Origin of the sequence: Roseovarius litoreus, assembly GCF_900142765.1 — a bacterium.
In the GTDB taxonomy this organism is placed as follows: Bacteria; Pseudomonadota; Alphaproteobacteria; order Rhodobacterales; family Rhodobacteraceae; genus Roseovarius; species Roseovarius litoreus.
Genome location: NZ_FRCB01000002.1, coordinates 396605 through 454021, shown reverse-complemented (window position 1 = coordinate 454021; position 57417 = coordinate 396605). Strand labels below are relative to the sequence as shown.

Below are 57417 nucleotides of genomic sequence, written 5' to 3'. Positions count from 1 at the left end.
TTTCTCAACCCGAAGGCCGAGTATACCCGCAACCTGTTGGCCGCCGTGCCCGGCACCGACTGGAACCGCGGGGCTGCATGAGCGGATTGCGGGCGCAGAGCGTGGTTTGGCGCCCTGCCCTCGCATATCGCGGATCGGACGGGTCAAGGTGGTATAGATGATCGGACCGGACAGGTTGATCCGGAAGAACACTGCAAGGCTTTAAAGCGTGTCGCGAAAAACCTGACCTACAGATTTTCGCGACATGCAGTGCCTTGTTCGATCGTTGCACGCGTTCCGCCTTTAGCTGATGCCTCAGGTCAAAGGCGGAACGCTTTAGCCTTCGCGCGCCAGAACACGATCCGCCAGAACGGCGGCGGAGGTTCTGTTATCGACCCCCATCTTCTGGAACACCTGTTCGAGATGCTTGTTGACCGTTCGCGCACTCAGATCGAGGATTGCGCTGATGTCGCGATTGGTCTTGCCAAGGGTCAACCAGAACAACACTTCGGCTTCACGCGCTGTCAGATCGAAGGCGGCGCGCAGCTTCTCTTCGTTGCTGGCGCCCTCGAGCAGGGTGATCTTGACCAGATAATCGCGGGCGATCGAAACGCCCACGAAATGAAAGGTCGTCGCCCCATGCGCGTATGGCGCGATGGCGGACAGGGGATTTTCGACGCAGCCCGCGATCCATCCCTTGAGCTCGGTCAGGGGGATATCGCCCGCGATAGATGAAAAATAGCCAAGCGCCTTTTGCGAGCCCCAGGCCAGCTCACCATGCTGATCGAAGGCAAGAATGGCCCGGCCACAGGAATCCAGCGCATCACGCGCGCTTTGAATGAGCTTGGAATTGACGATATGCGTGCTCAGCCGCGCGATCATCTCATCCAGCTCGACGGGTTTGGTGATGTAATCAACACCCCCTGCACGCAGCCCTTTCACGATATGTTCCTGATCGCTGAGCCCGGTCATGAAGATGATCGGAGCAAGGACCGGATTAGGGCCGAACTTGAGTGCGCGGCAGGTCTCGAACCCGTCCATCTCGGGCATCATCGCATCCATCAGGATCACATCGGGCTGCACCCTGTGCGTCAGATTGATCGCCGACCGCCCGTCGCGCGCCACAAGCACTGTCATGCCATGGCTTTCCAGTGCCGCAGAGACCATCCCGAGCGATTCCGGATTATCATCCACCACCAGCGCGATACTACGGGTCTCAAAGTCACTGGGGTTCATGTCACGCCTCTTCCAAATATGTCACGATCCCCTCCAGATCGAAGACGTCGATACGGTCCTGCAGCACTTGCAATAGCTCGGGCGGGGCTGATCGGGTCAGCTTCAATTCCGCCAGCTTGCTGCGCAAGGCACTGGCATGACCGATCAGAGCATGGGAGATCAGCGTCTCCCGATCCGACAGGGACAGGGGTTTGAAGGTTTGTTCGGTGTCGGAATCCTGATCTTCCAGGATCAACTTGATTTTCAGCAACTCGGCGATCTGAAGCAGCAGATCGTCGAGATTGTACGGCTTGGCGATGAAGGCGTCGTGCAATCCCGTATCGAAACTGCCGCGCCCCTCGTCATTGGCGTGGCCCGACACCATCACGATCGGAATGTTGCGGTGCGGGCCGTCGCGTAACTCCCGTGCCAGAGACCAGCCATCCTGATCGGGCATGTCGATGTCCAGCAAGAACACATCGGGCGCCGTCTCTTTCAAAAGAGCCTGCGCGATCTTGGGACCGGAGGCCGCGATCACGAAAAACCCTAGCCGGCTCAGATAGCTTTCGGCGAGCGCCAGATGATCGAGATCGTCATCCACCACGAGAACGGTCTTGCGCTGCCCCTCATATCCGATCACCGGAAGCGAGGGGGCATCGGCGGCCACGTCGTTGCCATCGAACACGCTTGGCAAGATCGACGGCAGCATCATGCGCACCCGAAAGGTGCTGCCCTGCCCCGGCGCGCTGGTGACGTCGATATCGCCGCCCAGAATTTCGACCAGCAGTTTCGTGATCGTCAGTCCCAGCCCCGATCCCGGGCCGCTGGTCTGGCCTGCGCGCTCGAAGGGGCGCCAGATGCGGGTCATGTTATCGGGAGATATGCCGATCCCGGTATCGGCGACCGTGATGATCGCCACTTCGTTGCGATAGGTCAGATCGAAGCTCACGACACCGCTATCGGTATAGCGGATCGCGTTGGACAAAAGATTGATGATGATCTGGCGCAACCGCTTTTCATCGGTTCCCACCAATGTGGGCAGAAAGCCATGGGTCGTCACCCTGAAGTCGATGCCTTTCTTGCGCGCCTCTTCCTGAAAAATCGACGCCACCTGCTTGACGAACATGCGCAGATTAACCCGGTCACGGGTAAGGTCGAGCCGCCCTGCCTCGATCCGGGAGATGTCCAGAAGCCCCTCGATCAGACCGGCGAGATGCTCGCTCGAACGTCGGATGCTGGTGATCGACGGACGCCAGGGCGCAAGGCCCGGATCTTTCTCCAGCAATTGCGCAAAGCCGTAGATCGCGTTGAGCGGCGTGCGCAATTCATGGCTGAGGCCGGTCATGTAGCGTGTCTTGGCAAGATTGGCGGCCTCGGCTTTTTCCTTGGCCTCTTGCAGGGCGCGGTCGGTGCGATCATGGGCGCGGATTTCCTTGAGCAGTCGATCCGTCTGGCGTTTGGCTTCGGCGCGGGCGTTTTGCTGGCTTTCTCCGATCAGAATGAACATCCAGACGAAAATCCCGATCCCGATCAGGACCGTCCCGAAGATGATCGTCAGGATCGCATCGAAGTTCTGCGCGCCCGAAACCGAGCGGATGGCCACCAGCAAAGCACCGAACGCGCCAGACAGAACCAACGTCCAGATCAGGAACCGCGACATGCGCGACATGAGCGCCTTGGCCACCTGCGGGGAAAATCTGCGGTCGAGCACGTCGCGCACGGAATTGTCCAGCCGGGCATGGGGCTTGCAATGGTCATGGCAGGCCGTATCCAGCGTACAGCACAGCGAACAGATCGCCCCTTGATGAAAGGGACAGTCGCTCATGTCTTCGGCATCGAACCGGTATTCGCAGACCCGGCACTGCTGCAGGCCCTTGGGACGCGGTTCGTCGTCAACGCGGGCAAGGTAATATTTCCCGCCCGTAGCAAAGGTGATCACCGGCGCGAGCACGAAAGCGGTGCCAAGCGCGATGAAGGACGAAAACGCCTGAGCCCCGGCGCCCAACACACCCGAGAACGCCACCAGCGACAGGATACAGGCGCAGATCATCGACCCGATGCCGACCGGGTTCACATCGTAAAGATGCGATCTGCGAAACTCGATTCCCTTGGGGCTGAGCCCAAGGGGTTTGTTGACCACCAGATCGGCCACCAGCGCCCCGATCCACGCCACGGCGACATGGGAATAGAGCGACAGGATATGTTCCAGACCGCGAAACACCCCCAACTCCATGAGCATCAGCGCAATGGCGACGTTGAACACCAGCCAGACCACGCGCCCCGGATGGCTTTGGGTCAGTCGCGAGAAAAAGTTCGACCATGCGATCGACCCGGCATAGGCGTTAGTCACGTTGATCTTGAGCTGCGACAGGATCACGAACACGCCGGTCAGCGCGAGGATGACACCGGGCGAATCGAGGACTTGATCGAAAGCGACGTAATACATGCGCGTCGGATCCGTCGCTTCATCAACAGGGACGGAATCGCGCAAGGCAAGCGTCACCAGATATGAGCCTGCCACCATCTTGACGACGCCGAGAACCGACCAGCCCGGCCCTGCCGCGATCAGGGCCAGCCACCACTTGCGCCGTTCCTGCGGGCTGCGCGGTTCCGGCAGAAAGCGCAGGAAATCGACCTGCTCGCCGATTTGCGCGATCAGCGAGAAGATCACCCCCGACGCCGCCCCCAACATCAAAAGCCGTGAGCTGTCGGGCACGTCCGAGGCCCCCGCGAAGCTGGTCCAGCCGTCGATATCATAGCCGACCAGAGCCAGCAGAACGAAGGGCAGGATATGCAGCAGGACCCATAGGGGCTGGGTCCATGTCTGGAAGGTGGAGATCTTGGAAAACCCGTGGATGACCAGAGGAATCACGATCAGCGAACTGCCCACATACCCAAGGAAAAGCGGTATCCCGAGACAGAATTCCAGCGCCAGCGCCAGGATCGCCGCCTCGAGCGCGAAAAAGATGAAGGTGAACGAGGCGTAGATCAGCGATGTGATCGTCGATCCCAGATATCCAAAGCCAGCCCCCCGGGTCAGCAGGTCGATATCCAGACCATGCCGGGCCGCATAATAGGAGATCGGCAAGCTGGTCAGAAAAAGGATCGCCCCCACAAGCATGATCGCAGCGATGCCGATGTCGAACCCGTAAGTGACCGTGATGGTCGCGCCAATCGCCTCGAGTGCCAGAAACGAGATCGAGCCGATCGCCGTATTGGCGACCCTTGCATAGCTCCAGCGACGGGCCCGCCGCGCGGTAAAGCGCAGGGCGAAATCCTCCATCGTCTCATTGGCCACCCAACGATTATAGGTGCGCTTTTCGCGCGTGGCCTTCAGTGCCGTGACCATCCTCGGAGCCTTCCGCCGCCCTGGGTTATGTGCGGCGAGCCTACACTGATGCCCGATGGGTCAGTTGGTTGTTACCGCTTGTGTTCGCGACATTGAGGATACTGCTCGAAACGCGCACTGGAATACGTCATTCGACGTATACTGCACTGCAGCATTTCACGACATCCTTTTCACAAGCGGGCACCACGGCAATCGCCCAAAAATTTATCACCCGAAAAGGAGCCACCATGTCTGAAGAGAATTCCACCCCCAAATCCAATGGCGTGTCGCGCCGTGCGGTCCTGGCCGGCGGTACGGCGCTGACTGCCTCGCTGTTCATGCCCAAAGGCCTGAAAGCCTCTGATTTTCCCACATCCGCGGTGAACACCACCGGCCTTGCGGTGACCGACGACACCGTGACGATCGGCATTCTTCACTCTGTCACAGGCACGATGGCGATCTCGGAAACCGGATCGGTTCAGGCCGAGAAACTGGCGATCGAGCAGATCAACGCCCAGGGCGGCATCCTTGGCCGCAAGATCGAGTACATCCAGGAAGACGGCGCCTCCGATTGGCCGACTTTCGCGGAAAAGGCCCGCAAACTTCTGGTCAACGACAAGGTTGCCTCGGTCATGGGCTGCTGGACTTCGGCCAGCCGCAAAGCTGTACTGCCGGTGTTCGAACAGCATAACGGGTTCCTTTATTACCCGACCTTCTACGAGGGTCTCGAGCAAAGCCCCAACGTCATCTACACAGGCCAAGAAGCAACCCAGCAGATCATCGCCGGGCTCGACTGGGTCAACCAGACCAAGGGCGCGAAGTCGTTCTACCTGCTGGGGTCCGATTACATCTGGCCGCGCACATCGAACAAGATCGCCCGCAAGCATATCGAGAACTTCATGGACGGCTGTGAAGTCGTCGGCGAGGAATATTACCCGCTCGGCCATACGCAGTTCAACTCGGTCATCAACAAGATCCGCCTGCGCAAGCCGGACGTGATCTATGCGATCGTTGTGGGCGGCTCGAACGTGGCCTTCTACAAGCAGCTCAAGGCGGCCGGTATCGACCTGACCGAAGAAGCCCCCCTGCTGCTGACGATCTCGGTGACCGAGGACGAGATCCGCGGCATCGGCGGCGAAAATATCGAAGGCGCCTATGCCTGCATGAAATACTTCCAGTCGCTCGACAACCCCAACAACATCGAATTCGTCAAGGCATTCAAGGAGATGTGGGGCGACGACATGGTGATCGGCGATGTGACGCAGGCCGCCTATCTGGGTCCGTGGCTGTGGAAAGCCGCCGTCGAGGCCGCCGGCAGCTTCGATGTCGACAAGGTGCGGGCCGCAAGCCCGGGGATCGAACTGACCACGGCGCCCGAAGGCTATGTGAAGGTGCATGAAAACCACCACCTGTGGTCCAAGACCCGGGTTGGCCGCGCACAGGCGGACGGTCAGTACGAGGTGGTCTTCGAGACGGCCGAACTGGTTGAGCCGAACCCCTTCCCGGAAGGCTACCAGTAACGAGGGATTACTCCCCGCGCGGTCCGGGTTCCATTGTCCGGGCCGCGCATCTTTCCCCTTTCAACCGACCGTCGGAGGCACGCATGTTTGCCGATTATTCCATGTCCGAACTGGGCGCGATTTTTGCGATGCAGGGGTTCGCCGGGCTCATTCTCTTTTCCGTCTTCGTGCTCATGGCGCTCGGGCTTGCCATCATCTTCGGGCAGATGGGCGTCATCAACATGGCCCATGGCGAATTCATGATCCTCGGGGCCTATGTCACCTATATCATGTCCAATATCTTCGCCGATTACATGCCCGCCTTGTTCGGGATGTATTTCTTTGTCGCGATGATATTTGCATTCCTGGCGTCTGGTGCGCTTGGGCTTTTTGTCGAGTGGGCGCTGATACGCCATCTCTACAAACGGCCGCTCGACACGTTGCTGGCAACATGGGGACTGAGCCTCATTCTGCAGCAGATCTATCGCAGCGTCTTCGGCGCGCGCGAGGTGGGCGTGTCGATCCCTGACTGGATGATGGGCTCGCTTCCGCTGACCGACATGATCGAAGTGCCGATCAACGGTATTTTCGTGATGATCCTCGCCGTCACCATCAGCTTTGGCGTCTGGATCATGATGTATCGCTCCAAATGGGGCAAGCAGGTGCGCGCGATCAACCAGAACCGGGTCATGGCCGATGCCGTGGGCATCAACACCGCCTGGACCGACAGGCTGACCTTCGGGATCGGCTGCGGTGTGGCGGGAGTGGCCGGGTCAGCCTTCACGATGATCGGCTCGACCGGTCCGACCGCGGGCCAGCTTTACATCGTCGACACCTTCCTTGTGGTGGTCTTCGGCGGCGCCGGCAGCCTTCTGGGCACCATCGCCAGTGCGTTTTCCATCAGCCAGGCCCAGTCGATCATGGAGTTCTTCCTCTCCGGCTCGATGGCCAAGGTTCTCACCCTTCTGACGGTCGTCGGCATCCTGATGATCCGCCCGCAGGGTCTCTTTACCCTCAAGCTGCGCAAGTAAGGAGACACGGTCATGAAATCCACCTTCCTGTCGCGTTCGGAACTGATCGGTTTCGCCATTCTCGCGCTGATCATCTTCATTGCCCTGCCGATGGCGCTGGACAGCTTCCGCCTCAACCTCTTCGGCAAATATCTCACCTATGCCTTCGTCGCGGTCGGCCTTGTGCTGTGCTGGGGCGCAGGCGGCATCCTGAGCCTCGGACAGGGCGTTTTCTTCGGGCTTGGCGGATATTGCATGGCAATGTTCCTCAAGCTCGAGGCATCGACGCCAGAGAACACCTCGATCCAGTCCACCCCGGGCATCCCGGATTTCATGGACTGGAACCAGCTGACCGAGTTGCCGATCTGGTGGCAACCCTTCCATAGCCTCGCCTTTTCGCTTTTCGCGGTGGTCGCGGTGCCGGTCTTTTTTGCCTTCATCATCGGGGTCGCCATGTTCAAGCGGCGCGTTGGGGGCGTGTATTTCGCGATCATCACACAGGCTTTCGCGGCGATCCTGACCATCCTCATCATCGGGCAGCAGGGCTATACCGGGGGCGTCAACGGCATCACAGACCTGCGCACGCTGTTGGGCTGGGACATCCGCACCGACGAGGCCAAGGAGGTGCTCTATTTCGTCAATGGCGCGCTGCTCTTCGTGGTTCTGTTCATCGCGCAATTCGTGCGCAAGTCCAAGCTGGGCCGGCTGCTGATCGCAATGCGCGACCAGGAAGATCGCGTGCGGTTCTCGGGCTATGACGTGGCCGGCTTCAAGATCTTCATCTTCTGCCTTGGCGCGGCCTTCGCAGGGATTGGCGGCGCAATGTTCACGCTGCAGGTGGGCTTCATGTCGCCCACGCTGGTGGGGATCGTGCCCTCGATCGAAATGGTGATCTTCTGCGCGGTCGGGGGGCGTCTTTCGATCCTCGGAGCGGTCTACGGCGCGTTGCTGGTCAACTGGGCCAAAACCTCGTTCTCGGAAAGCTTTCCCGAGCTGTGGCTTCTGGGTCTTGGAGGACTGTTCATCGCCGTCGTCATGCTGTTTCCGAATGGGCTGGCCGGCATCTGGAGCCAGCATATCGAGCCACGCCTGAAGGCTCTGTTCGCACCGCGCGGCGCACCGAAATCCGCCAGCCAAAGCACCCCGGCCGAATAGGCCCATCGATCCAGAAGGAAACGACAGATGAATGTGCCCAACGAACGCTTCATCCTAAAGGTCGAGGGGCTGACCGTGTCCTTCGACGGGTTCAAGGCGGTGGATGATCTGAGCTTTTACGTCGAACCCAACGAATGCCGCGTCATCATCGGCCCGAACGGCGCGGGAAAGACCACGGTGCTCGATCTGATCTGCGGACGCACGCGCGCCACCAGCGGCAGCGTGACGTTCAAGGACAAGGAATTGCTGACCATGCGCGAGGACCAGATCGTTCATGCCGGCGTCGGGCGGAAATTCCAGACCCCTTCCGTCTACGAGGATCTGACCGTCTTCGAAAACCTCGAGCTGAGCTATCCAAAGGGTCACGGCGTCTTCGGGGCTCTGGCGTTCCGACGCGACGACAAGGTGCGCGACCGCATTCAGGAGATCGCCGAGACCATCTTTCTCGAAGATCTGCTGGAGGAAAAGGCCGCGTTCCTCAGTCATGGCCAGAAACAATGGCTGGAGATCGGGATGCTGCTGATCCAGGACCCGGAACTTCTGATGCTGGACGAGCCTGTTGCCGGCATGTCGGTCGCCGAACGCAAGAAAACGGCCGAGCTGCTGAAACGGATCATCGAAGACCGCTCCGTCATCGTGATCGAGCACGACATGGGATTTGTCGCCGATATCGCCACGCGCGTGACGGTTCTGCATCAGGGCAAGACCCTGTCGGAGGGGTCCATGGAACGCGTGCAGAGCGACCCCAAAGTCATTGAAGTCTATCTGGGCCACTGAAGGGATACCGTCATGCTGAACATTCAAGACTTGCGCGCCGCCTATGGGGCCAGCGAAGTATTGCACGGGATCGACTTCAAGGTCGAACCCGGCGAGATCGTCGCGATCATGGGCCGAAACGGCATGGGCAAGACCACGCTGATGAAGACCCTGATGGGGATCGTGCCTGAAAAAAGCGGCACCATCACCGTGAGCGACACGCCCGTGACCGGCCTCAAATCGCACCAGCGCGTGGCGCGTGGCATCGCCTATGTCCCGCAAGGGCGGATGATCTTTTCAGCGATGACCGTACAGGAAAACGTGGAGACCGGGTTGACCGTGACTGGTCAGAAAACCGTGCCCGAGGAAATCTACGAGCTTTTTCCTGTGCTTTTGGAAATGAAGAACCGGCGCGGCGGCAACCTGTCCGGTGGCCAGCAACAGCAATTGGCCATTGCCCGGGCGCTGGCCTCGAACCCCAAGGTCCTGCTGCTCGACGAGCCGACCGAGGGCATCCAGCCATCGATCATCCGCGAAATGGCCCGAACCCTGCGCCAGATCCGCGACAACAAGGGGCTGTCGATCGTCGTTTCCGAACAGGTGCTGAGTTTTGCGCTGGACGTGGCCGACCGTGTGGTGGTGATCGAAAACGGCAATTTCGTCCATGACAGCCCCCGCGCGGGCATCGACGAGGCCAAGGTCTCGAAATTCCTATCTGTCTAAAACCCAAGCAATACAGGGAGATACCCATGTCCAACACTCTGATCTCAGTCAATCTGTCGGAAGATCCGCACACCAATGAAAATGTGCATAACCGCTGGCATCCGGACATTCCGATAAATGTCTGGGTCGAACCCGGCGACGATTTCAAGATCGAGACCTATGACTGGACGGGCGGTCAGATCAAGAACAACGACGACGCCTCGGACGTGCGCGACGTGGAACTGGAACAGGTGCATTACCTCTCCGGCCCGATCGGCGTCAAAGGGGCCGAGCCGGGTGACCTGCTGGTGGTCGACATTCTTGATATCGGCGCCAAGGAAGAGATGCTCTGGGGGTTCAACGGCTTTTTCTCGAAAAAGAACGGTGGCGGTTTCCTGACCGAGCATTTCCCCGAAGCACAGAAATCCATCTGGGATTTCGACGGCATGTTCACCAAGTCACGCCACGTGCCGGGCGTCAAATATGCGGGCCTGATCCATCCGGGTCTGATCGGCTGTCTGCCCGACCGCAAGATGCTGGACATGTGGAACAGCCGTGAAACCAAGCTGTTCAACACCAATCCCGAGCGCGTCCCGCCGCTGGCCGCCCTGCCCAACACCCAGGCCGCCCATATGGGGGCCATGAAGGGCGAGGCGCGCGACAAGGCCGCTGCCGAAGCTGCCCGCACCGTGCCGCCGCGCGAACATGGCGGCAATTGCGACATCAAGGACCTCAGCCGGGGCTGCAAGATCTATTTCCCGGTCTATGTGGACGGCGCGGGCCTTTCGATGGGCGATCTGCATTTCAGCCAGGGCGACGGCGAGATCACCTTCTGCGGCGCCATCGAAATGGCGGGCTGGCTGCATTTGAAAGTCGAGCTGATCAAGGACGGCATGTCCAAATACGGGGTGAAGAACCCGATTTTCCGGCCGTCGCCGATCACGCCGAAATACGACGACTACCTGATCTTCGAAGGCATCAGCGTCGATGAAAGCGGTGAACAGCATTACCTCGACGTGCATGTCGCCTATCGGCAGGCCTGTCTCAATGCGATCGAATATCTCAAGAAATTCGGATATACCGGCGCACAGGCCTACGCGATCCTTGGCACCGCACCGGTACAGGGGCATATTTCGGGGGTGGTGGACATTCCCAATGCCTGCGCCACGCTCTGGCTGCCCAACGATATCTTCGAATGGGACATGATGCCGAACGCGAACGGGCCGACGAAATATCTCGACGGTAGCATCGATATTCCGCTCGCCCCGGATCTCTGAACGCATCCCGAAAACCAAAGCCGGCCCCTGACAGGGCCGGCCATATAGCCTGAGGAGAGATGACGTGCCCCTTTACGAATATATGTGCGATGCCTGCGGCCCGTTCGAGGAAATCGCCCCGATCAGCCGGTTTTCCGATCCCTGCGACTGCCCGGATTGCGGCGCGACATCGCCGCGCGTTCTTCTGTCCGTGCCAAGACTGGCCACCCTGTCCAGCGGCACCAGACGCGCGCATGAAACGAACGAGCGCTCGGCCGATAGCCCCAAGCGGTCCTCTCATGGTCCGGGCTGCGGGTGCTGCGGCGGATCCGCGAAAAAGAAGAATTCGAAAACGCTCTATCGGCCGGACGGATCGAAAAGCTTTCCGACTAAGCGCCCCTGGATGATTTCGCACTAGACCGGGTTGCGCCACGCTGTGTCGCAACAGCGTCGGCCAGACGGGGTCGGGAGCGTGCGGCGCCCGCCCCCGTCACTATCGCGACCCCGATGATCGCACACCACTACAGCGATTATAAAACGGGTATTTTTGATGCACGTCGCCTAATTACTGAGCATCACCCACTCAAAACGATACCCAATGACCAGCGCGCCTCTCGCCCGCCGCCGCCGCATGGTGAAGATGACGCACAACACCTTGCGCGGAGCATCGCCATAACCCTGCAGCCCTCAAATCTTCGCGGATCGTTGCAACCTCGTGCGCGCGGCGAAATCGTCCTGTCGTCAAAGCATGTAGGCGGGCGCAGCGCGATCGATGGCTTGCGCCAGTCCGGTGCGTTCAAGGCGGTGTTTCCCCGAACCCGCGATCAGCTTGAGTGCATCGTCGTGAACACGGCAGGCGGGCTTGCGGGAGGCGACCGGTTCCAGCTGACGGCTCATGCCGGAGAAGGAACCCGGCTCAGCTTGACGACACAGGCGGCGGAACGCGCCTATCGGGCTTTGCCGGGTGAAACGGCGCATGTGCGCACGCGGCTCAGCGTTGCCAAGAACGCCCTGCTGCATTGGCTTCCACAGGAGTTGATCCTTTTTGACGGCTGCGCAATCGACCGCCGGCTGAGCATCGATCTGGACGCGGAGGCGCGGCTGCTGATGGTCGAGCCGGTCATTTTCGGACGCGCCCTGATGGGCGAGGCGGTGAACCAAGGCAGCTTTCGCGACCGGATCGAGGTGACGCGGGATGGCAGCCCTCTCTATCTGGACGGCATTTGGCTGTCGGGCGATATCGCGGCACAGCTGTCGCGCCCGGCGGTAGCCGCCGGGGCCGCCGCCATGGCCAGCCTGCTTTATGTGGCGCCCGACGCCCCTGCCCGTCTGGCCCAGGTCCGCGCGTATCTGCCCGCGACAGGCGGGGCCGGACTTCTGAACGAAACCACCCTGACCGTGCGCCTGGTATGCCCGGACGGATTTGAGTTGCGCAAACATCTTTTGCCGATCCTAGATGCGCTGAGCGATGCATCCCTGCCCATTTCCTGGAGATTGTGATCCATGAACCTGACGCCCCGAGAGAAAGACAAGTTGCTGATTGCCATGGCCGCCGAAGTCGCCCGCAAGCGCCTTGCGCGCGGCGTTCTGCTCAACCACCCCGAGGCGATCGCGCTCATCACCGATGCTGTCGTCGAGGGCGCGCGCGACGGACGCAGCGTCGCCGACATGATGGAAGCCGGCGCTCAGGTCGTCACCCGCGAGCAATGCATGGAGGGCGTGCCCGAAATGATCCACGACGTGCAGGTGGAGGCCACCTTTCCCGATGGCACCAAGCTTGTGACCGTTCATAATCCGATCCGCTGATCCTGCCAAAGAAGGAGACATTTCCATGCTGCCCCTTGTTCTGCCCTTCGTTCTTCTGGCCGCCACGATGCCCGCCGTGGCGGATATCGCGCCCATCGTGCTCGATGATGCGATGCGGTCATGGCTGCCTGCCGCGCTGCTGCTGCTTCTGACATGGACTGCGGTGCTGGCTCTGACGCTGCTGCGCGATCTCAGGAAGGTGCCCGCATGATCCCCGGTGAGTTGTTCCCCGCCGAAGGCGATCTGACGCTGAACGCGGGCGCCGAGCAAACCGTGCTGATGGTCGCCAATACCGGCGACCGGCCGGTTCAGGTGGGCAGCCATTACCATTTCGCCGAAGCCAACCCCGCCCTCGATTTCGACCGGGACGCGGCACGCGGCCTGCGTCTGGACATCGCCGCAGGCACCGCCGTGCGTTTCGAGCCGGGCCAGCGCCGCGAAGTCACCCTGATTCCGATCTCGGGCGCGCGGCGCATTTTCGGCTTCAACCAACAGGTCATGGGAGATCTCTGATGCCAGCAAGGATCACGCGCGACGCCTATGCCGCAATGTTCGGACCAACCGTGGGCGACCGGCTCAGGCTGGCCGATACCGATCTGATCATCGAGGTCGAACGCGACCTGATAACGGAACGCGCGGGTGCGGCGGTTCATGGCGGCACCGGGCCGAACACGGCGCTTTATGGGGAAGAGGTCAAGTTCGGTGGCGGCAAGGTGATCCGCGACGGCATGGGCCAAAGCCAGATCACACGCGCGGCGGGCGCGGTGGATACGGTCATTACCAACGCGCTGATCGTCGATCACACGGGCATCTACAAGGCCGATGTGGGCCTTCGCGACGGGCGTATTCACGCCATCGGCAAGGCCGGAAACCCCGACACCCAGCCCGGTGTCGACATCATCGTGGGTCCGGGAACCGAGGCGATTGCCGGCGAGGGCCGTATCCTGACCGCAGGCGGCTTCGACAGCCATATCCACTTCATCTGCCCGCAGCAGATCGACGACGCGCTCCATTCCGGCCTGACCACCATGCTGGGCGGCGGAACCGGCCCCGCGCATGGAACATTGGCCACGACCTGCACGCCGGGTCCGTGGCATATCGGGCGCATGTTGCAGGCGGCAGATGCCTTCCCGATGAACCTGGCATTTGCTGGCAAAGGCAATGCGTCATTGCCTGCTGCCTTGGAAGAACAGATCCTGGCCGGGGCCTGCGCGCTCAAGCTGCATGAGGACTGGGGTACGACGCCGGGCGCCATCGACTGCTGTCTGGGGGTTGCGGATGCGCTGGACGTGCAGGTGATGATCCACACCGATACGCTGAATGAAAGCGGCTTTGTGGAAAACACCCTTGCTGCCATCAAGGGTCGCACGATCCACGCCTTTCATACCGAGGGCGCGGGCGGCGGGCATGCCCCGGATATCATCCGCATCTGTGGCGAGGATCATGTCCTGCCCTCCTCGACCAACCCGACGCGCCCCTTCACGGTCAACACGCTGGAAGAGCATCTCGACATGCTGATGGTCTGCCACCATCTCGACAAGTCGATCCCCGAGGATGTGGCCTTTGCCGAAAGCCGCATTCGCCGCGAGACCATCGCCGCCGAAGACATCCTGCACGACATGGGCGCGTTTTCGATCATTGCCTCGGACAGTCAGGCGATGGGCCGAGTGGGCGAGGTGATCATCCGCACATGGCAGACCGCAGACAAAATGAAGAAACAGCGCGGCAGGCTGAGCGACGAAACCGGCGAGAACGACAACCTGCGCGTCCGCCGCTATATTGCGAAATACACCATCAACCCCGCCATCGCCCACGGCATCGCCCATGAGATCGGCAGCATCGAGATCGGCAAGCGTGCCGATCTGGTCCTGTGGAGCCCGGCCTTTTTCGGCGTGAAGCCTGAAATGGTCCTACTGGGCGGCAGCATCGTCATGGCGCAAATGGGCGATCCCAATGCCTCGATCCCGACGCCGCAGCCCGTCTACAGCCGGCCGATGTTCGGCGCCTACGGCCGGTCGGTCGAACATTCCGCCGTCACCTTCGTGTCAGAAGCAGCACAGGCCGAAGGCATCGGCGCCTCTCTCGGGCTGGCCAAGCGCACACTTGCGGTGCGCAATACACGACATATCGGCAAGAAAGACCTGATCCTGAACAACGCCACGCCCCATATCGAGGTCAATCCCGAAACCTACGAAGTGCGCGCCGATGGCGAATTGCTGACCTGTCAGCCCGCCGAGGTTCTGCCGATGGCGCAACGCTATTTCATGTTCTGAGGGGCCCGGATGTCGACACTTCCCATTGCACAGCGTCTGCTCCGGAAAGGCCATTGGTCGGGACCGGCCGAGACCTGCACGCTGGATTACGACGGGCGCTTTCTGCGCCGCAAACGTCTGAGCACCGATGAGGGGCGCGATTTCATCGTCGATCTGGCGCAAAGCACTTCGTTGGATGACGGCGACGCGCTTGAGCTTGAGGATGGCAGCCGGGTGGTGGTCCGTGCCGCAGCCGAAGATGTGCTGATCGTCACCGGCCCGGCTCTGCCACGGCTCGCCTGGCATATCGGCAACCGGCACACGCCCTGCCAGATCGAGGCGAGCCGCCTGTTGATCCAGAACGATCCGGTGATCGCTCATATGCTGGAGCATCTGGGCGCCACGATGGAACCGGCCCTCGCGCCCTTTACGCCCGAAGGTGGCGCATATGGCCACGGGCGCACCCACGGGCATGACCACGGGGCCAGCGCACATGCCCATTGACCCCGGCCTCTTGACGCTGTCGCAATGGCTGTCGCCAAGCTATCCGCTTGGAGGGTTCGCGTATTCGCACGGGCTTGAAACCGCGATGGCGCAAGGGGCGGTGCATGACGCGGGCAGCCTGCAGCTCTGGATGGAGGATGTGCTTGATCACGGCTCGGGACGGGCTGACGCCGGGTTTCTCTGGCGGGCCTATCGCGCCGAAGAATGTGCGGATATCCTGAGGCTTGATGCCGAGGTCCGCGCCTTTGCCTGCTCGCAGGAACGACAGCGCGAAGCGCAGCGGCAAGGCTCGGCCTTTGTGCGCACGACCAATGCGGTCTGGGGCCTGACCCTGCCGGATGTGGTGCTGCCCGTGGCGGTGGGGCATGCGGCAGCACTCCAAGGGATCGACGGATATGACGCGGCGGGTCTTTATCTGCAGAGCTTTGCCTCGAACCTAATCCTTGCGGCAGTGCGGATATGTCCACTGGGTCAGACCGAAGGACAAGCCGTGCTCGCTGCCCTGTCCCCCCTTTGCCAGCGGATCGCGCAAGAGACAGCCGAGGCCGAGGCACGCGACCTATATAGCAATGCATTCCTGTCGGATATCGCATCCCTGCTCCACGAAACCCAGCAACCGAGGCTTTTTCAGTCATGACCACTCTCAATGGCCCTCTGCGCATCGGGATCGGCGGCCCTGTCGGCGCGGGCAAGACAACCCTCACCGCGCGCCTTGCCGAGACCCTGAAAACGCGCTTTTCCATCGCGGTCATCACCAACGATATCTACACACAGGAAGATGCCGAGGCGCTGATGCGGATGCAGATCCTGCCCGCCGATCGGGTGCTGGGGGTCGAAACCGGCGGTTGCCCGCATACCGCGATCCGCGAGGATGCCTCGATCAATCTGGCGGCCGTGGCCGAGATGCAGGCACGGCATGCCGATCTCGATATCATCCTGATCGAATCCGGCGGCGACAACCTGTCCGCCACCTTCAGCCCGGAACTGGCCGATTTGACGATCTATGTGATCGACGTGGCCGCGGGCGAAGACATTCCGCGCAAAGGTGGCCCGGCGCTGACACGATCCGACATTCTCATCATCAACAAAATCGATCTGGCCCCGCATGTCGGCGCATCGCTTGACGCGATGCAGCGCGACGCAATGGCAATGCGCGGAGGCAGACCGTTTTTCATGACATCTCTTCGCAAGGGAACAGGTGTCGATGACGTGGTGGATGAACTCCTCCATCAATCCGGGCTGGACACGGCATCGCTCGCACAGAGTGCCGCGGATTAGCGTCATGTGGCGTGGCGGCAGGGCACCTTGCCCTGTCGGCAGCGGCAGACACCACACGGACGACCGGCGCAACGATCGGGGTGACAGAGCCATGGCTTTGGTGATCCGGCCTTTGCCTAAGCCTTGCAAGGGTTTTGCGATTATATTGCCTGTTGCACCAAGCGCAGACACGATCAAACTGTCAGGTCAGGGCGTGCGCTGATATGAAACCCTCTGCATATTCAGAATGCATTTCGATGCCGTTCTCATGCATCCAGTCATTGAGCTTCCACGGCGACAGAGGGAAGCGCATTCTGCCATGGCAGCAGCGCGTGAACTCCATGACGAAGGATAACTCAACAAGCAGTGCTACTTTTTGCACAGGCTACGTCAAAACGGATTGCAGCCAAGCTGCGTCTTGGCACCTCGATACAGCTCTGATCGCTTCATGATGATTGTCCACCAACCAGATTCTCTGGACAGTCCAACCAATTCCGTGATGCTGTGATAACATGCGGACTCTACTGGTAGAAAACGCAGTGATTTGGAGCAATTGATGAGCGATCGTCCTATCCCCGAACACCGCGACGCGTTTGCCCATTTCTGCCCTATAACTACCCGGTGGATGGATAATGACGCCTATTTGCACGTTAACAATGTCGCTTATTATTCGTTTTTCGACACGGCGGTGAACGAGTATCTGATCCGGGGCGGTGTTCTGGATATTCGGCGCAGCACGGTAACCGGACTGGTGGCTCATTCCGAATGCAATTATTTTTCTCCCGTGGCTTTCCCGGAAGCAATCGAGGTCGGGTTGCGTGTGGGCCGTCTTGGCAATTCCAGCGTGACTTATGAACTTGCCGTATTCGGCAGCGACAGCGAAACCGCATCTGCGCAAGGGCGCTTCGTCCACGTATATGTGGACCGAGAGACGAGCCGCCCGGTCACCATACCGGATGGGATGCGAGGCTTGCTTGAGCGGCTCATGATAACAGAAGGCGACGCTGGCTGATGCTGCGGACTGCGCCCCACGGCGCCGGCTGACCCTAGAGGCAGCACAACGCGGCCTCGTAAGACGCAAGGCAAAGCGCAGCATTTGTAATGTCGTGCGGCTCTAAGATGCGGCCCATTGGGATGGTTGAGTTAATTTATCCCGGGCGTCGGGCATTGCAGCAGTCATTGATCTAGCAAAACCTTTCCATGGGTCCCGCTCTTGCTCTTCAGGATTTGAACCATCCGGCGCGCGGCCGGTGAAAGGTTTTTCGCTGCCGGAGTGATGATCGCGTATATGCGCCGCAGTTTTACATCCCTGATCTTGAGAATGCTCGAGGCCACCAAATGCTGCTGCCGTGCAACCGCCTCTGGCACCAACGCAACACCAAGACCAGCTTCGGCCATCGCAACCAGCGTCGAGGGTTGAGAAAATTCGTATTGCCCGTGCAGCATGACCCCTTTCTCCAAGGCAATCGCGTCCAATTGCTGCCTGAGTGACGTCGATTTATGCAGCAACAAAAGCGGCAATTTGGCCAGATCTTCGATGGACACGCTTTTTGCCCTCGTCGCAATCATGGCTCTTGGATACACCGCCACGATCGGATCACTGATTAAAGGGGCAAAGTCGAGGTCCGGCACATCAACCATTGGTCCGATACCGAAATCGAACCCGTCAACCATGAGTGCGCTCACGATCCCGTCAATACTCGCTTCACGGATAGATATGCTGATATCTGTGCATTCCTTGCTGAATTCCGCGATCAGCTCGCCAAGCCCCCCCATGGCAAAGGCCGGTGAACAGACAATGTCCACATGCCCCACCCTGAGGTCAATTGCGTTCTGAATATCCAGCAGGCTTGCACTGATCTCTTCCATGGCGTGTTTTGCACTCTTGAACAGGTGTTCACCCTCTTCGGTCATCTCCACATGACGCGTTGTTCGATTGAACAATGGGGTCCCCAACTGCTCTTCCAGAGTACGTATCTGCGCGCTCATTGCCGATTGCGTGAATCCCGACAAATCTGCGGCGCGCTTGAAGCTCTTTTGCTGGGCAACAAGCACAAATCCCTGGATAAGTTTCAGATTTATCTTGGTGATCGGATGAGGGAAATATTTCATGTCGGATCAGCTACCCAGTTCAGGCATCATATCTAACCCTATCGAAATCGGTCGGATCGACACGAGAAGACAAGGTCGGCGTGACGTTTGCGAATTTCTGGATCGGGCAAAGCATTGACTGGCAACAGAACACGGTCGCCAACATCAGATCCAACTTCCTTCGCGAGACGCAAGAGGTATTTTCAAAGCAGGGCAGCCGGCTTTTATTCAAACGCGAAAGCGACTGTTTGAATGTGCTTAACCCTTTCATCCGATCACGCAGACCCCGTATTCCAGCATGCCTACCAAGCGGCCTTGTAGATCGCCAGCGCATCCGCTTCTGTCAAAGGACGCGGATTGTTCACGAGCAGCCGTGTCTGGTTCATCGCATCACGGGCCAGAAGGGGCAGATCGTCCTGCGCAATTCCCACATCGCGCAAGTGCTGCTGCAAGCCACACCTCTCCGAAAGTTCTTGCATCGCCTCGATAAAGGCCGACGCAGCCGCCTGTGACGCCAATCCTTCGAGCGCGGGAAAGGCGCAGGCGGCGATCTCGGCATAAGGCTCAGGCGAAGTCACGGCATTGAAGCGCAGCACATGCGGAAGCACGAGCGCATTGGACAACCCGTGCGGCACCTTGAAATGGCCACCGATCGGATAGGCCAGCGCGTGCACGGCGGCGACCGGCGAGTTGGCGAAAGCCTGCCCGGCCAGCATCGACCCCAGAAGCATGTCTGTGCGCGCTGCGATGTCATCTGGCGTCGTGACGGCCCGCTCCAGAGCGCCGCCCATCAATCGCAGAGCCTCTTTCGCGAGACTGCGCGACACGGGATTGTTGTTTGGGCTGGCCGAAGCGTAAGCCTCGATCGCGTGGACCATGGCATCAATACCGGTCGCGGCCGTGACATGGGCGGGCAGACCCAGTGTTAGATCGGGATCGAGCAAGGCGATCTCGGGCAGGATAACCGGCGAGACCACGCCCATCTTCTCGCTCTTGCCGGTGGTCACGATCGAGATCGGCGTGACTTCCGACCCGGTGCCCGAGGTTGTCGGGATCAGGATCAAGGGGAGTTTGGGGCCACGGGCATTCCCCACACCATAGATGTCGGAAAGGTTTTGCTGCCCGGTTGCCAAGAGCGCCGCCAACTTGGCCACGTCGAGTGACGAACCGCCCCCAAGACCGACGACCCCCTCGACAGAGCCGGTCTGAGCGGCCTGCGTCGCCGCCTCGATGACCGCTTCCGGCGGATCAGCCTGAACATCGGCATAGAGCACGATGTCCACCTCTGCCGCCCGGAGCACATCGCAGACCTGGTCCACGATCCCGGTCGCCATCATGCCGGGATCGGTCACCAGAAGCACCCGCGTACCGATTTCCGCGCGCACGATGTCACCCAGATTGGCAATGATTCCGGCACCGAATCGAATGCTGGGCGAGGTGTTGAATGTGAAAGGCGTCATGAGCGATCCTTCATCCTGTGTTTCTGCACGCCAAGCCCGGACAGGCATCTGTGCTCTTTGGGCAAAACATCATCCCGCACCCCCAAAACTCCAGACCGTCAGGATGATCAGTCCCGCGCCTGCCAGAGCGAAAATGATCAGGCTTCTCAGACGTCGTGCCTCTGCGGCGGATTGGTCGGGCCGCAGGGTCGGGGGTGGCTCATAGGATGTGATGTCCAAATCGACATGCGACGCCATCTGCATTCGGTACGCGAGAAGCCAAACAAGGGTCACCCCCAGTAGCCAGAACAGCATGGCCCAGACCCAAAGCGATGGGAAATCCATGCTCCAGCCGCCATCACTAACAAAGGCATAGTTCCCGAAGATCAGCCCCGGCCCCACCGCAAGAAATCCCCAAGCAAGCCCGGCCGCCCAGGCATAGCTGTTCAAAGGAGCCGTCCCCTGCCCGCTCAACGCCTCGGAAACGAAGGCCCGCAGATGCTGTCGAAACTCGGTTCTGGCGGCGTTCTGGCTGATGGCCGAGACCAGCAGGCACACGAGAATATTGAAAAACAGGCCCCACGCGGCCGAATGGATGGTCCAGGGATAGCGGCCCCATGGCACGTCCAATCCCAGATAGCCCAGAATGCCGATCCCGAGCGCGTCGGTCACGAAGGCCGCGAACAAACCGAAACCCACGCCGGCCAACACAGCCGGGCGTGTCATCCAGCCGAACCAACACAGACCCAGCATCGGGATCAACAACTGCGCAGATGCCGATAGCGCAAAAGCCCCCAGAGCCGACGTGCTGACCGGTGCAAGAAAGGCCATCAACACGACAACAACCGCCAGAACAGCCACAAAGATCCGGGTCAGGGTAACAGTCTGCCTGCGCGACATCGCGCTTGCGAAGAAGGGCTTGTAGACATGACGAACAACAGTCTCTGCCGCTACCAGAAGCGCCAATCCGGCCATCACCTGCATCCCGGCAGCAAAGCCCAGCACAACCCACGCCGTTAGCCATGGCGAAGACTGGGCCAGAGCCGCCAGATAGCTGTGGCTGATGAATTCCGCCCTGCCAAGGCCCGCGGCTCCGATAACACCGACGGGCAAAAGAACAAGCAATCCAAAGAACCCTGCCAGAACCCAGGTTTGCCCCGCGGCAATTGCCTTCGTGTTGCGTGTGGACAGAACAATCTTCAGGGCGAATGGGCTTAGGCCGATCCCGAGCAGGGCATAGGCGGAACTCAGATTGGTGACAGCCGAAACAGGATGGTCATAGAAACTGCCCCGCCCGAGCCCTGCCACGAATTGGATCACGCCGCTGACTTCGAAAGCCTGAGCCCCGACACTGTCTGCCGCCAAGGCCTGCATCCGCGCGTTGATCGCCCCGATCAGGCCCGCCTCGACCAAGATCAGAAAACTCAGAACCAGAGTGGCAGAGATCAGGCTGACCGTTTGCAAGACCCCAAGAAATCCGATTGCCCGCATCCCACCGATAACGACGTAGCCCAGCAGTATGAGGCTGAGTGCGCAGCCTATGGTAAAGGCCGAGATCGACCCACCGGACACAGACGATGCGATCTGCGAGATCGCACGAAGTTGCATGCCGGCAAAACCCACCGCGAACAACAGCGCCACGCAGGCGACGATGACGACAAGGGCCTGGCTGTCGTAATACAGTTTGAAAAGCTCGGCCTGGGACGAGACCCGATAGCGTTGCGCGATGAACCAACTGCGCTTGAAAAAGAGGACGCCCGGCAGCGCCAACAAGACACCAGCCTGCAGGAGATATCCGTGAACGAAGCCGTCGCGCGCCAGGATGTCGGCAGAGCCAAGGGTGAACCACGCGGACACGGAACTGCCGGCCAGCACCAGCGCGCTGACCCAAGGCGACAGAGAGTGGCCCGCTGAAAAATAGCTCTGGTAGTTTCCATTGGCCGTGGCAGCCTGGCGGGCCCAGAAGAGCACGACGGCAATATAGACGAACCCGAACAACAAGATCCACATGACAGGCGATGGAGCTGGCATTCAGGCTACCCCTTCCCGTTGGGAACAGACACGTCATGCCCGACCGACACATGAAATTTCGAGAACGCCCCGCGCAAGCCATGCCGGGTCAGCAGATAGGTCAGGAAACCGACGATCAGCGTCCCAAACAGGGTCAGCCCGATGTAGAAATCCGTGGCCGAGGCACCGCCCGCTAGAACGGACAGCACAAAAACCAGCACCAAGACCCCGAAACTGGTGAGTCCAAGTGCGGTTTCACCTGTACTGAAGCCCGTGCCGTAGACTGCATTGACGATGATATGCGCACAAAATGTGCTGATGATGCAGCCAATGCCGGTCAGAGCGATCCAGTAAACGTCTTGTTGGAACCCTTCGATTATCAGCAACAGACCGATAGAGCCGATCGCCGCCCAGACAGCGAATACCAGAAGGCTCCGGTCGACGGCATTGTTTCGCTCGTTCATGGCTGCGCCTCCTGTTCAGTTTATCCCCGCAGCCGCCGGCTGCGGGAGGGCGATCACTTCTTGGATGGGGATTGCCGCTTGGGCCCTTTCGGGGCGGGTCCATCGCTCGCTGATGCCGGCTCGGAATAGACGATCTTGGAAAGATCGCGGAGGGCCTCGGGTCTGTGAATGTTCCCGGGATCCATACCGATCTCACCCAGAAGTTGATCCACGAACGGGGCTTGCGAGCGATATCTCAGAGCGGACTGGACCACCTGATCGGCGAGATTTCCCTCGCTCGGAGGTGAGCTTCCGTCGCCCTTGCCAGAGCCGCCCTCGCCGCCGCCACCTGCTGCGTTGGAAAAGCCGGGCAGACCATCCACATGCAGGATCTTGATCTCGCCGATCCGTTCCATCGGCTTGACGCTTTCGCGGATGATCGACGGCAGATTATCGACAAGACGCTTGTGCAAGGCGCTGCGGCGGCTGGCCTCCGACCGAAGGTTTTCAGCCTCGTTGAGCTTGGTGGCGCCTTCCGCTTCGACACGCAGGCGCTCTTCCTCAGCGGAGGCCGCGATGCGCACGGCTTCTGCCCGGTTTTGCGCTGCCCGCTCCTCGGCTTCGGCAAGGATCTTCATGCGGACAGCTTCTCGTTCGGCGTCCTTGGCCGCTTCGATCAATTCGACCGTCTTGTGGCGGTTGGCGATTTCGACGTCGCGGATCGTGTGGACGCGTTCGCGCGCCTCGGTGGCGGCGGCAACGGCCTCCTCGGTCAGGGCCTGGACTTCGGAGCGTTCCTTCGATTTCTGCGACAGCGCGATTTCGCGTTGCTGTTCTTCGATCTCGATCTGCTCGCGGCGCTTGATCTCCATCGACTCGATCTCGGTTTCGCTCTTGATGCGCGCACGCTCGACCTGTTCACGCTCGGTGATGCGGATTTCTTCGATCTCGCGCTCTCGCGCTGCGTTCTCGCGCGCGATTTCGGCTTTGCGCTGCGCACGCTCGATCGAGATCTCGGATTCATTCAACAGCCGCGCGTATTCCGTATCCCGTCCGATATCGAGGGCCTTTTTCTCGGCCTCTAGGTTCTTGGAACGGATCGCGATATCCGTGTCTTTTTCGATATCGTTGCGCGTTTTCTTACGGCTTTCGATCTGTTGGACAAGCCGGGTCAAACCTTCCGAGTCGAAGGTGTTCGAGGGGTTGAACATCGAGATATCGGCCTGATCCAGAGAGGTCAGCGAGACCGATTCAAGCTCCAGCCCGTCGAGCGCCAGGCTTTCGGCCACTTCCTTGCGGACTTCCTGCGCAAATTTGCGGCGGTTCTCCTGAATCTCTTCCAGCGTCATGACCGCTGAGGCGGCCCCCATGCCATCGACAAAACGGCCCACCACCAGTTCGCGCAGTTGATCCGGGTTGAGCGTCCGCCGCCCCAGAGACCGGGCCGCCGTGGCCACGGAAGCTTCATCGGGAGCGACACGCACGTAGAATTCCACCGTCATCTCGACCCGCATCCGGTCCTTGGTGATGAGAGATTTCTCACGCGCCCGGATCGCCTCGAGGCGCAGGGTGTTCATGTTGACTTCGGTGATGTCGTGCAGGATCGGGAGCACGAACGCCCCCCCGCCCATGACGACCTTTTCACCACCAAAACCGGTCCGGACAAAGGAAATATCCTTGGTCGACCTTCGGTACAGCCAGTGCAAGAGATAGGCACAGACTGCGATTACGATGGCGGCAAGAATTATGATTGCAATAACGTCTGCACCGTTCATGGCATCAGCCCTCCAGGTAGAGTGTTCATATCATCAGGAATTCGCATCAGCCTTGGACCTTTTCATCGGCTGACTGCATGGCGAGCATGCCAGCAGACAAGACAGCGGCACCGAAAGCCATGCGATTGAGGAAATCGGCCACGTTGTAGGCGACTGCCAACGCGCCACCGTCATCATATCCGCCAAAGCTGGTGATGAAATTGCCAAGCGGATAGATCGCCCAGCCGACGGTCACGATCAGACGGAGCCAGAAGTAGCCTCTGATCACCGGCTTGTTCAGAGAATCCCGGATCGCGAGATCCATCTTGCCGAAAAACAGCTCTCCCAGAATGTAGAGCCAGAAGATCAACCCGATGAGGAAGGCAAGGGTCGGATGCATGTATCCTGCCTCGCCAAGGTAGCGGACGAAAACCATCAGAACCGAGACAACGACCAGCCGCCAGAACAGGCCCATCGAGACCTTGCCAACGCAATTGGCCATGAAGAAGAGCGCCAGCACCTGAATGGGCATCGTCACGACCCAGCCGACATAATGGTAAACCACGGGGACGGCCCCACTTTGCCAGGCGGCCCGGGCCTCATACGCGGCCAGCGCCCCGATGATGGTGGAGCAGGCGCACAGCGTCACGACCAGCTTCCAGTGCCCCCTGACCCAAGCCGTGCCCATCAGCAAGAGCACACTCGTGGCGATCAATCCGAAGAGTGCCGCCGAATAGCTTGCCGCAGTCAGGTCTGGTGTTTCAAAGACGGTCATGTAGCGAACCTCCAATTCATATGATCCTCGAGTCCGGTCATATCTGCGTGCGTATGTGGGGAGAGCGCGCGTAGAGCGCGACCATGGGTAGGATCAGCAGGCCGTAGATGAATTGCTGCCATTCGTAATCGAGACCGATTCCGACGAGGAACGACGACAGGACCTGAAGCACCAGAACGCCGATGACGGTAAAGCCGTAGCCGCCATGCCCGCCCAGAAGGGATGTCCCCCCGACGACCACAGCCGCCAGCGTAAGGAACAGATACTGCTCACCCACGCCAATGAAGCCGCCCCCCGACCAGCCGAGCAGGAGCGCTCCGGTCAATGCCGAGAAGAACCCTGAGACAGTGTAGGCCATGACCCAGTATTTCAGCTCCGAGATCATCACCCGTTTCGCTGATATCCGGTTCACCCCGAGAGCATAGAGATAGCGGCCGTAAACTGTCACGCGGAGCCCTACAACCAGAATGAGCGCGGTCAGAGCCCAGATGAAGATGGCGGCAGGCACCGGAATGCCGAATGTCTTGCCATTCATGGCCGCCAGATTGGACAGCCAACCGGGAACCGTGCCGAAGACGTTGCCCCCATAGGCCGTCCCGATGGACGTGATGATCTGAACCCCGCCCGAAATGGCGAACCCGGTGCCAAGCGTCACGATGAGCGCCTGCCCCTGAAGACGATAACTGAGCAGGCCGTTGACCACCCCAAGCAACGCCCCGATGACCAGCACGATGCAAAACGCCAGCCATGGCGGCACCCCGAGGCTGATCAGATACAACAGGCCCACATTCGCCGCACCGATCACGAAGGGAATGGACAAATCCAGCCCGCCCAACAGCGCAACGAGGGTCTGTCCGACCGACGCAAGACCAAGGAAAGAGGCAAAGAGCAGCATCGACTTGATGTTCCAGCCCGAAGAAAATCCTTCGATATTCATGGCACCGACAGAAAACAGCCCGATCAGGACCATAATGCCAATGAAGGCCGAGCGGTTTGTCTCGAAGAGTGGGCCGATCGTGCGCGTGGCGACGATGATGGCCAACAGGATGATCAGCGACAGGACGTTCCAGCCGTTTAGAAATCCGTCGATGCTTGCCGCCAGAATGAAGAAAGCAAGAACAATCAGCGCAAGACCGATCAGCGACGGCCGATAGTCGATCCAGATACGCCGAAACGGGCCGGGTCCATGCGTGTCTTCTGTATGTTCGCGTTCGACCAGAAAATGCGGAAGGATGAACTTCCACGCCCAGAAGAACAGCGCCATCGTGGCCAGCGCATAAAGGATGATGCTTTGAACAGGCTGATCCTGGACAAAACCGAAGATGACGCTCAGCAGGGTCAATATGCCGCCTGCGATCAACCCCAACAAGCGGGTGGCAAGGCTCAGTTGTTGGGGGCTGGTGTCTGTCTGGCTCATGGATTGCGCTCCTCATGCGGGGCATCCGAGCCGGTGCCGAAGGAGAAGCCATTGGGCTGACTGATGGAGTAGGCCGTGACCAGAACGATCAGCCCAATCACGAGAAACACCAACGGGCCGACGTCACGTGTCCTGCCTTCGGTCACCGCCACACGGGCCAGTCCGGCCAGAACCACGAGGATCACAACACCCCAGATCAGCGGACGCGCAGCCGCGCGCAACGCGTCGGTCTGTGGATCCAGCGCTCCGGTCTCGAACATACCCCGCATGGTGCTCACCGCGTCGAGCGGTCCGGGGAAAGGCGGCACGACATAGGCAGCGGAAACCGTGCCGTAATCATATGTCGCGTGCAGAACGACGCCCAATACCACCACCCCGAGCGCCACGAAGTAGAGCAATGGCGAGAAATTCCGCGCATAGCGTTGGATCAGCGGCAGAACCAGGGTCAGAAGCAGCGAGATAACGAGGATCGTGCCATAGGCCAGATCGGTCACGAAACTCTGCACCGCGCCAAAGTTGAACGTGGCCAGCACGAAGGTAATCAAGTAGAGGTTCAACGCACCAAGAGCGCAACCGAAGACGCTTGCCCTTCCCCCCGCCAGTGAGGCACCGCCAAGCACCAGCGCGGTGACGGCAATCAAGGTATATGTGGTGCCCTGGGATGGATCTCCCGATGAGATGAGGGCGGTAAAGGTTATGGCGGCAAGGGCGGCGAAAAGGCCTGAAATGATATGCGCGCCGATACGAACGATCGCGATGGGAACACCCGAGGTGTAGGCCGCACGTTCATCCGACCCCATCAGACGCAGATGCGTGTAAAACGCCGTGCGCGTAAACAGGACCCACGCCAGTGTCGCAATCACCAGCAGCCAGAGGACTGGGGAAAAAACGGTCGTTCCCAGTCCCCAGGTCGCCATCCACTCTGGTGCCATGCCACCCGGTCGCGGCAGGATCACCAGATTGATCCCTGAAAGCGCGAGAAAACCGCTGAGCGACACGATGATGGGTTGGACACGAACGTAAACCACAATCAGCGCAAAAATCAGCTGATAGGCCGCGCCCAGCAGGAAGGCGAGGCCGAAGAACGCGAAGGGATTGGTGAAATATCCCGCTGTCACCAACTGGACGAGCGTGACGTTGATGAACCCAATGAGAGGCCCAATCGACAGATCGACCGTGCCACGCCCCGAAATCACCGAAGCCATCAGCGCATAAGTCGCCAGGATCAGTGGCGTTGCGACGATCACCGCGCTGCCAATCCCCGATGCGCTGACCAGGCTTGGTGAGCGGATCACGGCAAAAATCATGAGCACGTAAAACAGGGTGATCGGGACAATCATCGATGGATCCGACCGCCCTGCAGTGCTGCGCGGCGTCTCGACGGTCTCGGTCTCGACGGCGACCGGGTCCTTGATCTCGGCGATCTTCATGGCCGTCCCTGCCGGGCGATCTGGCCGTCGCGTCCGAATTCAACGATCCGGATCTTGCTACGGTCGAAAGCCTTCACGGGATCGGGTTGTGTCTGCACGACCCGGATCGGAGGCAAGCTGCCATCCGCAGGGGGATAGACGACCGAACCGATCTTGCGATCCCTTGGAGTGACACTGTCGCCTGCATTGGCCGAGCGCGTCGGCGTCAGCCCATAAACCGTGTCCAGACCGCTGCCGTCGGTCTGCCCGAACATGGCCTCGAGAACCCGCTTGGTGTCAAACCGTCGACCATCGAACGCATCGAAAGGGGCGCCGTCCCGGAACACGATCACCCGCGTGGCGAACCCGATAAATTCCTCGATTTCCGAAGACATGTAGACGACCGACCGACCGCTTTCCGCGAAACTTCTCAGATGCTTGTAGAGTTCCGTCTTGGCCCCGACATCGATGCCGCGCGCGGGGTCGTTCAGAACGATCGTGTTGGGTCGTTGCGCAAAGCCCCGCCCGATCAGCACCTTTTGCTGATTGCCGCCCGAGAGTGATGTGATCCTGTCGCTTTTCACCCCGAACTTGATCATCAGATTCCGGGTTTCCCGATCGAAAATCGTGTTGAGCGTCTCCCAGTCGATCAGTCCCAGCACCCCACCGCTTTTCTTCTGGGCATAGAGCGGCATGACCATGTTCTCAAAGATCGACAGGCTGGCAAAAATTCCTTCACGCTTGCGATCGCCCGACACATACGCGACGCGGCCCGCGACCGCATCGGACAGGTCACGGACGGGAGTTACCTCGCCCTGAGCCGTCATGATGAAGGGCAGACCGGCCTCGGCGGATTGAACGCCCGCGAGGACACGAACGAAACTGTCCTGTCCCTGCCCGTCCAGACCGGCAACGCCCACGATCTCGCCTTTGCGCAATTCGAAATCGAAGCTCTTGCCATTCGGCCAAAGGACAAGGCCATCGGCCCGCATCGTGATTTCGTCGCTCTGGGGCTGAGGCGCGACAAGACTGCCTTGCGCCGCGTCGGCTTCTTCGCCGGTCATCGCTGCAAGCAAGTTGCGCTCGGTGATCTCTTGTTTTTCCAGCACCGCCACGTCACGGCCATCGCGCAGCACCGTCGCCCGGTCCGCGATGCGCACGAGTTCGGCGATCCGGTGCGTCACGATCAGGATCGTCACGCCGCCATCACGAAGGTCCCGCATTTTCTGAAACAACCGCTCGGTGCTGTCGAAATCGAGCGCTGCTGAACTTTCGTCCAGGATCAGCAGGCGGGGCGCGCTGAGCATGCCACGCGCGATGGTGATCCATTGTTTGAGGCCCAAGGGAAGGTTGCCGACAAGGCCGTGCGGGTCCACGTCCTCACCGGACAGATCACGCATCAATTGGGCGGTGCGCGCCACCTTTTCGTCATAGGACACCGATTTCGTAAAAAGGGAATCCGACCCCATGAACACGTTATCGACGACCGTGCTTTCGTCCGCCACGAGCACTTCCTGATAGACGGTCGATATGCCGATGGCGCGACTTTCGGCCGGGGAGTTCGGCGTTTCTCCCAGCACGGTAACCGCGCCGCCATCTATTGGCAGAATGCCTGAAATCACTTTCGCCAACGTGCTCTTGCCGCATCCGTTGCCGCCGACGATCGCATGGATTTCCCCCTCGACCGCCGAGAACGACACTCCGTCGAGCGCGCGGGTCGGACCAAAGAACTTCTTCACGTCCTTGATCGACACCGTCTCCCTTCTCGCGGCAGTTGTGGCCTGTTCGGTTGGGGCTTGCATGTCCGAGCGATACCCTTGGAGGTCATCTTGGTGCAGATGGCAAGGCCGCCTCGCGCGGCCTTGCCCTGTCTTGTCAGGCTCTCTTATTTCTCGAGAAACTTGGTGGGATCAGCCGGACGCAGGAAGAAATCGTCCAGGAAAGCCGAATCCAGGCCCCAGGCTTCGGGCGCAACCCGCAGCCAGCCTGGATCCTGCTCGTTGCAATCGGCAGGGACCAGCTTTTCGATGTCTTCATAGGTCATGCGGATGGGGTCCACGAGGATCGACTGGATCTTCGGTCCCTGCCCCTGAAGCGTACGCATCATGATGTTCCAGATCAGCTGGACCTCGTTCTGAGGCGGCCAGACCTGATAGACAGCCGACACGTAATCGGGATTGTTGCGCCAGTAACAAAGCGCACCAAGCTCGCCGCCGATGGTGATCGGAACCTCGGCGCGGCCCGATTGTTGCAAGGCCCGCAAGACCCCCATTTCAGCCGCCGATTGCACCACGATACCGTCCAGTTTGCCCGGATTGGTCGCGAGCCATTTCTGGACCTCGCCTTGGGCGACCTGGTCGGTCCACATACCCGCAATCGAACCGACGACCTTGATATCCGGATATGACGCGAGACCCGCCTTAATACCGCGGTCCTGACTATCGGAACCGGACGTGCCCGGAATGCCCTCGACGACGAGAACATTGCCCGCGCCTCCGATTTCCTCTGCCATCCACTTGCCCAGTTCAAATCCGGCAACCTGGTAGTTGACCGAGGAATTGACCGAATAAGGCGATGTCAGATAGCCGGTCAGTGAAAACACTGGAACGCCGTTGTCATAGGCATATTTCACGGTCTGATTCAGCGCTGTCGGGTTCGAGCAGCACACGAAGATGGCATCGACACCCTGATCGACCAGCTGGCGCATCTGCTGAATCTGGGTGCTGTCATTGAGATTGGACTGAGTGATGATCACCTCGTCCAGCAGGCCAAGCTCTTTCCACTTGGGAATGATCTCGTCTTGCAATTCCTGCATGACGCCCGCGCGCCACGTATTGCCCGCATAAGAGCTGGCATAGCCGATTTTCCATGGCGGGGGGTTCTTGGCCACGAAATCGCGGAACGCGCTAGCGCCGATTGGCTGCATAGGGTCCAGCAGCTCGGGGTTGTAGAGACGCTCTACGACATCGGGGTTCAGCTCGTCGAGCCCCTCCGCCTGCGCCCCCATCGCGCCGATCACCGATAATCCGGCAATCATCGCTGCGGTTTTCAAAAGTTTCATTGGTTCTCCTCCCTGGTGGCGCTGCCAGCCCGTGCTTGCAGCATCTTGTTCATGCGTAGAACGACTTGGGCGCGTGCAGCATGCCTTCCCACTGTCGCATGTCATGGCCCGCTATTACCTTGGCCCCGGTCCTTTCGGCGATCCGACGTAGCTTGGCGACTGAGTTGGCCGCATCTTGGGCGGATGTAAGAAAGCCAGGTAAGGCCTTGTTTTCAAAGTGATCCATCGTGTAAGCCGCATCAATGGTCAGCAGGATGGGCCCGGTTTTCGGTAAGGTGATGAGAAAGCTTTGATGCCCGGGCGAATGACCAGGCGTGAAGATCATCTTGATAACATCATCACCGAAGAGATCGAAATTGTCGGTCATCTCTCCGCCGAGGAATTTCCAGTTGAGGCCCGGACGATCAAAATCCGCCCGGATATAGCCGCCCGCCGCGAACCATTGCGGATTGAACGCATAGTCATATTCCGCACGCTGGACGATATGCTGCGCATTGCGAAAACGCCCGACCGCACCGGTATGATCCAGATGCAGATGCGACATCACAACATAGCGCACATCTTCGGGTTCCACGCCGACGGAGCGGCACTGCTCGACACAGTTTTCCTTGAGCCCCATATGCGGATCGTAGGTGTCGACCACATCACCCCAATGCGCCCGCTTGTCGATTGCGACCTCGGCCGCGTTTCCGCCATCGATGACCACATTGCCCATGGGGTGTTTCAACAGGTACCAAGGCACGGGTATTTCCCACATTTCCTCGCCCTGGTTCATCTTGATATTGTGCTTTCGGGTCCGAAGCGTGCCCGTCTGGAACATGTGAAGCTCGACGCCTGCGCTGACCGACACCTTGGGGCGACTCGGGATGGACGGGCTTTTTGCAAGGAACGATGTTCCGGAAGACGGCGTTATGGAGCGCGACTCGCTTTCGACCTGCTGACCACGTTCATTGAACTCAATGATCTTCATCTGGGTCTCTCCATACGGCCTCAGCTACGCTCATCAATCAGGCGAAGAGCTTCTTTCAGGTAGTTCCGAAACAGCGGGTAATTTTCCGACATCGGGAAATGGCCGATGTCCTCCATCTCGATGTATATACCGCCGGGGATCTGGCGGGCCGTTTCCTCGGTCGCTTCGGGTGGGGTGAGGTAGTCATATGTGCCGGTCATCATCACCACCGGACATCGCGACGTGTCGATCCCACCCAGCTTTCCACGCAGATCATGGTCCACGGAGTAGAAATACAGGTCCCCTTTGAAGGTTTCCGAGCCCTGCGTGTAATAATGCCATGTCAGCCAGCGGTCCATGTCCGGGCTTTGCGGGGCCATCAGATCCCAAACACCGCTGGCGCAAACCTGCGCTGCGTTCGCGTGCGGATGGCGCCACCAGTCGATATAGAAACCGGGCGCATAATGTGCGGCCTCCACCGGTATCACCGCGCGATATCTATCCGGGTGATGCAGGGCGAGTTGCAGCGCGACGTTGCCGCCGAACGAAGACCCCATGAAAATCGGATTTCGCAATTCCAAAGCATCACAGAACGCGTTGATGAATTTCATGTAATGGTCGGCGGTCAGTTTGTATTCCTCTTTCCACCACTCCCGGTTGAGAGGCGGATCGGACTTGCCATGGCGAGCAAGATCATACGCGATGACATCATAGTTCTCGGTGACCTCGGCATCTTCCAGCAGATCGCGCCATTGATGGTTATGACACCCGGCAGTGTGCTGACAGACCAGCGGTATGCCCTGCCCGTTGCGCAGGTAGAACACCTTGTACTCACAGCCATCAACATCGATTGTCACGTAGCGTCCGATGACTGGTGAATGCTTTGCCATGCTGGCCTCCTCTTGAGCGGGTACGCGGACGCCGCGGGTTCAGACCGGGACGCCGATCTTGCGAAGCAGTTCGAACTGAACGATGAAATTGCGCAGGTTCTGCATGAGGATCAGGTGATTGCCCTCGATCTTCAGGTCCTTGCGGAAACTTGCCGAGTATATTCCGTGGTACATCGGCTTTGGGACCGGACGCGAAAATTCGCGCCATGTATGGGCCGATGCCCTCAGTGCAAAGTCCCAGGGGTCCATTGGCCCAGGGTCAATATTTATGCTGTAGACCTTGCCATCGACCATTTCGACGATGACCGAGGCATCCTCCATGTCCCACAAGTACTTGCAGGTGAAGTATTTGGCCATTGCTGCAATGGTCGGATCATTGTCGGATGCATCGCTGAATTTCACCGCCCAATCGCGCACACTCATCGGCATCATACACCCTCCCAAGCGCATGCTGTTTTCGAACGCTTAACGCAACGTCAGGTGTAGAAACTTTCTTGTTTAACCTTCTTGACGTGTGCGCAAACTGTTCACTAGGCTGAACACTCCCTACGTCTCTGAACGCTATTCCGGATGATGGCAAATGGACAAATTAAAAAAACTAACCAATCAAAAAGAAAAAGTTGATAATCAGCGCCCATCAGAATCCCGGCGTCTGGTTCCGGCACTCTCCCGGACAATCCAGATCATGGACCTGATTTCCTCCTCTGATGAACGACTTACCATCTCAGAAATAAGCAGACGTGTCGGGATACCGAAAAGCACGGCGTATGGAATCTGCGCAACTTTGGTCGAGCATGAATTGCTCATGAGGCGCGACGATCAAAGCTTCAGAATCGGACCTCACGTGATGCGTTGGTCCAATGCGTTCAGTCGATCTATCGACGTGATGGACGAGTTCATTGCGATCTGGGACTCAGACTCGGATTTCCCTGGCGCAACGATCACACTGTCAGTCCGCGATGGGGCTGACGTCGTGTATCTTGCCGTACGGAATTCCGAAAAATATCAAGGTTTCTTCAGTTTCAGCGTTGGCGCAAGGTTACCTGCCGCTTTCACCGCGACGGGGAAGGCGTTTCTGATGCATATGCGGGAAAGCGATGTGCGTCGCCTCTACGCGGACGGCCTGCCCGAGCCGCTAACCCCTGCAAGCGTGCAAAGCCTCGACGCTCTTATGGAAGAGCTGAATCAGTTTAAAAAACTGGGCTACTCCATTGATAATGAGCAGGTTTCAGACGGTATGCGGTGTTACGCCAAAATAGTGCTCGATTCCCAGAACATGCCGGTCGCGGGCATAGCTGCCAGCATACCCGCTGATGCACTAACATCCGAAGAGGAAAGGAAAATCGTAACATCATTGGAGGCAATGGCCGAGAAAATCTCGCGGCGCATGGGGGCGGACATTCGCGCTATCCAAACCTCAAGCCGATAGCGCGCCTGAATAGACCGGAACGCGACCCGTGCGACCCGTACATGCTTCGCGCTGCGCGGGGTGTGAAGCGCGATCGAACGGCTCTTGCAGCGCAGAACGACCAGAGACTCAGAACACATATCGGGCCTACCGATTATATCTCTTTTTTAGACTTTTCCTCAAAGTCAGTTAGGACCCACGGACCGCCAGTCGCGTCACCGGTTGGCCTCGGAGCCATGGTGTCTCCTATTTCTTCGGATCGCCATCCTCATGGGCAAGCAACTCGTGAAGTTCCCGTCCATCGAAGCCCGTTGCCTCGAGGTCGATTTTCGATCCAACATGATCGAACGTGACGGGGGTCGAAGCTTCTGGATACGTCAACAAAAACTCCGCCATTACAAAAGCCTACAAGAGTCTACCAATTTGGCGCAGTCATGGGACCCAGAGAATCCGACAATGAGAAACGGCCTGTGTCAGTGTTGACCGAAGCGTCAGTATTCCGCCCCTCCCGCACAACCCTCGGAAAAAAATCCGGCCGCAGCCGGATCGGTATAACGCGCATCAAAGGGGTAAGTGGCGGAAGGAACGGGCCTGACGTCGAACCTTCTCTACCCTAAAGATCTGTTTTTGTTTTCTTTTGTCTTTCCCTCTTCCATCGAAGATGTATGGATTTGGAGCGGGCCCAAGTCATTTCGACAGCAGGGAACGACGATAGCGGATTTTATTGACGCGGAACGTCGCGATACCCGCCCGTCAGCAGGAAGCCCCGGATGCCGGGATCGCTGCTGAGACCGGCCGCGCGGGAAGCGGCCTCGCGGGCGGCTGCCTCTTGGCCGCATAACCAGAGGACGCGGGCGCGCGACGCCCACCACGGCTGATAGGTCTCCGCACCCGTGATCGCATCGAGCTGCGACAGCGCGGCATCCGCCTCGCCATTTTCCGCAAGCGCGACGGCCCGTGCCACCAGCACGCCGGTGGTGGGGGCGAACCGGGCGAGCAAGTCGTAAAGCTGCGCGAGCGGGCCGTGTAGGCGTTCGCCGGTCATGCGGCTCTGCGCGTGAAGCGACTGGATAGCGGCCTCGGTCTGGAACCGCCCCGGCTGGCCCACGCGTGCGGCTGCGCGCAGGGCGGCTTCTGCCTCGGCCATCATGTCGCGCGACCACAAGGAGACGTCCTGGTCGCGCAGAGGGATGAAGGCGCCATCAGGCCCTCGCCGCGCCGCCCGCCGCGCCTCGCAGTGGAGCATCATGGCAAGCAAGCCAAGCGCCTCGGGCTGGTCGGGGGCAAGCTGCACCGTCAGCCGCGCGAGCCAGATCGCCTCATCGGCGAGGCCTGCCAGCCGCGGGTCGGCGCCGGCCACGTCGTCCCAGGCCGTACCATAGGCCGCGTAGATCGCGGACAGCACCGCAGACAGCCGCTCGGGAATGTCTTCCGCCTCGGGAATCACAAACGCGATTCCGGCATCGCGGATGCGGCGCTTGGCGCGCACCAGCCGCTGACCCATCGAGGCGGGCACGACCAGAAAGCTTGCGGCGATCCGTGCCGCATCGAGGCCCAAGACCGTCTGAAGCATCAACGGAGCCTGCGCGTCCGCGGCAATCGCCGGATGCGTGCACGCAAACATAAGCTTCAGCCGGTCGTCGCCAAAACCGTCCAAAGCTGGGTCGTTGCGTTCATCCTCAAGCATTTGAACTATCGCTAGGCTGCGGTCGGCGGTCTGGCGTCGCGCCGCGGCATGGCCTGCGCTGCGCCGCGCAACGGTCAGAAGCCAGCCGACCGGGTTGGATGGCACGCCGCCCTGCGGCCACTGCGCAAGCGCCGCAGCGAAGGCGTCAGCCAGCGCATCCTCGGCGGCGGCCACGTCGCGCGTACGCGCGGCGAGGATCGCGAGCAGCTTCCCGTAGGACTCGCGCGCCGCGAGCGTTGCTTGCGCGGCGGTATCGCGACGCGCCTCGTCCATCAGGAGGCGGGCGGCGGCAGCACGGGGCGAATCTCCACCGACCCGCCCGCTGCGCAGGGCGCCCGTGAGGCCCACTCGAGTGCGGCATCAAGGTCGGGTACGTCGAGGATGACAAACCCCGCCAGTTGCTCCTTGGTGTCGGCGAACGGACCATCGACGACATGCCGCGTGCCGTTCTCGACACGCAGCGTTGTCGCGGTCTCGGGCGGGCGCAGCACGTTGCCGCCGATCATGGTCCCGGATTGTGCGAGTGCGCCGATATAGGCCTGCCAGCCACCCCAATAGGCCCCTGCCTGCGCGGGGTCATTGGGTTTGGCCCTCTCCTCGGGGGTTTCGCGGAACTGTAGCATGTATTGCATATGCATTGCCTTTTCTTGGCGGATGGCCGTCCGCAGACGGCTGTTGATGGGTGAATGCGCGCGCGACGAGATTTCATCGCAATGTATCACAGGATCCACGCGCCGCGAGCGATAGCATCGCGACGCGCGCCGTCACTTAGGCGCCGGGGGGCGGCAGGATCGGGCGGATTTCGACCGACCCGGCCGTCACGCAGGGTACCTTCGCGGCCCAGTCGAGGGCTGCGTCAAGATCGGCCACGTCAAGAATCACATAGCCGCCCAGAATCTCCTTGTTGTCAGCGACAGGTCCATCCACGACGTGCCGCGTGCCGTTCGTGACGCGCAGCGTCGTCGCGGTGTCGGGCGGCAACAGCCCGTTGCCGCTGACCATGGCCCCGGACTGCGCAAGCGTGCCGATGAAGGCGGACCAACCAGCGAAATAGGCGTCGACCCTCGCAGGATCGTGGTGCTTCGCCCGTTCCTCGGGGTTCTCGTAGAATTGCAGCATGTAGTGCATCGGTTTCGCCCTTCTTCTCAGGTGGCCGTCACCGGACGGCCTGTTGATGGATGAGCGTGTTCGTACCCGCTCATCTCAATGTGCGGCGGGGTCGGCGCATTTCGACAGGCCTCGGTCGGCGCGGATTGCGGTGAAGACTGCAGCGGGTCGTTCGATTTCGGGGAAAGCCTTGGTGTTGTCAATCATCGCGAATGGCAGGTCAGGCCGCAGCGCAGCGAGCCTGCATCCAGTCGCTTCGCCGATCTGGGATGCACGCCCTCACCGCAAGATCGAAGTCGGCACCCGCGCAGGCTTGAGTAACGGCGCGATGTCACAGCGCAGGCTGCCATTGGCGAACGGCAGCGCCGACCGAGCGGCGCGACCGCCAATAACATCAAGCAGAGACAGTTGGATTTCAGAGGCGTTCGGGTGGCGGAGAGACAGGGATTCGAACCCTGGAGACGGTTACCCGCCTACACGCGTTCCAGGCGTGCGCCTTCGACCACTCGGCCACCTCTCCGTGGCGCCTTCTTTAACGCCGGGCTATCCGGCAATTCAAGCGCTTTCTGACACGCCGCCTTAATCAGCCAGATGCAGATAGACACGGCGGTTCTGGCGGCCCTTCTTTTCCATCTTTCCAAGACGTAAGGAACCGATCTGCGCGGTGCTTGCGACATGCGTTCCGCCGCAGGGCTGCAGATCGACCTGATCGCTGTCCTGACCGATCCGCACCAGCCGGATGCGCCCTGCCCCTTTCGGCGGCGCGACCGACAAGGTTTTGACAAGGCCCGGTGTCGCCGCAAGATCCTCTTGCGTGATCCAATCTTCGGTCACCGGCAGGTCACGCGCAACAAGATCGTTCAGCGCAGCTTCGATGGCGACGATATCCTCAGGCGCCTCGGGCATGTCGAAATCCAGACGTCCCTTTGTCTCGGCAATCGAGCCGCCTGTGACCGGCAGCGGGATCACCACGGACAACAGGTGCAACGCCGTGTGAACACGCATATGTCCAAAGCGCCGCCGCCAATTGAGCGCCTGCTGCACGTGCGCGCCCTCGGGCGGCAAGGGTTCGGGCTCTGCCGGAACCAGCACGATCACATCCCCCTCGGACTTGAGCGTGGTCGCCACCTCGAGCCGGCCGCCCTCCCATTCCAGCGTGCCGCTGTCGCCGGGCTGTCCGCCGCCTGTCGGATAGAAGATCGTTTGATCGAGGATGATCCCGCCCTCCGGGGTATGTCCAACGACCTGACCGCCGACATCCGCAAGATATGGATCCGTCAGAAAGAGCGGCGTTGTCATGTCGGTCCTCCGTCCCCACCCCCGTCCGCGTCCCCGTCGCCGGCATCGTCGGACACATCATGTTCGCGTCTTGCTTCATGAGACCCCTTGGTGTCCTTGTGCTGCGCACGGGCCGACACCACACCCCCGCCTCGCAGAGCTTCGGGGTTGCGCAGCCAGATATCGCGCTGCGCATAGGGAATTTCGATCCCTTCCTCGGCAAAGCGCCGGGCGATCTCGTGGTTCATGTCCGACTTCACGTCGAGCACCCAGTTCACGTCACGCAGAATGGCACGGATCTCGAAATCCATGGAGCTTGCGCCAAACCCCTGAAAGACCACCGCCGGCGCCGGATTGACCAACACCATCGGATGCGCCTCGGCGATCTCATGGAGGATTTTCTCGACCTTGCGGGTATCGGTGCCATAGGCCACGCCGACCGGCACGATCACACGGCCAACCGTATTGCCCCGGGTGTAGTTGGTCACCGTGCCGGACACGAAATCGGCATTCGGTACGATCACGTCGGTCCGGTCGAAGGTTTCGATCCGGGTCGAGCGCACCGAGATATGCCGCACATAGCCGTGCTGACCGCCCACTTCGATCCAATCGCCCTCGGAAATCGGACGTTCGATCAGCAAAATGATCCCGGCCACAAAGTTGGAGACGATATTCTGAAGACCGAAACCGATGCCAACCGACAAGGCGCCCGCGACGATGGCCAGTGAGCTCAGATCGATGCCAGCACTGGTGATCGCGATGATCGCAGCAAGGAAAATGCCGACATAACCCACACCCGAAACGATGGCATTGCGCCCGCCCATATCGATCCGGGTCTTGGGCAGGACCGTATTTTTCAACGCTGCCTGCAACAGCCTCGTCGCAACAAGGCCCACTGCAAATACAGCGGCCAGCGTCAGGAAGATCACCGGAGATAGCCGCGTCTCACCGATATAGACACCGTCCACGAACTGCGTCCACAGCTCGGTCAGATCGGTCACACGCGCGCCCCAGATCAGCGCAAAGACCGGCATGGACAAAATCACCAGAGCCGCACCGATCAACACGGGGATCAGCGACTCGGCCGCACCTTCCAGATTGCCCGTGATCAGCGCATAAAGCTCGACCACGACGCGTTGCAGGATCAGCAGACCGGCCAGCAGCATCAGCGACAAAACCGACGGGAAGAGCAGGAATTTGGCCAGGGCGAAATAGCCGATCAACGCCAGAACAGGCGCGACCACGGCCAGAACGACCAGAATCCTGACCAATATGCGGGTGGATTTCGTGCGATAAGTCTCTTCCCCGCTGTCATCGGTGCCGGCATCGGCATGAGCCTTCAGCAGACGGGCCAGACGCCACAGCAGGAACGCCATCGTGACAAGGATCGGAAACAGGATGACATTGGCCGAGGCCGCTGACCATCCGAACACATCCGTCATACCGTCGAACAGATGCAGCACCGCGGTCGCAAGCCCCAGCGAGGCGCCATACCAGCGACCGGCCCGCCGCCCTTCGGACGTCAGGTTGAGCGGCAGCCCCCGCATCTCGTCCATCGGAAACACACGCGTCGCAAGCCACCGCGCGGCCATGAAGATGACTGCCGCCAGCACAAGTTCTTGCAAAAGCTGTCTGATCCGGTTTCCTGTCAGACCAGAGGCCTGAATGACCAGCACGATGATGATGAACCCGATCAGCGGGACGATCAGACTGCCAAGCGACACCATAAAGCCGATAATCCAGCGACCGGTGGTTTGGCCGTCACTCAGGACGCGGTTCGACAGTTTGCGGCTCCATGCCCTGCCCCGCACCAGAAACAGCAAGCCCAAAAGCCCGAAGGTCACCAAAGCCGGAAGCCGGCCCGTGGCCTGCTCGCGCTGGAGCTGGTTTTGCAAGTTGGACCGGAATTCACTGACCAGTGCCGTGCCACCTTCGATCAACGCTTTGGCCGCATCCGCCCAAAGCGTCGGGTTGACCGGGGATGGGCCGAATTCCAGAAGTTCGTCGGTCTGGCGATCCCGCACAATCTGATCAATGCCCCGGATCAGCCCATCCGCGCGGCTATAGGCAAGCTCCGCCCGCTTGCCGGGGGCCTGCAGTTCCGCCAGCCGCGCTGTCAGCTGCTCGCGCTCCTGTGCGATTTCAGCGGACTCGCCGCCGTCTTCCGGCGCAGGCCCAAGCGCCTCCAGTTGTCGCTGGACGGTCGCGATCGTGTTGGCGTTGGCATCTTCCTCGCGCTGGAACCTTTGCCGCCATGTCACCAAATCCGAGCGCAGCGCTTCAAGCGCCGGGGTCGAGGCGCGTTCCGCCTCCACCGCCTCTTCGGCACGCAGGGCCGTGCGCTCCCACGCGTCATAGTCGATCGGTTCGGCTTGTTGCTGCTGCGCATTGGCAGCCCATTGCAGCGGCCCACCCGCAAGTCCCGACGCCATGATGAGCGTCAGGAACAGAAGAAGGGTCCGCAGCAGCCGCATCACTCGACAAAGACCCCCGGAATGCTGCGCGGTGCCTCGATCATCCAGTCCGGCGTCGGCAGGCCTTTTTCCCTAAGGAAATCCGGGTTGAAGAGTTTGGATTGATAGCGCGTGCCATAATCGCACAGGATGGTCACGATGGTATGGCCCGGCCCCATTTCGCGCGCCATGCGCATGGCGCCTGCGATGTTGATGCCGCTCGATGCGCCCATGCACAGACCCTCGTGTTCCAAAAGATCGAACACGATGGGCAGGCCTTCCTCATCGGGCACCTGACAGGCGAAATCAGGTGTGAATCCTTCGAGGTTGCGGGTGATCCGCACCTGTCCGATCCCTTCGGCGATCGAACTGCCCTCGCCCTCCAGGGCGCCAGTCGTGTAATAGGAATAAAGCTTTGCTCCCATCGGATCCGCCAGCCCGATCTTGACCCCCTTGGGTTGCAGCGCCATGCCGACACCCGCCAATGTGCCGCCCGATCCCACGGCACAGCAGAAGCCATCGACCTTTCCGCCGGTCTGTTCCCAGATTTCCGGCCCGGTTCCTTCGATATGGGCCTGACGATTTGCAACATTGTCGAACTGATTGGCCCAAATCGCCCCATTGGGTTCGGTTTTTGCAAGTTCTTTCGCCAAACGCTCGGAATATCGAACAAAATTATTGGGATTTGAATACGGCGCCGCAGGCACCTGGACCAGATCTGCCCCGGCCAGACGCAGCATGTCCTTCTTTTCCTGACTTTGGGTCTCCGGGATCACGATCACCGTCTTGAACCCGAGTGATGCGCCCACCAGCGCCAGCCCGATCCCGGTATTGCCGGCTGTCCCCTCGACGATCGTGCCGCCCGGCTTCAGTTCTCCGCGCCGGATCGCATCGCGGATAATGAACAAAGCCGCGCGGTCCTTGACCGATTGACCGGGATTCATGAATTCCGCCTTGCCCAGAATCTCACACCCCGTTGCCTCGCTGGCCCGTCTCAGCCGGATCAGAGGGGTGTTGCCGACCGCATCGGCCAGATCCTTTGCAATTCGCATCGACGGGCTCCTTTTGTCAGGTTCCGATCAGACTTAGACCCCGAAGCACTGGAACTCAAGCCGCGGAACGCAAGCGCTCACGCTCGCGAGACAACCACATCAGCGCCAGAACAAGCGGGCCGTTATCGGCCTCGCCCGTGTCGAGCAGCGACATGGCGCGATCATAGGATATCACATGCGTGCGTATATCCTCGTTTTCACTTGCCAGCCCGCCAAGCCCATGACCGGCTTGGGGCAGATCGCACAGCCCAAGATAGAGGTGGAAATACTCAGTCGAGGTGCCGGGCGTGCAATAATGCCTTGAAATCAGCTCCAATTCACGCAGGTCCAGCCCCGCCTCTTCGACGCATTCGCGGCGGGCGGTCTGTTCGGGCGTCTCGCCGGCATCCACACGGCCGGCCACCGGCTCCAGCATCCAGGGACGCGGATCGCCTCGCCCGTATGGCCCCATCCGGAACTGTTCGACCAGCAGCACGCGGTCATGCACCGGATCATAAGGCAAGACGATCGCCGCATCTGTCGCGACAAACACTTCGCGATCCACCAGCGGGCTTGCCCCTCCGTCAAAGCCGGGATAGCGCAACCGGTATTCGCGCGTCAGGAAATAGCCCTGATGCGGCGTGTGACGGCGGATGCATTCGACTTGCGCGGCCGGTGTCGTGCTGCGCATATCCGCCGGTTTGCCGATTTGTGCTGCCTGACGCGCGGCGGCCCGCGACAGGATCATCGGCATGCGCCAAGCAAGCCCATCCGTCGTGACGCTCCCGTAATAGCCCATCGCTTCGCGACAAGCCTCGAGTGCGAGATCACCGAAATCCCTCTGCCAGTCGGACAGATCCATGGGCGCAAGGTCCGATCCTTCCGACGCAACGACGCTCACGGCCTCCCGACCCGATCCGAGGATCACATCCTTGCACTCAAGCCCGAGAGCCTGTGCAAAAAACACCAACCGCTCGAACGCATCGGCGGAAATATCCGTGACCACCACCCCGTCCAGCGTGGCATCGGCTTTTCGAAACGCCACGGAAAAGACCGGCGCCGCAGCCTCCCCCAAGCCGTGATCGGGTAATATATCCGGCACAAACGCGCCCGCCTCCTGCCCGGTTATGCAGGTGAGCAAGGGCCGCCAGGCCAGAGGACCATACAGAAAGACTGCCTTGGTCATCTCACGACCACCGGCGCGAGACCCATTCCCCGATCAGCCCGATCAACAGACCGCCTGCCACCAACACAGCGATGAGAGGCCCATCAGCCAGGATAAGCAAATAATCCACGCCGATCTCGAAGATATTTGTCAGCCCTTCCATCAACCCGTCGAAGCGCCGATCCATTGCCATATCGAGCATCTTGTAAAGGCTCTGCAGAAAGACCGCCCAGAACACCAGCGCCGCGACACCGGACAACCCGGCACTGATCCCGGTCATCCATCCAAAGCCAAGACGCTTCCCCGTCACGCGCCATCCACACAACAGCGCAAGCGCGACATTCACGTAATTGAAGATGCCGAAGGACGTCGCCTCGGGCATCAGCGGCCGGATCATCTCGGAGGCGATCCAGGCAAGCCCGGCCATCAGCAGCGAAGAGACAGCGCGGGCGGCAGTCGGCATGTTATCCGTGGCGGGCATTCAGCTTGGCCTGGCGATTGTGATCTGCGTCACATCGCAATTACCCCCTTGGAAGGCCCCCGCACAAGAGGTGAGATAGAAATTCCACATGCGGCGGAACCTGTCGTCAAAGCCAAGACGGGCGACATCGGCCCATTTTTCGTTGAACGTGTCATACCAGCGCCGCAGCGTCTGGCTGTAACTCTGACCGAATTCGATCGATCCCATGACCGTCAGCCCCGCGCGCTCGACCTCCTGACGCAGCACCGAGGGGCTGGGCAGCATACCGCCCGGAAAGATGTATTTCTGGATGAAATCCACATCGTTGCGATAGACGTCCCAACGCGCATCAGCCACGGTGATGATCTGCAAGGTGGCCTGCCCGCCCGGACGCAGCCTGTCGCGCACCGTGTTGAAATAGGTTGGCCAGTATTTCTGACCCACGGCCTCGAACATCTCGATACTGGCGATCCCGTCATAGGTGCCGCGTTCGTCCCGGTAATCCTGCAGTTTGAACTCGACCCGATCCGACAGCCCGGCCCTTTCGATGCGCGCGACCGCATAGTCATATTGTTCGCGGCTGATTGTCAGCCCTGTGACCTTGAGCCCACGTTCGGCGGCGGCATATTCGGCGAAACCGCCCCAGCCACAGCCGATTTCCAGCACGTGATCGCCGGGCTTCACACCCATCTGATCGACCATGCTGGCATATTTCGCGATCTGCGCCTTTTCCAGACTTTCCTGTCCCGTCTCGAACAGCGCGCTCGAATAGGTCATCGTCTCGTCCAGCCAAAGCGCATAGAAGTCATTGCCCAGATCATAGTGATAGCTGATGTTCTTGCGGGCCTGCGCCTTGGTATTGCGCTGAAACCAGAAGCGGATCTTTTCGTAGAACTGCACGATGCTCTGGCCGGGATAGCTGTTGTACATATCGTCGTTATCGGCGTTCACCATATCCATGAACGCCTGCAGGTCCGGTGTCGACCACCAGCCCTCCAGGTAGGAATCGCAAAACCCCAGATACCCTTCGCGCACCATCCGCGCGAAGACATCCGGGTTATGCACGGCAATTTCGGCCACCGGTCCCGGAGCCGTACCTTGGGCGCGAAACACCCGGTCATCGGGCAGACGGATGTCCAGGCGGCCATGCTTCAGGCTTTTGGCTGCCGCGAAGCATTGCGCGAAATATCTCGGCAAGCCGGTCTGTCCGGTCGTCTCGGTGAGGATCATGCGTCTTTCGTCCCTGTCGTTTTCTTCCAAGGCTATGGTGGTCGGCGGCGCGGCGGCAAGGGGTTTTGTGGTCATATCAAAACCCTCGTCTCTCATAGGCGGCCAGCGCTTTTGCCCGACCGTCCTTAACGCTTACGATCGGTTCGGGATAGATATCATCGGCGCTCAAGCCCCATTTGCGCGGTATCGCATCAAAATACGAAAGCGCCGTGTCGGTCGGGTTGCGGCGACCTTCCGCGATCCAACGATCCAGATACCTGCTCTTGGGGTCGAATTTCTGCACTTGGGTTTCGGGGTTGAACACCCGGAAATAGGGCGTGGCATCCGGCCCCGATCCAGCCGACCATTGCCATCCCATCGCATTGCTGGCGGGGTCCCAATCGGTCAGGCACTCCTCGAACCACTTTTGACCTATCCGCCAATGGCTAAGCAGATGCTTGGTCAGGTAGCTCGCCACGATCATCCGCGCGCGATTGTGCATCCGGCCCGTCACATACATCTCGCGCATTGCCGCATCGACAAAGGGAATGCCGGTGCGCCCCTGTTTCCAGGCGATCACGTGCGGATGGTCCTCATCCTCGTTCCATGGGAAGGCATCCCAGTCCTCGCGCCAGTTGCGGTTGACGATCCGGGGGGTGTGCCATGCGAGGTGATAGGCAAACTCGCGCCAGACCAACTCCTTGAGCCATGTCTCTGCACCCGGCTTTCCCTCGTGGAGCGCCCGCATGCCCGCATGCCAACAGCGCCGCGGTGAAATTTCCCCGAGCGCCAGGTTCTCCGACAGACCCGAAGTGCCATCCTCGGCGGGCAGATCGCGGGCGGTGTCATAGGCGCCGATCGCGTGGCCCGTGAACCAGCCAAGCCGACCTTGCGCCGCATCCTCGCCCACCCGCTGATAAGGGCGGCAGATGGCAGCCCCGCGGTCCATCGCCGCCGCCAGGCGCCAATCCTCCAGAGCATCGCTCAGTGGCCAGTCCTTCGGCGCGGGGATGTGCGACGGGGCCGGTTCCGGTTCTGGCACGCCGCGCTCCTTCACCGCGCGCCAGAACGGCGTATAGACCCTGTAAAAGCCCCCCGTCCCGGTTTCGACCGTCCACGGCTCGAACATCAGATGGCCTTCATGGCTTCGGGCATCCAGCCCGTCCTGCTTGAGTGCGGCCTTGACAGCCTTGTCGCGCGCAACGCTGTCGGGGTCATAGGCGCGCGACCAATAGACCGCCCCTGCCCCCGTCTCGGCGACCAGCGCGCGCAAGGTCTGGGTGGCATCGCCTCGACGCAGGATCAAACGGCTGCCCATCGCCTCAAGCCGCCGGGCCAGATCCTCAAGCGAAAGGCCCAAGCGCCATTTGGGCGCTGCCCCAAGCGTCTCGGCCAGATCGTCTAGAATGAAAACCGGGATCACCGGGCCGCCTCGCGCAATCGCCGCGCCAAGAGCCGGATGGTCGCTCAGCCGCAAATCCCTGCGCATCCACAGAAGTGTCGCGGTGCCCTCGCCCATAGTCTGCCTTCCAATTCTTTTAGCGGTGTACGGCGGCGACCACGGCTCGGATCAAAGAATATCGTCCAAAGCGTTCAAAAGCCGGTCGATCTCATCACGGGTGGTGTAATGCACGAAACTCAGCCGCAACACGCCCTTGTCGGGATCCACACCAAGCGCCGTCAGCGGTCGAACGGCATAGAAATCGCCACCGCCCGCCATGATCCCGCGCTCGGCCAGTTGCGCCGCTGCCTCGACCCCCGGCCTGTTCAACGCCAGCGCAACCGTCGGCGCCCGGCTTTCCGCATCGCTCGGTCCGATAAGCCGCACCGAATTGCGCGCCTTCACGGCATCGAGCAGGGGCTGCAGCAACTGCGCTTCATGCGCACGCATCAGATCGTGCACACCCGCCGCCCGCGCGGACGCGGTGCCTTCGATGCCGTGATGCGCCGCCAGCGCGTCGAAATAATCCACCATCCCGGCACTTGCCGCCACCTGCGCATGATCCGGACCGGCCGGCGTGAACCGCTTGTAGAGGACGTCAGCATTGAACACATGCGCCTGATTGGGCAAGAGCTGACCAAGCGCGCGTCGGATCACCATGATCCCCTGATGGGGGCCATAGGTCTTGTAGGCGGAAAACAGGTAGATATCCGGCCCCATCCCGCCCACATCCGGGAATCCGTGCGGCGCATAAGACACTCCGTCAACGCAGACAAACGCGCCTGCCGCATGTGATGCCGCAGTAATCTCGACCACCGGATTGACCGCCCCCACCACGTTCGAGCAATGCGGAAAACAGACCAGACGCACGTTTTCATCCAGCAGGTTTTCCAAATCTTCCAGCCGCAACATCCCGGTTTCCGGATCGAGCCGCCATTCGCGGATCTCGATGCCGTCCTGCGCCAGCCTGCGCCATGGGCCTGAATTGGCCTCGTGGTCCTGATCGGTGACGACGATCGCCTCGCCCGGGCGCATCCATTGCCGGAAGGCCTGCGCCAGAACATAGGTGTTCTGCGTCGTCGACGGGCCAAAACTGACCTCGTCGCTCTCCACGTTCAGCATCGCGGCCAGCCTCTGACGCGCCTCGTCCATTTCGGCCCCCGCCAGACGGCTGGCCTCGTAGGGCGCATAGGGCTGCACCTTGCGGCTTCGGTAAAACCGCTCCAGCCGGGCGATTACCGGCCCACAGGCATAGGAGCCGCCAGCGTTTTCGAAAAACGCCTGCCCGCTCAGCGAAGGTTCGGAGAAGGCGGGAAACTGCGCCCGCACGAAATCTGTATCAAGGGTCATGCCGCGTAAAAAAGCCTGACGCTTCGCGCCCGTCAAGCGCGCCGTTGCGGCAGGCCCGAGATCCCGCCGCCCACATGCAAAAAGGCCCCGGACAGCCCCGGGGCCTTTTCATGACCGTGTATCACCGGGTCAGCGTTTTTCCGACATCAGCCCCCGCACGATCCCGTAGCAGATCACCAGCAGGATCAGGGTAAACGGAAGCCCCGTGGAAATGACCATCGCCTGCAGCGCCGTCAGGCCACCGCCAAGCAGCAGCGCAATCGCCACCAGCCCTTCGAAGGTGCACCAGAACACCCGCTGCGGCACCGGCGCATCCACCTTGCCGCCCGCGGTGATCGTATCGATCACGAGGCTCCCCGAGTCCGAGCTGGTCACGAAGAACACGATGACCAGCACGATCCCGATGGTCGAGGTGATCGCACTCAACGGCAGCCCCTCGAGCATCGCGAAAAGCGACAGTTCGGGCGCGTAGCTGTCGATCACATTGGCCTTGACCGCCGAGGTCTCGGGGTTGGCCACGATATCGTTGATCGCAGCACCGCCGAAGACGGCCATCCACAGCACACAGACAAGGCTGGGAATGATCAGCACGCAGGTCAAGAACTCGCGCACCGTGCGACCCCGGCTGACGCGGGCAATGAACATGCCCACGAAGGGCGACCAGCTGATCCACCACGCCCAGTAGAAGGCCGTCCAGCCTTGCATGTAGCCGGTATCTTCACGCCCGAACGGGTTGGACAGCGGGATCACCTCCTGCACATAGGCGCCAAGCCCCGACACGAACTCGGTCAGGATCGCCACCGCACCCGCGGTGAACAGCACGAACAGCAACAGCAGAAGGGCAATGACCATATTGATCTCGGACAGCACCTTCACGCCGCCATCCAGCCCCCGAAGCACCGAAATCAGCGCAACTGCCGTGATGGCACAGATCAGGATCACCTGAACGGTCGTCGTATTGGGCACGCCATAGACATAGTTCAGACCGGCATTGGCCTGCTGCGCGCCGATGCCAAGCGATGTGGCCAGACCGAAAAGCGTGGCGAAGACCGCCAGAGTGTCGATGATATGGCCCCACCAGCCCCAGACACGCTCGCCCAGGATCGGATAAAAGGCCGAGCGGATCGAAAGCGGCAACCCCTTGTTATAGCTGAACAACGCCAGCGCCAGCGCCACGACCGCGTAAATCGCCCATGGATGCAGCGCCCAGTGATAGGATGTCGCCGCCAGCGCCATGCGCCGCGCCTCATCGACATTGGCGGCGATCAACGCGCCGTCTTCGGTGAAGGGACGGACCGTTCCCAAAGGCTCGTCGCCCCAGGGCGTGCCGAAGTAATAGGCCGGCTCCAGCACCCCGAAGAACATCAGGCCGATGCCCATACCCGCCGCGAACAGCATCGCGAACCAGCCCGGATACCCGTAATCCGGCGTCGCCTCGGTACCGCCCAGACGGACCGAGCCCCAGGGGCTGATGATCAGCAAAAGACAGAAGATGACGAAGATATTCGCCGCCGACAGGAAGAACCAGTCGAACGTGCTGGTCAGCGCCGGGCGCAGCCAGCCGAAGAAATCCGACGCATGCTGCGGTGCGATCAGCGCGTAAGCGACGAACGCGATCACAACCAGCCCCGAAATCACGAAAACCGGATTGTGAATATCCAGACCGAACGGCCCAACTCTGGCGACAATGTTATCCTGACCGATCTCATAATCGGTCTCAATCAGATCCGCATGCCCTTCGGGCGCCGGAATCCCTTGTGAGTCTGTGACTTCATCGGCCATTAAAACAGGCCCCCTTTTTCATTTATGGCAAATCGGGTCAGTCACACCGGATCGGAATGCCGCGCAACCGCAGCAATCCTTGGATCAATCCGGGCACAGCCCGTTGCTCCCTGACATTCAGGGACACCGCAAACAAGCGTCCCCTGTTCCCTCGAGTTACACTCAGAGAAGGCATGATGCCCTGTTCACTCTCATGCCCCTGAGGGTAACAAGGGCCTTTGACGGATAGCAACCAATTGCGCCGTTTTTTCTTTTGAATGCGGCACTCACCCCGGATCCGCCCTTGTTTTATTGGCATTTTGACAGTTGTAAAATATCCATCTGGCAGGGGATGCGCCGGGGCGCAGGCCGTAATCCGGTGCTCTGTTGCCCCATCTGCGCCTCAGTTCGGGCTCTTGATCGGCGCCCGCTTGATCCTGTCGATGCCCCCTTTGCAAAGCCGCTCCGCACGCCTATATTCAACCTGTCCCCTCGGGGACTATGGGCATAAACGCGCTCGTAATAAGCGGATCGGACCCGGGGGCGGTACCCGGCGGCTCCACCAAAAACCCTCGTTGGGGGAACAAGGGGCCGAAACAGGATCGACGAACGTGTAAAGGGGTGGCTTTGTCCCGGTGAGATACCACCGTTATCGGTTCACAAAGCATAATTGCCAACGACAATCGTGCTCCGGTCGCCGTTGCCGCGTAAGCGGTAACTTGACCGAAATCTAAGCCCAGGCCTCTAGCAAGGTCTGGCGGGGTTCGCAGGCACCTGGCAACAGAAGCCTGCACTTTACCCCCTCCATCATCGCATTGCGCGCTGGCATGAAGATTTCATGACGGGCGGGTTAGATGTTGCATGACAGGCAAAGCGCCTTATCAACACAGCCATGCGCCCAAGCCTTGCCCAGCTTTTTCGTGTCTTCGCCCGGATCGGCGTTCTGTCCTTCGGGGGACCGGCGGCGCAAATCGCTCTGATGCATACCGAATTGGTCGAGCGGCGATCATGGCTTGATGAAAAGCAATTTCTGGGCGCTTTGTCCTTCTGCATGTTGCTGCCCGGCCCCGAGGCGATGCAACTCGCCACCTATGCCGGCTGGCGCTTGCGCGGTGTGGCCGGCGGGTTGATCGCCGGTCTTCTGTTTGTGCTGCCGGGTGCGCTGGTCATCACGGCCCTGGCGCTTGGCTATGCCAGCTATGGCCAGATACCGGTGGTTCAAGCCGCCTTTACCGGGATCAAGGCCGCCGTGATCGTGATCGTGCTGCAGGCACTCTTGTCGCTCTCGCGTCGCGCCCTGTCGGGCTGGGATGATTGGCTTCTGGCACTCACCGGATTTGTGGCGATGTTCTTTCTGTCGGTGCCATTCCCCGTCATCATCGCAGTCGCAGCCCTTTGGGGCCTGATGCGTGCAGCAAACGCGCCCTCCGCAGACCCCGAACCCACCTCGCCCGTGCCCGTGCCCGTGCCGCTCGGGCAAACGCTTGTGACCATCGCGACATGGGCCAGCCTCTGGGCGCTGCCGATCGCCCTTGCATGGGCCATGAACGCCCAATTTCTTGTCGATCTGGCGCTCCTCTTCTCGAAGCTGGCGGTGGTCACCTTCGGCGGCGCCTATGCGGTGCTGGCCTATATGACGCAAGCAGTCGTCGAAACCCATGGCTGGCTCAGCACGGCGCAGATGATCGACGCGCTCGGGCTGGCTGAAACCACCCCCGGCCCGCTGATCCTCGTGACGCAATTCGTGGGCCTTCTTGCGGGCCATGCCGAAGGCGGTCCCGCCTTGGCGCTTCTGGCCGGAGGGCTGACGCTATGGGTCACGTTCACGCCCTGCTTTTTGTGGATATTCGCTGGTGCGCCCTATGTGGAGGCGGTCTTGGCCCGCCCGCGCCTCAAGGGGGCGCTCGCCGGCATATCGGCGGCGGTGGTCGGCGTGATCCTCAACCTGTCGGTCTGGTTCGCGCTGCATGTGCTCTTCGGCAGTGTCGCGCGCGGCCCGCTTGGCCCCCTGCCCGATCCCGCCAGCTTTGTGCCGGTCAACGCCGGATTGACCGTTATGGCGGGCGTTCTTCTGCTGGGACTGCGCGTCGGGATGATTCCCTGTCTGGCCCTCATGGCAGCGATTTCGGGCGCCTTGCATTTCCTGCTCTGACAGCACGCATCAAGCCCTTTTGTTTTGGATCGAATCCCCTATGCTGCCACTCAGGAGGTTCGGGAACATGTCTCGTTCAATCGATTACGGAAAACTGATGCATCAGGCGATGCGCGGGCTTATCCAGCGGGTGCTGGTGGGCGTGCAGGACAATGGCCTGCCCGGCATGCATCATTTCTTCATAACCTTTGACACCAAACATCCCGACGCGCGCCTCGCCGACTGGCTGAAAGAGCGCTACCCCTCGGAAATGACCGTGGTGATGCAGCACTGGTTCGACAATCTCGAGGTGACGAATGACGGGTTCTCGGTCACGCTGAATTTTGGCGACGCCCCGGAAAACCTTTATATTCCGTATGATGCCATAAAGACCTTCGTCGATCCCTCGGTCGAATTCGGCCTTCGCTTTGAAACCCCCGACGATGACGAACCCTCGGGGGACGATCCCGATGAGGATGACGACATCACCGACGGCATCGACGTCCCCGAAGGCGAACGCACCGACGCCGAGGTGGTCAGCCTCGACAGTTTCCGCAAGTGAACCCGGCGGAAAGGCTGCGAATTGCGGCCTTGGTATTCCACTGCATACATCATTGATCTTTCCGCCTCGTCCGGTATGAGAGTGGCCATCGTCTTACGAGGAGAGCCAGCCCATGACCGCCACCCGCACCGAGACCGACAGCTTCGGTCCGCTCGAGGTTCCCACCGATAAATACTGGGGCGCTCAGACGCAGCGCTCGATCCTGAATTTCCCGATCGGCTGGGAAAAACAGCCCATCGCCATCGTCCGCGCCCTTGGGGTCATCAAACAGGCCTGCGCCGAGGCGAACAAGGAGCTCGGCACCCTCGAGCCGCGCTTGGCCGACGCCATCATTCAGGCCGCGGGCGAAGTGATCGAGGGCCGCTTCGACGACAACTTCCCGCTGGTCGTCTGGCAAACCGGTTCAGGCACCCAATCCAACATGAACGCCAACGAGGTGATCGCCAACCGCGCCATCGAAATCCTCGGCGGCACGATCGGCTCCAAGGACCCGGTGCACCCCAACGATCACTGCAACATGGGCCAATCCTCGAACGACACCTTTCCCACCGCCATGCATATCGCCACCGCCATGAGCGTGCGTGATGTGCTGCTGCCGGGCCTCGAAAAGCTGCTTGCCGGACTCGAGGCAAAATCCGAGGAGTTCAAGTATATCATCAAGATCGGCCGCACCCACACGCAGGATGCCACGCCGCTGACCCTTGGTCAGGAATTCTCGGGCTATGCGCATCAGATCCGTCAGGGCATCGCCCGGATCAAGGCCGCGCTGCCCGGCATCTACGAGCTGGCCCAGGGCGGTACTGCCGTGGGTACCGGTCTCAACACACAGGTCGGTTGGGATACGATGGTCGCGGCCAACATGGCCCGGATCACCGGCCTGCCCTTCGTCACCGCTCCCAACAAGTTCGAATCGCTGGCCGCACATGACGCGATGGTCTTCATGTCCGGTGCTTTGGCCACTGTTGCGGGCTCGTGCTACAAGATCGCCAACGATATCCGTTTCCTCGGCTCCGGCCCGCGCTCTGGCTTGGGCGAATTGATCCTGCCGGAAAACGAACCTGGCTCCTCGATCATGCCCGGCAAGGTCAACCCCACCCAGGCCGAGGCCCTGACCCAGGTCGCGGCCCATGTCATGGGCAATGACGCGGCCATCAAGTTCGCAGGCTCCCAGGGCCATTTCGAACTGAACGTCTACAACCCGATGATGTCCTACAACCTGCTGCAATCGATCCAGCTTCTTGGCGACGCCACCGACAGTTTCACCGAACGCATGCTCAATGGCATTCAGGCCAACGAGGACCGGATCGAGAAGCTGATGCGCGAGTCGCTGATGCTGGTCACCGCACTGGCCCCGGAAATCGGCTATGACAACGCCACCAAGGTCGCCAAGACCGCACATCGCAACGGCACCACCCTGAAGGAAGAGGCGATCAATCTGGGCTTCGTCGACGCGGAAACCTTCGACCGTGTTGTCCGGCCCGACCAAATGATCGGCCCCAAGGGCTGATCCTGCACAGGAAAACGGCACCGGGCGGCCCTTCGCGGCGGCCCGGGCCTCAACCACTGGACGCGCAGGGCGAACGCGATATGTTTGGCTCATGAGCAACGTGGTCAACCTCAACAAGGTCCGCAAGAAAAAGTCCCGCGCCGCTGACAAGTCGCGGGCGGATGCCAATGCCGTGCTGCATGGCCGCAGCAAAACGGACAAGGCGCTCGACAAGGCCCGCCGCGACAAGGCCGCCAAGGACCACGCCTCCCACAAGCGCGACGACGCATGAGCGGACGTCCCGTCAAACGCTCGCTCACCTTGCGCGGACATCGCACCAGCGTATCGCTCGAGGATGAGTTCTGGCAGGCATTCCGCCAGATCGCCGAACGACGCGGCACGCCGCTCAACGCGCTGGCCGCGGAAATCGACGAGGCGCGCGGCACCGAAACCGGGCTTGCCTCGGCCATTCGCATCTTTGTGCTGCGCCATTACCGCGATGCCGCGGGCTGACCGACCTCAGCTCTTTCGCGCCACGATGAACCGTGCGGGCGGCCTCGCCGGATAGGTTCCCGTCTCCACGATCTCGAACCTCGCCGCGATGATCTGCGCCTCCAGGTCCCGGGGCGTCATGAAACCGAACCCGCCCGGCGCCAGCCCCGCCAGCCGCAGCGCGCCCAACAGCATGCGGAAATGCAGTGCCCCGCGCCCGATGCAGATCGTTTTCGATATCAGAACGCCGCCCGGCCGCAGCATGACGCGCACCCTCTCAAGCGTGGCCGGCCTATCCTCGAGCAGATGCAGCAGGTTGAACGCCAGCACCGCATCGAAGCTCTCTGGCTCGAAAGTCGGGTCAAACGCATCGCAGCGCCGGAAGACCACATTCTGCGCGCCATCCTCCGCCAGACGCTCGCCTGCGATCTTGATCATTTCCGACGAGGTATCGCAGCCGGTTAACCGCCCCACATGCGCCGCCAGCCGCAGCGCCGTGGCGCCCGTGCCGCAGCCCAGTTCCAGCACGTCCTGCGCCCCCGTCAGATGTGCCGCCGTGCGCTCCAGCGTGGTCTCATAGGCGGCCGCATCGCGCACAGGACGCGCCGCATAGCGCCGCGCCACCCGGTCCCAGAATGCCGCATCCCCCATGCTCAGCGCCCCGCTTCCACGATCAGACGATAAAGATGCCATGTCGCGTGCCCCAGAAGCGGCAGCACAAAGAACAACCCCAGAAACCCCGGGAGCAGCGCCACGAACGTCGCCACGGCGATGAACACCCCCCAGGCCAGCATCGGCACCGGATTGGCCAGCACCGTCTGGAAACTGGTGATCATCGCGGTCACGAAATCGACCTCCCGATCCAGCAGCAAAGGCAGCGACAAAACCGTGATCATATACAGCAGCAGCGCGAACGCCGCCCCCACAAGGCTGCCGAAGCCCAGCATGCTCAGCCCCTCTCGTGTCAGATAGACCTCGAACGAGCTCGAGATGTTGGTCATCGTGGAAAACCCCAGGAACAGCGCAAAAATCATATGCGCAAGGAAAAACCAGAACAGGAACATGATGATGATGACCGCGCAGATCGACGGCAATTGCCGTGTGCGCTGGTGGGCGATCACCCCGAAGATCTCCGCCGCCACAAGCGGCTGGCCGCGCTCGAGCCGGTGACTCACCTCGTAAAGACCCACCGCCGCGAACGGCCCGATCAACGGAAAGCCCACCGCCGCGAAGGTCAACCAATAGCTTTTACCGGTCACCCAGGTGATCCAGACCATGATCCAGCCCACGGCCACATAGACACCGGCAAAGATCATCGCATAGCCCGGCGCGCGCCTCATGTCCGACCAGCCCCGGCGCAACGCCTCGGCCAATGTGGCGAATGTCACCGTCCCCAGATCCGGCACGCCAAGCGGCTTGGTCTTCTGCATGGCTCTCCCTCCTCAGCCTCCGTGCCGAAGACTAAAGCGTTTCGCGAAAAACCTGAATCACTGATTTTCGCGAAATGCAGTGCTCCGTTCGATCGTTGCACGCGTTCCGCCTGTCGCTGATGCCTCAGGTTAAAGGCGGAACGCTTTAGCCAAGCGCCATGCCCACGCAAAGATGCAAATCCCGGTCAGCTTTGCGGTGGGCGCCTCTGCGGCCAGCGGGTTGCCTCGTGATAGGCCTGTGCCAGGCGCAAAAGCCCGCCATCCGCCCCCCGGCGCCCGATCAGCTGCACGCCCATCGGCAGGCCGTTGGCGCCAAATCCGGCAGGGACCGCCACGGCGGGCAGCCCGGCAAGGCTGGCGGGAACCACCACCTCCATCCAGCGGTGATAGGAGTCCATGGCCACGCCCGCCACCTCCTTGGGCCAGTCCCAGCCCATGGGAAACGGCCAGACCTGCGCGGTGGGCAGCACCAGCGCATCATACGCATCGAAGAGATCCGCCGCGCGCCGGAACCAGTCCGAACGGATGACACTCGCCGCATGCACCTGCAACCCGCTCAGGCGCCGCCCCCGCTCGATCTCCCACACCGCATCGGGCTTCAGCAGGTCCCGCGCCTCCGGCGCCTCCAGCAGGCCTGACAGCTTGCAGGCCATGGTCCAGCTGCGCAGCGTCGTCCAGCTCTCCCACAGCGCATCGCGATCAAAGGGCGGCGCAACAGGCTCGACGATGCATCCCAGCCCCTCGAGCACGGCACAGGCATCTGCGCCGCAGTCCAGAATCCCCGCCTCCATGGGCCATGCCCCACCCCAATCGCCCAGCCATCCGATGCGCCGCCCCCGGACATCGCCGCCAAGGCTCAGATCGGGCACCGCCATGCCAAGCGGCTGGCGTGCATCCGGACCGGCCATGACCCCAAGCATCAGCGCAAGATCCGCAGGGCTGCGCGCCATCGGCCCCTCGGTCGAGATCTGATGCAGGAACGCATCCCCCTCCGCGGCCCCCGCCCCCGGCACCAGCCCCCAGCTGGGCCGCATCCCGTAGACATTGCACCAGCCCGCCGGGTTGCGCAGGCTGCCCATCATGTCCGATCCATCCGCGATCGACAGCATCCCCGCCGCCAGCGCCACCGCCGCCCCACCGGACGAGCCGCCGCAGGACACCGCATGGTCATAGGGATTGCAGGTCGCACCATGCACCGGGTTGAACGTATGGCTGCCCAGCCCGAATTCCGGCGTGTTGGTCTTGCCGATCACGATGACCCCCGCCGCGCGCAGCCTTGCGACATGCGGCGCATCGCTCTGCGCGATCCGCCCTGCAAAGGCCGGCGACCCCTTCGACGTGGGCAGACCTTCGGCATCGGCCAGATCCTTGATCGCCACGGGCAAGCCGTGCAAGACAACCTTTGCCGGGGTCTGATCTGCCGCGCGCGCCTCTGCCATGAGGTCCTCGGCCTTCCGAAGCGACACGACCGCGTTCAAAGCGCCGTTGGTCTGCGCGATCCGTTCCAGCGTGGCGCGCATCAGCGCCTCGGCGCTCAGCTCTCCCGCAGCGATCCTTGCCGCCTGTTCGCGCGCCTCCAGGGCCAAAATGTCGGTCATCTCCACCTTCCTCCGCGCGCAGGCCACAATCCGCCCCGCTTTCACTGTTCCGCAAATACTCTGGGGGTGAATTGGCCGCAGGCCAAGAGGGGGCAAGGCCCCCTGACCCACCCGCCCTTGACGGATTACTGGTCGCTCTGCGCCTCGGCGCGGGACTTGCCGCTTACATCCATGGCAAGGGTCGCGGCCATGAACTGATCGAGGTCACCATCCAGCACCCCCTTGGTGTCGGACGTCTCGACGCTGGTCCGCAGATCCTTCACCATCTGGTAGGGCTGCAGCACATAGGACCGGATCTGGTTGCCCCAGCCCGCATCGCCCTTGGCGTCATGCGCCTCGGCGATCGCCTCGTTGCGGCGATCGAGCTCCATCTGGTAGAGCCGCGATTTCAGGGCCTTCATCGCGATATCG

55 protein-coding genes, 1 tRNA gene and 1 other RNA gene (2 of these 57 only partly in view) are annotated in these 57417 nt (G+C 60.8%); 24 read left to right on the top strand and 33 right to left on the bottom strand.

Features of this window, described 5'->3' with window-relative positions; all coding sequences use genetic code 11:
* Positions 1-81: the final stretch of an ABC transporter ATP-binding protein gene (locus tag F3H35_RS06375; RefSeq protein ID WP_149778763.1), read on the top strand. 1530 nt of this gene lie to the left of the window's left edge; the window shows 81 of its 1611 coding nt (coding positions 1531-1611); its start codon lies beyond the left edge, outside the window; its stop codon occupies positions 79-81.
* 234 nt (positions 82-315) lie between these two features.
* Here the strand turns inward: F3H35_RS06375 and F3H35_RS06370 are convergent, their stop codons facing one another.
* Together F3H35_RS06370 and F3H35_RS06365 are read right to left on the bottom strand one after the other, a co-directional pair.
* Complete coding sequence (locus F3H35_RS06370; protein ID WP_149778762.1) at positions 316-1215, bottom strand: response regulator transcription factor; 900 nt, start codon at positions 1213-1215, stop codon at positions 316-318.
* A 1-nt stretch (position 1216) separates the two neighbouring features.
* Positions 1217-4543, bottom strand: a complete 3327-nt coding sequence (locus F3H35_RS06365) for a hybrid sensor histidine kinase/response regulator (RefSeq protein ID WP_149778761.1) — start codon at positions 4541-4543, stop codon at positions 1217-1219.
* Between the two features lie 227 nt (positions 4544-4770).
* Between F3H35_RS06365 and urtA the strand changes: the two genes are divergently transcribed.
* From urtA to F3H35_RS06285, 16 genes are all read left to right on the top strand, one after another.
* Positions 4771-6042, top strand: coding sequence for an urea ABC transporter substrate-binding protein (gene urtA / locus F3H35_RS06360; RefSeq protein ID WP_149778760.1), 1272 nt, complete (start codon positions 4771-4773; stop codon positions 6040-6042).
* Positions 6043-6125: 83 nt separating this feature from the next.
* Entirely contained in the window at positions 6126-7052 is a 927-nt protein-coding gene (gene urtB, locus F3H35_RS06355) for an urea ABC transporter permease subunit UrtB (protein ID WP_149778759.1), read from the top strand.
* Between the two features lie 12 nt (positions 7053-7064).
* Positions 7065-8186 carry an urea ABC transporter permease subunit UrtC gene (gene urtC / locus F3H35_RS06350; RefSeq protein WP_149778758.1) on the top strand — a complete coding sequence of 374 codons (1122 nt, stop codon included), beginning with the start codon at positions 7065-7067 and terminating at the stop codon, positions 8184-8186.
* Between the two features lie 27 nt (positions 8187-8213).
* Positions 8214-8963, top strand: a complete 750-nt coding sequence (urtD, locus tag F3H35_RS06345) for an urea ABC transporter ATP-binding protein UrtD (RefSeq protein ID WP_149778757.1) — start codon at positions 8214-8216, stop codon at positions 8961-8963.
* A 12-nt stretch (positions 8964-8975) separates the two neighbouring features.
* Positions 8976-9665, top strand: a complete 690-nt coding sequence (gene urtE / locus F3H35_RS06340) for an urea ABC transporter ATP-binding subunit UrtE (protein ID WP_149778756.1) — start codon at positions 8976-8978, stop codon at positions 9663-9665.
* Positions 9666-9691: 26 nt separating this feature from the next.
* The gene (fmdA, locus tag F3H35_RS06335) at positions 9692-10921 is read left to right on the top strand and encodes a formamidase (protein ID WP_149778755.1); all 1230 of its coding nucleotides are present in this window, start codon (positions 9692-9694) and stop codon (positions 10919-10921) included.
* 64 nt (positions 10922-10985) lie between these two features.
* Complete coding sequence (locus F3H35_RS06330; protein ID WP_149778754.1) at positions 10986-11318, top strand: FmdB family zinc ribbon protein; 333 nt, start codon at positions 10986-10988, stop codon at positions 11316-11318.
* A gap of 287 nt (positions 11319-11605) precedes the next feature.
* Entirely contained in the window at positions 11606-12400 is a 795-nt protein-coding gene (locus F3H35_RS06325; RefSeq protein ID WP_149778753.1) for an urease accessory protein UreD, read from the top strand.
* Positions 12401-12403: 3 nt separating this feature from the next.
* On the top strand, positions 12404-12706 hold the full coding sequence (locus tag F3H35_RS06320) for an urease subunit gamma (RefSeq protein ID WP_007815886.1): 303 nt from the start codon (positions 12404-12406) through the stop codon (positions 12704-12706).
* A gap of 25 nt (positions 12707-12731) precedes the next feature.
* Entirely contained in the window at positions 12732-12917 is a 186-nt protein-coding gene (locus F3H35_RS06315; RefSeq protein WP_007815884.1) for a hypothetical protein, read from the top strand.
* Positions 12914-13219, top strand: a complete 306-nt coding sequence (locus tag F3H35_RS06310) for an urease subunit beta (protein WP_149778752.1) — start codon at positions 12914-12916, stop codon at positions 13217-13219. Before F3H35_RS06315 ends, F3H35_RS06310 begins: the two co-directional genes overlap by 4 nt.
* A complete protein-coding gene (ureC, locus tag F3H35_RS06305) occupies positions 13219-14979 on the top strand; it encodes an urease subunit alpha (protein ID WP_149778751.1) in 1761 nt (586 codons plus the stop codon). The genes F3H35_RS06310 and ureC overlap by 1 nt, the downstream gene beginning before the upstream one ends.
* Positions 14980-14988: 9 nt before the next feature.
* Complete coding sequence (ureE, locus tag F3H35_RS06300; protein WP_149778750.1) at positions 14989-15462, top strand: urease accessory protein UreE; 474 nt, start codon at positions 14989-14991, stop codon at positions 15460-15462.
* Positions 15452-16099 (top strand): urease accessory protein UreF, encoded by a 648-nt coding sequence (locus tag F3H35_RS06295; protein WP_149778749.1) that lies wholly within the window; start codon positions 15452-15454, stop codon positions 16097-16099. Before ureE ends, F3H35_RS06295 begins: the two co-directional genes overlap by 11 nt.
* Positions 16096-16740 carry an urease accessory protein UreG gene (ureG, locus tag F3H35_RS06290; RefSeq protein WP_149778748.1) on the top strand — a complete coding sequence of 215 codons (645 nt, stop codon included), beginning with the start codon at positions 16096-16098 and terminating at the stop codon, positions 16738-16740. The genes F3H35_RS06295 and ureG overlap by 4 nt, the downstream gene beginning before the upstream one ends.
* Before the next feature lie 535 nt (positions 16741-17275).
* A complete protein-coding gene (locus F3H35_RS06285) occupies positions 17276-17731 on the top strand; it encodes an acyl-CoA thioesterase (RefSeq protein ID WP_149778747.1) in 456 nt (151 codons plus the stop codon).
* 164 nt (positions 17732-17895) lie between these two features.
* On the opposite strand, the gene F3H35_RS06280 is transcribed toward F3H35_RS06285, so the two are convergent.
* The 13 genes from F3H35_RS06280 to F3H35_RS06220 all read right to left on the bottom strand — a co-directional run bounded on the left by F3H35_RS06280 (position 17896) and on the right by F3H35_RS06220 (position 33407).
* Entirely contained in the window at positions 17896-18831 is a 936-nt protein-coding gene (locus tag F3H35_RS06280) for a LysR family transcriptional regulator (RefSeq protein WP_149778746.1), read from the bottom strand.
* A gap of 281 nt (positions 18832-19112) precedes the next feature.
* Positions 19113-20270, bottom strand: a complete 1158-nt coding sequence (locus F3H35_RS06275; RefSeq protein ID WP_149778745.1) for an iron-containing alcohol dehydrogenase — start codon at positions 20268-20270, stop codon at positions 19113-19115.
* Positions 20271-20339: 69 nt separating this feature from the next.
* Entirely contained in the window at positions 20340-22280 is a 1941-nt protein-coding gene (locus F3H35_RS06270; RefSeq protein WP_149778744.1) for a sodium:solute symporter family transporter, read from the bottom strand.
* Between the two features lie 5 nt (positions 22281-22285).
* Complete coding sequence (locus F3H35_RS06265; RefSeq protein ID WP_149778743.1) at positions 22286-22723, bottom strand: hypothetical protein; 438 nt, start codon at positions 22721-22723, stop codon at positions 22286-22288.
* 53 nt (positions 22724-22776) lie between these two features.
* Complete coding sequence (locus F3H35_RS06260; RefSeq protein ID WP_149778742.1) at positions 22777-24477, bottom strand: flotillin family protein; 1701 nt, start codon at positions 24475-24477, stop codon at positions 22777-22779.
* A gap of 46 nt (positions 24478-24523) precedes the next feature.
* Positions 24524-25231 carry a bacteriorhodopsin gene (locus F3H35_RS06255; protein ID WP_149778741.1) on the bottom strand — a complete coding sequence of 236 codons (708 nt, stop codon included), beginning with the start codon at positions 25229-25231 and terminating at the stop codon, positions 24524-24526.
* A gap of 37 nt (positions 25232-25268) precedes the next feature.
* Positions 25269-26648, bottom strand: coding sequence for an ABC transporter permease (locus tag F3H35_RS06250; RefSeq protein ID WP_223228324.1), 1380 nt, complete (start codon positions 26646-26648; stop codon positions 25269-25271).
* Positions 26645-28078 carry an ABC transporter permease gene (locus F3H35_RS06245; RefSeq protein ID WP_149778740.1) on the bottom strand — a complete coding sequence of 478 codons (1434 nt, stop codon included), beginning with the start codon at positions 28076-28078 and terminating at the stop codon, positions 26645-26647. The genes F3H35_RS06250 and F3H35_RS06245 overlap by 4 nt, the downstream gene beginning before the upstream one ends.
* Positions 28075-29859, bottom strand: coding sequence for a sugar ABC transporter ATP-binding protein (locus F3H35_RS06240; protein WP_149778739.1), 1785 nt, complete (start codon positions 29857-29859; stop codon positions 28075-28077). The genes F3H35_RS06245 and F3H35_RS06240 overlap by 4 nt, the downstream gene beginning before the upstream one ends.
* A gap of 83 nt (positions 29860-29942) precedes the next feature.
* Positions 29943-31118 carry an ABC transporter substrate-binding protein gene (locus F3H35_RS06235; RefSeq protein ID WP_149778738.1) on the bottom strand — a complete coding sequence of 392 codons (1176 nt, stop codon included), beginning with the start codon at positions 31116-31118 and terminating at the stop codon, positions 29943-29945.
* A 49-nt stretch (positions 31119-31167) separates the two neighbouring features.
* A complete protein-coding gene (gene attM / locus F3H35_RS06230) occupies positions 31168-32088 on the bottom strand; it encodes an AttM family quorum-quenching N-acyl homoserine lactonase (RefSeq protein ID WP_223228323.1) in 921 nt (306 codons plus the stop codon).
* Between the two features lie 20 nt (positions 32089-32108).
* Positions 32109-32957 (bottom strand): alpha/beta fold hydrolase, encoded by an 849-nt coding sequence (locus F3H35_RS06225; protein ID WP_149778737.1) that lies wholly within the window; start codon positions 32955-32957, stop codon positions 32109-32111.
* Between the two features lie 39 nt (positions 32958-32996).
* Positions 32997-33407 carry a hypothetical protein gene (locus F3H35_RS06220; RefSeq protein WP_223228322.1) on the bottom strand — a complete coding sequence of 137 codons (411 nt, stop codon included), beginning with the start codon at positions 33405-33407 and terminating at the stop codon, positions 32997-32999.
* Between the two features lie 130 nt (positions 33408-33537).
* On the opposite strand from F3H35_RS06220, the gene F3H35_RS06215 reads away from it, so the two are divergent.
* Complete coding sequence (locus F3H35_RS06215) at positions 33538-34386, top strand: IclR family transcriptional regulator (protein WP_149778736.1); 849 nt, start codon at positions 33538-33540, stop codon at positions 34384-34386.
* Between the two features lie 225 nt (positions 34387-34611).
* Here the strand turns inward: F3H35_RS06215 and F3H35_RS18800 are convergent, their stop codons facing one another.
* The 14 genes from F3H35_RS18800 to F3H35_RS06150 form a co-directional block, all read right to left on the bottom strand.
* On the bottom strand, positions 34612-34749 hold the full coding sequence (locus F3H35_RS18800) for a hypothetical protein (protein WP_188129884.1): 138 nt from the start codon (positions 34747-34749) through the stop codon (positions 34612-34614).
* A gap of 337 nt (positions 34750-35086) precedes the next feature.
* Positions 35087-36325, bottom strand: a complete 1239-nt coding sequence (locus F3H35_RS06210) for an RNA polymerase sigma factor (RefSeq protein WP_149778735.1) — start codon at positions 36323-36325, stop codon at positions 35087-35089.
* Positions 36325-36684, bottom strand: coding sequence for a YciI family protein (locus tag F3H35_RS06205; RefSeq protein ID WP_149778734.1), 360 nt, complete (start codon positions 36682-36684; stop codon positions 36325-36327). Before F3H35_RS06205 ends, F3H35_RS06210 begins: the two co-directional genes overlap by 1 nt.
* Before the next feature lie 136 nt (positions 36685-36820).
* Positions 36821-37180, bottom strand: a complete 360-nt coding sequence (locus F3H35_RS06200; protein ID WP_149778733.1) for a YciI family protein — start codon at positions 37178-37180, stop codon at positions 36821-36823.
* A gap of 409 nt (positions 37181-37589) precedes the next feature.
* Positions 37590-37679: transfer RNA gene (locus F3H35_RS06195), tRNA-Ser, on the bottom strand.
* A gap of 59 nt (positions 37680-37738) precedes the next feature.
* A complete protein-coding gene (locus tag F3H35_RS06190; protein WP_149778732.1) occupies positions 37739-38458 on the bottom strand; it encodes an alanyl-tRNA editing protein in 720 nt (239 codons plus the stop codon).
* Entirely contained in the window at positions 38455-40911 is a 2457-nt protein-coding gene (locus F3H35_RS06185) for a DUF3772 domain-containing protein (protein ID WP_149778731.1), read from the bottom strand. Before F3H35_RS06185 ends, F3H35_RS06190 begins: the two co-directional genes overlap by 4 nt.
* On the bottom strand, positions 40911-41942 hold the full coding sequence (locus F3H35_RS06180; protein ID WP_149778730.1) for a cysteine synthase A: 1032 nt from the start codon (positions 41940-41942) through the stop codon (positions 40911-40913). The genes F3H35_RS06185 and F3H35_RS06180 overlap by 1 nt, the downstream gene beginning before the upstream one ends.
* Positions 41943-41997: 55 nt before the next feature.
* Positions 41998-43107, bottom strand: coding sequence for an NUDIX domain-containing protein (locus F3H35_RS19175; protein WP_149778729.1), 1110 nt, complete (start codon positions 43105-43107; stop codon positions 41998-42000).
* A 1-nt stretch (position 43108) separates the two neighbouring features.
* Positions 43109-43567 carry a TrgA family protein gene (locus F3H35_RS06170; RefSeq protein WP_149778728.1) on the bottom strand — a complete coding sequence of 153 codons (459 nt, stop codon included), beginning with the start codon at positions 43565-43567 and terminating at the stop codon, positions 43109-43111.
* Positions 43568-44776 (bottom strand): SAM-dependent methyltransferase, encoded by a 1209-nt coding sequence (locus F3H35_RS06165; protein ID WP_149778823.1) that lies wholly within the window; start codon positions 44774-44776, stop codon positions 43568-43570.
* A gap of 76 nt (positions 44777-44852) precedes the next feature.
* Positions 44853-46274 carry a cryptochrome/photolyase family protein gene (locus F3H35_RS06160; RefSeq protein ID WP_149778727.1) on the bottom strand — a complete coding sequence of 474 codons (1422 nt, stop codon included), beginning with the start codon at positions 46272-46274 and terminating at the stop codon, positions 44853-44855.
* A 51-nt stretch (positions 46275-46325) separates the two neighbouring features.
* Entirely contained in the window at positions 46326-47546 is a 1221-nt protein-coding gene (locus tag F3H35_RS06155; RefSeq protein WP_149778726.1) for an aminotransferase class V-fold PLP-dependent enzyme, read from the bottom strand.
* 129 nt (positions 47547-47675) lie between these two features.
* Complete coding sequence (locus F3H35_RS06150) at positions 47676-49328, bottom strand: BCCT family transporter (protein WP_149778725.1); 1653 nt, start codon at positions 49326-49328, stop codon at positions 47676-47678.
* A gap of 426 nt (positions 49329-49754) precedes the next feature.
* Here F3H35_RS06150 and ssrA point away from each other — a divergent pair.
* The 6 genes from ssrA to F3H35_RS06120 all read left to right on the top strand — a co-directional run bounded on the left by ssrA (position 49755) and on the right by F3H35_RS06120 (position 53999).
* Positions 49755-50102, top strand: a transfer-messenger RNA (tmRNA) gene (ssrA, locus tag F3H35_RS06145).
* Positions 50103-50199: 97 nt separating this feature from the next.
* On the top strand, positions 50200-51459 hold the full coding sequence (gene chrA / locus F3H35_RS06140) for a chromate efflux transporter (RefSeq protein ID WP_149778724.1): 1260 nt from the start codon (positions 50200-50202) through the stop codon (positions 51457-51459).
* Positions 51460-51526: 67 nt separating this feature from the next.
* Positions 51527-52000, top strand: a complete 474-nt coding sequence (locus F3H35_RS06135; protein WP_007815243.1) for an SspB family protein — start codon at positions 51527-51529, stop codon at positions 51998-52000.
* 112 nt (positions 52001-52112) lie between these two features.
* Positions 52113-53507 (top strand): class II fumarate hydratase, encoded by a 1395-nt coding sequence (gene fumC, locus F3H35_RS06130; protein ID WP_149778723.1) that lies wholly within the window; start codon positions 52113-52115, stop codon positions 53505-53507.
* A gap of 91 nt (positions 53508-53598) precedes the next feature.
* Entirely contained in the window at positions 53599-53778 is a 180-nt protein-coding gene (locus F3H35_RS06125) for a DUF4169 family protein (RefSeq protein WP_149778722.1), read from the top strand.
* Positions 53775-53999 carry a ribbon-helix-helix domain-containing protein gene (locus F3H35_RS06120; protein ID WP_149778721.1) on the top strand — a complete coding sequence of 75 codons (225 nt, stop codon included), beginning with the start codon at positions 53775-53777 and terminating at the stop codon, positions 53997-53999. Before F3H35_RS06125 ends, F3H35_RS06120 begins: the two co-directional genes overlap by 4 nt.
* Positions 54000-54005: 6 nt before the next feature.
* Here the strand turns inward: F3H35_RS06120 and F3H35_RS06115 are convergent, their stop codons facing one another.
* From F3H35_RS06115 to prfB, 4 genes are all read right to left on the bottom strand, one after another.
* Complete coding sequence (locus F3H35_RS06115) at positions 54006-54629, bottom strand: class I SAM-dependent methyltransferase (RefSeq protein ID WP_149778720.1); 624 nt, start codon at positions 54627-54629, stop codon at positions 54006-54008.
* A gap of 2 nt (positions 54630-54631) precedes the next feature.
* Positions 54632-55408 (bottom strand): DUF2189 domain-containing protein, encoded by a 777-nt coding sequence (locus tag F3H35_RS06110; RefSeq protein WP_149778719.1) that lies wholly within the window; start codon positions 55406-55408, stop codon positions 54632-54634.
* Positions 55409-55593: 185 nt separating this feature from the next.
* Positions 55594-57006, bottom strand: coding sequence for an amidase (locus F3H35_RS06105; protein ID WP_149778718.1), 1413 nt, complete (start codon positions 57004-57006; stop codon positions 55594-55596).
* A 125-nt stretch (positions 57007-57131) separates the two neighbouring features.
* Positions 57132-57417, bottom strand: the end of a protein-coding gene (gene prfB / locus F3H35_RS06100) for a peptide chain release factor 2 (protein ID WP_149778717.1). 842 nt of this gene lie beyond the right edge of the window; the window shows 286 of its 1128 coding nt (coding positions 843-1128); its start codon lies off the right edge, out of view — the gene reads right to left on this strand; the stop codon is at positions 57132-57134.

What these genes read in the sequence shown, in the direction of transcription:
- F3H35_RS06240 (WP_149778739.1), bottom strand. Translation starts at nt 29,859, where the DNA reads ATGCAAGCCCCAACCGAACAGGCCACAACTGCCGCGAGAAGGGAGACG.
- F3H35_RS06165 (WP_149778823.1), bottom strand. Translation starts at nt 44,776, where the DNA reads ATGATCCTCACCGAGACGACCGGACAGACCGGCTTGCCGAGATATTTC.
- F3H35_RS06225 (WP_149778737.1), bottom strand. Translation starts at nt 32,957, where the DNA reads ATGGCAAAGCATTCACCAGTCATCGGACGCTACGTGACAATCGATGTT.
- F3H35_RS06365 (WP_149778761.1), bottom strand. Translation starts at nt 4,543, where the DNA reads ATGGTCACGGCACTGAAGGCCACGCGCGAAAAGCGCACCTATAATCGT.
- F3H35_RS06265 (WP_149778743.1), bottom strand. Translation starts at nt 22,723, where the DNA reads ATGAACGAGCGAAACAATGCCGTCGACCGGAGCCTTCTGGTATTCGCT.
- F3H35_RS06250 (WP_223228324.1), bottom strand. Translation starts at nt 26,648, where the DNA reads ATGAGCCAGACAGACACCAGCCCCCAACAACTGAGCCTTGCCACCCGC.
- F3H35_RS06210 (WP_149778735.1), bottom strand. Translation starts at nt 36,325, where the DNA reads ATGGACGAGGCGCGTCGCGATACCGCCGCGCAAGCAACGCTCGCGGCG.
- F3H35_RS06295 (WP_149778749.1), top strand. Translation starts at nt 15,452, where the DNA reads ATGCCCATTGACCCCGGCCTCTTGACGCTGTCGCAATGGCTGTCGCCA.
- F3H35_RS19175 (WP_149778729.1), bottom strand. Translation starts at nt 43,107, where the DNA reads ATGACCAAGGCAGTCTTTCTGTATGGTCCTCTGGCCTGGCGGCCCTTG.
- chrA (WP_149778724.1), top strand. Translation starts at nt 50,200, where the DNA reads ATGCGCCCAAGCCTTGCCCAGCTTTTTCGTGTCTTCGCCCGGATCGGC.
- F3H35_RS06280 (WP_149778746.1), bottom strand. Translation starts at nt 18,831, where the DNA reads ATGAAATATTTCCCTCATCCGATCACCAAGATAAATCTGAAACTTATC.
- urtB (WP_149778759.1), top strand. Translation starts at nt 6,126, where the DNA reads ATGTTTGCCGATTATTCCATGTCCGAACTGGGCGCGATTTTTGCGATG.
- F3H35_RS06200 (WP_149778733.1), bottom strand. Translation starts at nt 37,180, where the DNA reads ATGCACTACATGCTGCAATTCTACGAGAACCCCGAGGAACGGGCGAAG.
- fumC (WP_149778723.1), top strand. Translation starts at nt 52,113, where the DNA reads ATGACCGCCACCCGCACCGAGACCGACAGCTTCGGTCCGCTCGAGGTT.
- F3H35_RS06185 (WP_149778731.1), bottom strand. Translation starts at nt 40,911, where the DNA reads ATGCGGCTGCTGCGGACCCTTCTTCTGTTCCTGACGCTCATCATGGCG.
- F3H35_RS06120 (WP_149778721.1), top strand. Translation starts at nt 53,775, where the DNA reads ATGAGCGGACGTCCCGTCAAACGCTCGCTCACCTTGCGCGGACATCGC.
- F3H35_RS06275 (WP_149778745.1), bottom strand. Translation starts at nt 20,270, where the DNA reads ATGACGCCTTTCACATTCAACACCTCGCCCAGCATTCGATTCGGTGCC.
- F3H35_RS06160 (WP_149778727.1), bottom strand. Translation starts at nt 46,274, where the DNA reads ATGGGCGAGGGCACCGCGACACTTCTGTGGATGCGCAGGGATTTGCGG.
- F3H35_RS06215 (WP_149778736.1), top strand. Translation starts at nt 33,538, where the DNA reads ATGGACAAATTAAAAAAACTAACCAATCAAAAAGAAAAAGTTGATAAT.
- F3H35_RS06155 (WP_149778726.1), bottom strand. Translation starts at nt 47,546, where the DNA reads ATGACCCTTGATACAGATTTCGTGCGGGCGCAGTTTCCCGCCTTCTCC.
- F3H35_RS06110 (WP_149778719.1), bottom strand. Translation starts at nt 55,408, where the DNA reads ATGCAGAAGACCAAGCCGCTTGGCGTGCCGGATCTGGGGACGGTGACA.
- F3H35_RS06285 (WP_149778747.1), top strand. Translation starts at nt 17,276, where the DNA reads ATGAGCGATCGTCCTATCCCCGAACACCGCGACGCGTTTGCCCATTTC.
- F3H35_RS06260 (WP_149778742.1), bottom strand. Translation starts at nt 24,477, where the DNA reads ATGAACGGTGCAGACGTTATTGCAATCATAATTCTTGCCGCCATCGTA.
- F3H35_RS06270 (WP_149778744.1), bottom strand. Translation starts at nt 22,280, where the DNA reads ATGCCAGCTCCATCGCCTGTCATGTGGATCTTGTTGTTCGGGTTCGTC.
- urtC (WP_149778758.1), top strand. Translation starts at nt 7,065, where the DNA reads ATGAAATCCACCTTCCTGTCGCGTTCGGAACTGATCGGTTTCGCCATT.
- fmdA (WP_149778755.1), top strand. Translation starts at nt 9,692, where the DNA reads ATGTCCAACACTCTGATCTCAGTCAATCTGTCGGAAGATCCGCACACC.
- ureE (WP_149778750.1), top strand. Translation starts at nt 14,989, where the DNA reads ATGTCGACACTTCCCATTGCACAGCGTCTGCTCCGGAAAGGCCATTGG.
- F3H35_RS06135 (WP_007815243.1), top strand. Translation starts at nt 51,527, where the DNA reads ATGTCTCGTTCAATCGATTACGGAAAACTGATGCATCAGGCGATGCGC.
- F3H35_RS06235 (WP_149778738.1), bottom strand. Translation starts at nt 31,118, where the DNA reads ATGAAACTTTTGAAAACCGCAGCGATGATTGCCGGATTATCGGTGATC.
- F3H35_RS06255 (WP_149778741.1), bottom strand. Translation starts at nt 25,231, where the DNA reads ATGACCGTCTTTGAAACACCAGACCTGACTGCGGCAAGCTATTCGGCG.
- F3H35_RS06115 (WP_149778720.1), bottom strand. Translation starts at nt 54,629, where the DNA reads ATGGGGGATGCGGCATTCTGGGACCGGGTGGCGCGGCGCTATGCGGCG.
- F3H35_RS06245 (WP_149778740.1), bottom strand. Translation starts at nt 28,078, where the DNA reads ATGAAGATCGCCGAGATCAAGGACCCGGTCGCCGTCGAGACCGAGACC.
- ureC (WP_149778751.1), top strand. Translation starts at nt 13,219, where the DNA reads ATGCCAGCAAGGATCACGCGCGACGCCTATGCCGCAATGTTCGGACCA.
- F3H35_RS06205 (WP_149778734.1), bottom strand. Translation starts at nt 36,684, where the DNA reads ATGCAATACATGCTACAGTTCCGCGAAACCCCCGAGGAGAGGGCCAAA.
- ureG (WP_149778748.1), top strand. Translation starts at nt 16,096, where the DNA reads ATGACCACTCTCAATGGCCCTCTGCGCATCGGGATCGGCGGCCCTGTC.
- urtD (WP_149778757.1), top strand. Translation starts at nt 8,214, where the DNA reads ATGAATGTGCCCAACGAACGCTTCATCCTAAAGGTCGAGGGGCTGACC.
- F3H35_RS06180 (WP_149778730.1), bottom strand. Translation starts at nt 41,942, where the DNA reads ATGCGAATTGCAAAGGATCTGGCCGATGCGGTCGGCAACACCCCTCTG.
- F3H35_RS06320 (WP_007815886.1), top strand. Translation starts at nt 12,404, where the DNA reads ATGAACCTGACGCCCCGAGAGAAAGACAAGTTGCTGATTGCCATGGCC.
- F3H35_RS06125 (WP_149778722.1), top strand. Translation starts at nt 53,599, where the DNA reads ATGAGCAACGTGGTCAACCTCAACAAGGTCCGCAAGAAAAAGTCCCGC.
- F3H35_RS06105 (WP_149778718.1), bottom strand. Translation starts at nt 57,006, where the DNA reads ATGACCGACATTTTGGCCCTGGAGGCGCGCGAACAGGCGGCAAGGATC.
- urtE (WP_149778756.1), top strand. Translation starts at nt 8,976, where the DNA reads ATGCTGAACATTCAAGACTTGCGCGCCGCCTATGGGGCCAGCGAAGTA.
- F3H35_RS06150 (WP_149778725.1), bottom strand. Translation starts at nt 49,328, where the DNA reads ATGGCCGATGAAGTCACAGACTCACAAGGGATTCCGGCGCCCGAAGGG.
- F3H35_RS06315 (WP_007815884.1), top strand. Translation starts at nt 12,732, where the DNA reads ATGCTGCCCCTTGTTCTGCCCTTCGTTCTTCTGGCCGCCACGATGCCC.
- F3H35_RS06190 (WP_149778732.1), bottom strand. Translation starts at nt 38,458, where the DNA reads ATGACAACGCCGCTCTTTCTGACGGATCCATATCTTGCGGATGTCGGC.
- F3H35_RS06370 (WP_149778762.1), bottom strand. Translation starts at nt 1,215, where the DNA reads ATGAACCCCAGTGACTTTGAGACCCGTAGTATCGCGCTGGTGGTGGAT.
- attM (WP_223228323.1), bottom strand. Translation starts at nt 32,088, where the DNA reads ATGAAGATCATTGAGTTCAATGAACGTGGTCAGCAGGTCGAAAGCGAG.
- F3H35_RS06310 (WP_149778752.1), top strand. Translation starts at nt 12,914, where the DNA reads ATGATCCCCGGTGAGTTGTTCCCCGCCGAAGGCGATCTGACGCTGAAC.
- F3H35_RS06170 (WP_149778728.1), bottom strand. Translation starts at nt 43,567, where the DNA reads ATGCCCGCCACGGATAACATGCCGACTGCCGCCCGCGCTGTCTCTTCG.
- F3H35_RS06220 (WP_223228322.1), bottom strand. Translation starts at nt 33,407, where the DNA reads ATGCGCTTGGGAGGGTGTATGATGCCGATGAGTGTGCGCGATTGGGCG.
- urtA (WP_149778760.1), top strand. Translation starts at nt 4,771, where the DNA reads ATGTCTGAAGAGAATTCCACCCCCAAATCCAATGGCGTGTCGCGCCGT.